At 66.1% G+C, this 57,112-nt stretch carries 54 protein-coding genes (2 of these 54 only partly in view); 20 read left to right on the top strand and 34 right to left on the bottom strand.

Features of this window, described 5'->3' with window-relative positions:
- The 11 genes from NP825_RS07220 to NP825_RS07170 all read right to left on the bottom strand — a co-directional run.
- Positions 1-18, bottom strand: partial view of an acetyl/propionyl/methylcrotonyl-CoA carboxylase subunit alpha gene (locus tag NP825_RS07220; protein WP_257549888.1) — the start only. The gene continues 2,004 nt to the left of window position 1, outside the view; 18 of the gene's 2,022 nt are visible here — the first part of the coding sequence; the start codon lies at positions 16-18; its stop codon lies off the left edge, out of view.
- Complete coding sequence (locus NP825_RS07215; protein ID WP_257549887.1) at positions 18-389, bottom strand: hypothetical protein; 372 nt, start codon at positions 387-389, stop codon at positions 18-20. Before NP825_RS07215 ends, NP825_RS07220 begins: the two co-directional genes overlap by 1 nt.
- Entirely contained in the window at positions 386-1,402 is a 1,017-nt protein-coding gene (gene bioB / locus NP825_RS07210; protein WP_257549886.1) for a biotin synthase BioB, read from the bottom strand. Before bioB ends, NP825_RS07215 begins: the two co-directional genes overlap by 4 nt.
- A gap of 14 nt (positions 1,403-1,416) precedes the next feature.
- A complete protein-coding gene (locus NP825_RS07205) occupies positions 1,417-1,860 on the bottom strand; it encodes a hypothetical protein (protein ID WP_257549885.1) in 444 nt (147 codons plus the stop codon).
- Positions 1,857-3,137: an O-acetylhomoserine aminocarboxypropyltransferase gene (locus NP825_RS07200; protein WP_257549884.1), complete on the bottom strand. Its 1,281-nt coding sequence runs from the start codon at positions 3,135-3,137 to the stop codon at positions 1,857-1,859. Before NP825_RS07200 ends, NP825_RS07205 begins: the two co-directional genes overlap by 4 nt.
- Positions 3,134-3,499 (bottom strand): hypothetical protein, encoded by a 366-nt coding sequence (locus tag NP825_RS07195; protein WP_257549883.1) that lies wholly within the window; start codon positions 3,497-3,499, stop codon positions 3,134-3,136. Before NP825_RS07195 ends, NP825_RS07200 begins: the two co-directional genes overlap by 4 nt.
- Entirely contained in the window at positions 3,496-5,643 is a 2,148-nt protein-coding gene (gene scpA / locus NP825_RS07190; RefSeq protein WP_257549882.1) for a methylmalonyl-CoA mutase, read from the bottom strand. Before scpA ends, NP825_RS07195 begins: the two co-directional genes overlap by 4 nt.
- A 192-nt stretch (positions 5,644-5,835) precedes the next feature.
- Positions 5,836-6,276 carry a methylmalonyl-CoA epimerase gene (mce, locus tag NP825_RS07185; RefSeq protein WP_257549880.1) on the bottom strand — a complete coding sequence of 147 codons (441 nt, stop codon included), beginning with the start codon at positions 6,274-6,276 and terminating at the stop codon, positions 5,836-5,838.
- Positions 6,273-6,629: a hypothetical protein gene (locus NP825_RS07180; protein ID WP_257549878.1), complete on the bottom strand. Its 357-nt coding sequence runs from the start codon at positions 6,627-6,629 to the stop codon at positions 6,273-6,275. The genes mce and NP825_RS07180 overlap by 4 nt, the downstream gene beginning before the upstream one ends.
- A 7-nt stretch (positions 6,630-6,636) precedes the next feature.
- Positions 6,637-7,386 carry a hypothetical protein gene (locus NP825_RS07175; protein WP_257549876.1) on the bottom strand — a complete coding sequence of 250 codons (750 nt, stop codon included), beginning with the start codon at positions 7,384-7,386 and terminating at the stop codon, positions 6,637-6,639.
- Positions 7,387-7,490: 104 nt separating this feature from the next.
- Positions 7,491-9,023, bottom strand: coding sequence for an acyl-CoA carboxylase subunit beta (locus tag NP825_RS07170; RefSeq protein WP_257549874.1), 1,533 nt, complete (start codon positions 9,021-9,023; stop codon positions 7,491-7,493).
- A 249-nt stretch (positions 9,024-9,272) separates the two neighbouring features.
- Here NP825_RS07170 and NP825_RS07165 point away from each other — a divergent pair, with 249 nt between their 5' ends.
- Complete coding sequence (locus NP825_RS07165) at positions 9,273-10,682, top strand: short-chain fatty acyl-CoA regulator family protein (RefSeq protein WP_257549872.1); 1,410 nt, start codon at positions 9,273-9,275, stop codon at positions 10,680-10,682.
- 33 nt (positions 10,683-10,715) lie between these two features.
- Here the strand turns inward: NP825_RS07165 and NP825_RS07160 are convergent, their stop codons facing one another.
- From NP825_RS07160 to pgi, 3 genes are all read right to left on the bottom strand, one after another.
- A complete protein-coding gene (locus NP825_RS07160) occupies positions 10,716-11,732 on the bottom strand; it encodes an NAD-dependent epimerase/dehydratase family protein (protein WP_257549870.1) in 1,017 nt (338 codons plus the stop codon).
- A 151-nt stretch (positions 11,733-11,883) separates the two neighbouring features.
- Entirely contained in the window at positions 11,884-13,230 is a 1,347-nt protein-coding gene (gor, locus tag NP825_RS07155) for a glutathione-disulfide reductase (RefSeq protein ID WP_257549868.1), read from the bottom strand.
- A 122-nt stretch (positions 13,231-13,352) separates the two neighbouring features.
- Positions 13,353-14,858, bottom strand: coding sequence for a glucose-6-phosphate isomerase (gene pgi, locus NP825_RS07150; protein ID WP_257549866.1), 1,506 nt, complete (start codon positions 14,856-14,858; stop codon positions 13,353-13,355).
- Positions 14,859-15,118: 260 nt separating this feature from the next.
- Here pgi and lepB point away from each other — a divergent pair, with 260 nt between their 5' ends.
- The 4 genes from lepB to NP825_RS07130 are packed head-to-tail and all read left to right on the top strand — an operon-like array spanning position 15,119 to position 17,931.
- Positions 15,119-16,012, top strand: coding sequence for a signal peptidase I (lepB, locus tag NP825_RS07145; RefSeq protein ID WP_257549864.1), 894 nt, complete (start codon positions 15,119-15,121; stop codon positions 16,010-16,012).
- Positions 16,009-16,692 (top strand): ribonuclease III, encoded by a 684-nt coding sequence (gene rnc, locus NP825_RS07140; protein ID WP_257549862.1) that lies wholly within the window; start codon positions 16,009-16,011, stop codon positions 16,690-16,692. The genes lepB and rnc overlap by 4 nt, the downstream gene beginning before the upstream one ends.
- Complete coding sequence (era, locus tag NP825_RS07135; RefSeq protein ID WP_257549860.1) at positions 16,689-17,582, top strand: GTPase Era; 894 nt, start codon at positions 16,689-16,691, stop codon at positions 17,580-17,582. Before rnc ends, era begins: the two co-directional genes overlap by 4 nt.
- 10 nt (positions 17,583-17,592) lie before the next feature.
- Entirely contained in the window at positions 17,593-17,931 is a 339-nt protein-coding gene (locus NP825_RS07130; protein ID WP_257549858.1) for a hypothetical protein, read from the top strand.
- 138 nt (positions 17,932-18,069) lie between these two features.
- Here NP825_RS07130 and NP825_RS07125 read toward each other — a convergent pair whose 3' ends face one another.
- From NP825_RS07125 to plsY, 6 genes are all read right to left on the bottom strand, one after another.
- Entirely contained in the window at positions 18,070-19,191 is a 1,122-nt protein-coding gene (locus NP825_RS07125; protein ID WP_257549856.1) for a lipase family protein, read from the bottom strand.
- 118 nt (positions 19,192-19,309) lie between these two features.
- Positions 19,310-21,853, bottom strand: coding sequence for a type I DNA topoisomerase (topA, locus tag NP825_RS07120; RefSeq protein ID WP_257549854.1), 2,544 nt, complete (start codon positions 21,851-21,853; stop codon positions 19,310-19,312).
- Between the two features lie 97 nt (positions 21,854-21,950).
- Entirely contained in the window at positions 21,951-22,943 is a 993-nt protein-coding gene (locus NP825_RS07115) for a hypothetical protein (protein WP_257549852.1), read from the bottom strand.
- A 115-nt stretch (positions 22,944-23,058) separates the two neighbouring features.
- A complete protein-coding gene (locus NP825_RS07110; RefSeq protein WP_257549847.1) occupies positions 23,059-24,600 on the bottom strand; it encodes a vWA domain-containing protein in 1,542 nt (513 codons plus the stop codon).
- A gap of 115 nt (positions 24,601-24,715) precedes the next feature.
- Positions 24,716-25,801: a DNA-processing protein DprA gene (gene dprA / locus NP825_RS07105; RefSeq protein WP_257549845.1), complete on the bottom strand. Its 1,086-nt coding sequence runs from the start codon at positions 25,799-25,801 to the stop codon at positions 24,716-24,718.
- A complete protein-coding gene (plsY, locus tag NP825_RS07100; protein ID WP_257549843.1) occupies positions 25,798-26,397 on the bottom strand; it encodes a glycerol-3-phosphate 1-O-acyltransferase PlsY in 600 nt (199 codons plus the stop codon). The genes dprA and plsY overlap by 4 nt, the downstream gene beginning before the upstream one ends.
- Positions 26,398-26,553: 156 nt before the next feature.
- Between plsY and murI the strand changes: the two genes are divergently transcribed.
- From murI to NP825_RS07085, 3 genes are all read left to right on the top strand, one after another.
- A complete protein-coding gene (gene murI / locus NP825_RS07095) occupies positions 26,554-27,360 on the top strand; it encodes a glutamate racemase (protein ID WP_257549841.1) in 807 nt (268 codons plus the stop codon).
- A 112-nt stretch (positions 27,361-27,472) separates the two neighbouring features.
- Complete coding sequence (gene hemA, locus NP825_RS07090) at positions 27,473-28,693, top strand: 5-aminolevulinate synthase (RefSeq protein WP_257549839.1); 1,221 nt, start codon at positions 27,473-27,475, stop codon at positions 28,691-28,693.
- Positions 28,690-29,379 (top strand): nitroreductase, encoded by a 690-nt coding sequence (locus tag NP825_RS07085; protein WP_257549837.1) that lies wholly within the window; start codon positions 28,690-28,692, stop codon positions 29,377-29,379. The genes hemA and NP825_RS07085 overlap by 4 nt, the downstream gene beginning before the upstream one ends.
- A gap of 121 nt (positions 29,380-29,500) precedes the next feature.
- Here the strand turns inward: NP825_RS07085 and NP825_RS07080 are convergent, their stop codons facing one another.
- The 3 genes from NP825_RS07080 to NP825_RS07070 form a co-directional block, all read right to left on the bottom strand.
- Positions 29,501-30,094 carry a GNAT family N-acetyltransferase gene (locus NP825_RS07080; protein WP_257549835.1) on the bottom strand — a complete coding sequence of 198 codons (594 nt, stop codon included), beginning with the start codon at positions 30,092-30,094 and terminating at the stop codon, positions 29,501-29,503.
- A gap of 106 nt (positions 30,095-30,200) precedes the next feature.
- Positions 30,201-30,641 carry a hypothetical protein gene (locus NP825_RS07075; RefSeq protein ID WP_257549833.1) on the bottom strand — a complete coding sequence of 147 codons (441 nt, stop codon included), beginning with the start codon at positions 30,639-30,641 and terminating at the stop codon, positions 30,201-30,203.
- 49 nt (positions 30,642-30,690) lie between these two features.
- Complete coding sequence (locus tag NP825_RS07070) at positions 30,691-31,680, bottom strand: threonine/serine dehydratase (protein ID WP_257549831.1); 990 nt, start codon at positions 31,678-31,680, stop codon at positions 30,691-30,693.
- Between the two features lie 67 nt (positions 31,681-31,747).
- Between NP825_RS07070 and NP825_RS07065 the strand changes: the two genes are divergently transcribed.
- The 3 genes from NP825_RS07065 (at position 31,748) to NP825_RS07055 (ending at position 34,628) form a co-directional block, all read left to right on the top strand.
- On the top strand, positions 31,748-32,956 hold the full coding sequence (locus NP825_RS07065) for a saccharopine dehydrogenase family protein (RefSeq protein ID WP_257549829.1): 1,209 nt from the start codon (positions 31,748-31,750) through the stop codon (positions 32,954-32,956).
- A 132-nt stretch (positions 32,957-33,088) separates the two neighbouring features.
- The gene (locus NP825_RS07060; RefSeq protein WP_257549827.1) at positions 33,089-33,439 is read left to right on the top strand and encodes a DMT family protein; all 351 of its coding nucleotides are present in this window, start codon (positions 33,089-33,091) and stop codon (positions 33,437-33,439) included.
- 16 nt (positions 33,440-33,455) lie between these two features.
- Positions 33,456-34,628, top strand: coding sequence for a carboxynorspermidine decarboxylase (locus tag NP825_RS07055; RefSeq protein ID WP_257549825.1), 1,173 nt, complete (start codon positions 33,456-33,458; stop codon positions 34,626-34,628).
- On the opposite strand, the gene NP825_RS07050 is transcribed toward NP825_RS07055, so the two are convergent.
- The gene (locus NP825_RS07050) at positions 34,609-36,273 is read right to left on the bottom strand and encodes an FAD-dependent oxidoreductase (protein ID WP_257549822.1); all 1,665 of its coding nucleotides are present in this window, start codon (positions 36,271-36,273) and stop codon (positions 34,609-34,611) included. The genes NP825_RS07055 and NP825_RS07050 overlap by 20 nt on opposite strands.
- Before the next feature lie 336 nt (positions 36,274-36,609).
- Here NP825_RS07050 and NP825_RS07045 point away from each other — a divergent pair, with 336 nt between their 5' ends.
- Positions 36,610-37,803, top strand: coding sequence for a type III PLP-dependent enzyme (locus NP825_RS07045; RefSeq protein WP_257549820.1), 1,194 nt, complete (start codon positions 36,610-36,612; stop codon positions 37,801-37,803).
- Positions 37,804-37,886: 83 nt separating this feature from the next.
- Here NP825_RS07045 and NP825_RS07040 read toward each other — a convergent pair whose 3' ends face one another.
- On the bottom strand, positions 37,887-38,090 hold the full coding sequence (locus tag NP825_RS07040) for a hypothetical protein (protein WP_257549817.1): 204 nt from the start codon (positions 38,088-38,090) through the stop codon (positions 37,887-37,889).
- Between the two features lie 34 nt (positions 38,091-38,124).
- Between NP825_RS07040 and gdhA the strand changes: the two genes are divergently transcribed.
- The 4 genes from gdhA to NP825_RS07020 all read left to right on the top strand — a co-directional run bounded on the left by gdhA (position 38,125) and on the right by NP825_RS07020 (position 41,661).
- On the top strand, positions 38,125-39,474 hold the full coding sequence (gdhA, locus tag NP825_RS07035; RefSeq protein WP_257549815.1) for an NADP-specific glutamate dehydrogenase: 1,350 nt from the start codon (positions 38,125-38,127) through the stop codon (positions 39,472-39,474).
- A gap of 83 nt (positions 39,475-39,557) precedes the next feature.
- Entirely contained in the window at positions 39,558-40,718 is a 1,161-nt protein-coding gene (locus NP825_RS07030; RefSeq protein WP_257549813.1) for a CaiB/BaiF CoA-transferase family protein, read from the top strand.
- Positions 40,719-40,784: 66 nt separating this feature from the next.
- Positions 40,785-41,216 carry an MAPEG family protein gene (locus NP825_RS07025; protein WP_257549811.1) on the top strand — a complete coding sequence of 144 codons (432 nt, stop codon included), beginning with the start codon at positions 40,785-40,787 and terminating at the stop codon, positions 41,214-41,216.
- 10 nt (positions 41,217-41,226) lie between these two features.
- Complete coding sequence (locus NP825_RS07020; protein WP_257549809.1) at positions 41,227-41,661, top strand: MAPEG family protein; 435 nt, start codon at positions 41,227-41,229, stop codon at positions 41,659-41,661.
- 35 nt (positions 41,662-41,696) lie between these two features.
- On the opposite strand, the gene NP825_RS07015 is transcribed toward NP825_RS07020, so the two are convergent.
- The 8 genes from NP825_RS07015 to NP825_RS06980 form a co-directional block, all read right to left on the bottom strand.
- Positions 41,697-42,896, bottom strand: a complete 1,200-nt coding sequence (locus NP825_RS07015) for a class I SAM-dependent RNA methyltransferase (RefSeq protein ID WP_257549806.1) — start codon at positions 42,894-42,896, stop codon at positions 41,697-41,699.
- A 1-nt stretch (position 42,897) separates the two neighbouring features.
- Complete coding sequence (locus tag NP825_RS07010) at positions 42,898-44,205, bottom strand: NAD(P)H-hydrate epimerase (RefSeq protein WP_257549804.1); 1,308 nt, start codon at positions 44,203-44,205, stop codon at positions 42,898-42,900.
- 160 nt (positions 44,206-44,365) lie between these two features.
- Positions 44,366-44,752: a hypothetical protein gene (locus tag NP825_RS07005; protein WP_257549802.1), complete on the bottom strand. Its 387-nt coding sequence runs from the start codon at positions 44,750-44,752 to the stop codon at positions 44,366-44,368.
- Positions 44,749-46,608, bottom strand: a complete 1,860-nt coding sequence (gene ilvD, locus NP825_RS07000) for a dihydroxy-acid dehydratase (protein WP_257549800.1) — start codon at positions 46,606-46,608, stop codon at positions 44,749-44,751. Before ilvD ends, NP825_RS07005 begins: the two co-directional genes overlap by 4 nt.
- Before the next feature lie 59 nt (positions 46,609-46,667).
- Positions 46,668-47,399, bottom strand: a complete 732-nt coding sequence (locus tag NP825_RS06995) for an N-formylglutamate amidohydrolase (protein ID WP_257549798.1) — start codon at positions 47,397-47,399, stop codon at positions 46,668-46,670.
- Positions 47,396-48,244, bottom strand: a complete 849-nt coding sequence (locus NP825_RS06990; protein WP_257549796.1) for a 4-(cytidine 5'-diphospho)-2-C-methyl-D-erythritol kinase — start codon at positions 48,242-48,244, stop codon at positions 47,396-47,398. Before NP825_RS06990 ends, NP825_RS06995 begins: the two co-directional genes overlap by 4 nt.
- The gene (locus tag NP825_RS06985; RefSeq protein ID WP_257549794.1) at positions 48,244-49,848 is read right to left on the bottom strand and encodes a tetratricopeptide repeat protein; all 1,605 of its coding nucleotides are present in this window, start codon (positions 49,846-49,848) and stop codon (positions 48,244-48,246) included. Before NP825_RS06985 ends, NP825_RS06990 begins: the two co-directional genes overlap by 1 nt.
- Before the next feature lie 49 nt (positions 49,849-49,897).
- A complete protein-coding gene (locus tag NP825_RS06980; protein ID WP_257549792.1) occupies positions 49,898-51,553 on the bottom strand; it encodes an electron transfer flavoprotein-ubiquinone oxidoreductase in 1,656 nt (551 codons plus the stop codon).
- Positions 51,554-51,673: 120 nt separating this feature from the next.
- On the opposite strand from NP825_RS06980, the gene NP825_RS06975 reads away from it, so the two are divergent.
- From NP825_RS06975 to NP825_RS06960, 4 genes are all read left to right on the top strand, one after another.
- Complete coding sequence (locus NP825_RS06975; protein ID WP_257549790.1) at positions 51,674-52,459, top strand: uracil-DNA glycosylase family protein; 786 nt, start codon at positions 51,674-51,676, stop codon at positions 52,457-52,459.
- Between the two features lie 7 nt (positions 52,460-52,466).
- Entirely contained in the window at positions 52,467-54,227 is a 1,761-nt protein-coding gene (locus NP825_RS06970) for a lytic transglycosylase domain-containing protein (protein ID WP_257549787.1), read from the top strand.
- A 5-nt stretch (positions 54,228-54,232) separates the two neighbouring features.
- Positions 54,233-54,757 (top strand): molybdenum cofactor biosynthesis protein B, encoded by a 525-nt coding sequence (gene moaB / locus NP825_RS06965; RefSeq protein ID WP_257549785.1) that lies wholly within the window; start codon positions 54,233-54,235, stop codon positions 54,755-54,757.
- A gap of 170 nt (positions 54,758-54,927) precedes the next feature.
- A complete protein-coding gene (locus NP825_RS06960) occupies positions 54,928-56,016 on the top strand; it encodes a PA0069 family radical SAM protein (RefSeq protein WP_257549774.1) in 1,089 nt (362 codons plus the stop codon).
- Positions 56,017-56,130: 114 nt separating this feature from the next.
- On the opposite strand, the gene NP825_RS06955 is transcribed toward NP825_RS06960, so the two are convergent.
- Positions 56,131-57,112, bottom strand: partial view of a long-chain fatty acid--CoA ligase gene (locus NP825_RS06955; protein WP_257549771.1) — the 3' portion only. 623 nt of this gene lie beyond the right edge of the window; only the last 982 of its 1,605 coding nucleotides appear in the window; its start codon lies beyond the right edge, outside the window — the gene reads right to left on this strand; the stop codon is at positions 56,131-56,133.

Below are 57,112 nucleotides of genomic sequence, written 5' to 3'. Positions count from 1 at the left end.
CAGGACTTTCTTGAACATCAGTTATCTTTCTTTGCGGGCTGCCATCTACCGGTGAGTTGGTACGTGCCATCCTCCCGCTTTTTTAAGCTAAGGCCCTCGAACAAGCCGGATGCGGGAATTTCCACCCCGCAATCGGGAAGACTTTCGGGCAAAATGTCCGGGTTCCAGCGAACAGGGTACGTCTTCTTGCGGGCGCCCTTTAGCGTCCTCGCCGGCACGATATGGCCTTCGCCGCGGACCTTGGAGTCAACGATGAAAGTGCCCTCGACGATAACGTCGCTGAACTTCCTGGTCGTTTCCAATGATGTTGGGATACATGCCACCGCTTCCGCCGCCGACAAATTTCCGGCGACCAACGCCGCAAGCCACAACACCCTGAGATTTTTCACTCCGCCGCCTCCATCCGCATCGGCTCTTCACTCACCATCGGCACGATCCCCAGCTTCGCGAACAGCGCCGCGTCGGCGCTGTCGCCGCGGTTGCCGGTGGTGAGCAGCTTGTCGCCGGTGAAGATGCTGTTCGCGCCCGCCATGAAGCAAAGCGCCTGCGTCGCTTCCGACATGCTCTCGCGCCCCGCCGACAGGCGGACCATCGATTTCGGCATGGTGATGCGCGCGACCGCGACGGTGCGGACGAATTCGATGTCGTCGACCTGCGCCAGCGGCGTGTCGGCGAGCATGTCGCCGAGCACGGTGCCCTTGATCGGGATCAGCGCGTTGACTGGTACGCTTTCGGGATGGCGTTCGAGCGTTGCGAGCGCGTGGACGAAGCCGACGCGGTCGGCGCGCGTCTCACCCATGCCGACGATCCCGCCCGAACAGACATTGATGCCCGCGTTGCGCACTTCCTCCAGCGTGTCGAGCCGATCCTGAAAGGTGCGCGTCGAGATGATGTTCGCGTAATTCTCCGGGCTCGTGTCGATATTGTGGTTATAATAATCGAGCCCCGCCACCGCGAGCGTCTGCGCCTGCTCCTTCGTCAGCATCCCAAGCGTCATGCAGGTTTCCATGCCCATCTGGCGCACGCCCTCGATCATCTCGACGATCGCGGGCATGTCGCGATCCTTGGGGTTGCGCCACGCCGCGCCCATGCAGAAACGCTGCGAGCCTGCATCCTTCGCCTCGGCCGCCGCCTGCAGCACCGCGCGCACGTCCATCAGCTTGGTCGCCTTGAGTCCCGTCTCGGCATGCGCCGACTGCGAGCAATAGCCGCAGTCCTCGGCGCAGCCGCCAGTCTTGATCGACAGCAGGGTGCAAAGCTGCACCTCGCCGCGCGCATGATGGCGGCGGTGGACGCCCTGCGCCTCCCACATCAGTTCGTCGAACGGCAGGTCGAACAGCGCGGCGATCTCTTCGCGCGTCCAGTCGGTGCGCGGCGCCTCGTCATCGATGGCAAAGTTCATGCTCGGTCCCTTCGTCATTTGCAGAAGCGCTGGCGCGCCGCGAGATAGAGTTGATAGGGCGGGGTTTCGCCGTAGAGCGGTTCGAACCTTTCCCCGGCCCACGCCTTGCGGTCGGCGAAGCGAACACGCACGACACGCCGGTTGGCCGCATCGCCGTAGGTTCCGACGTCATAGAGAATGAGGCCGATGTCCGCCTTCGCCTCAGCGCAGTTGAAGCTGATCAGCCCCTTGTTCACATATTTCTCGGCCGTCTCGACATAGACGTCGCGCCAGCCGCTGTCGGACTTTTCGAGGCGGCCGAACCAGGTCGTGTAATAGACGTCGTCGAGCTGCTGCGTGTAGAGCCGTTCGACCGTGACGCCCGGACGATATTCGCTCGGCTGCCCCGCGTCCTTCGCAAGTGCGGGCGACGCGGCGGCGAGGATCGCCAGCGCCACGAGGGCCGAACGCACGCTCACGCGGTCGCCTCCAGCGCCTGCGCCAGATCGGCGATGATGTCGTCGATATGTTCGATGCCCACCGACACGCGCACCACGTCGGGGCCGGCGCCGGTTTCGATCAGATCGGCCTCGGACAACTGGCTGTGCGTCGTCGAGGCGGGGTGGATGATCAGCGAGCGTGTGTCGCCGAGGTTGGCGAGATGACTGAACAGCTTGACCGACGAGACGAGCTTGACCCCAGCGTCGTAGCCGCCCTTGAGCCCGAAAGTGAACACCGCGCCGCCGCGGCCGCCGAGATAGCGTTTGGCGAGCGCATGATAGGGATCGTCCTCCAGCCCGGCATAGGAAACCCAATCGACCTTCGGGTGCGCGCGCAGCCATTTCGCAAGCGCCAGCGCATTGTCGCAATGCCGGTCCATGCGCAGCGCCAGCGTCTCCATGCCCGTCAACGCGAGGAACGCGTTCATCGGCGCGAGCGCCGGCCCGAGATCGCGCAGACCGAGCGTGCGCGCGGCGAGGATGAAGGCGAGCGGCCCGAACGCCTCGGTAAATTTGAGCCCGTGATAGGAGGCATTGGGTTCGCTCAGCGTCGGATATTTGCCGCCCTTCGCCCAATCGAACGATCCTGCATCGACGATCACCCCGCCGATCGCATTGCCGTGGCCGTTCAAAAATTTGGTCGTCGAATGCACCACGATGTCGGCGCCATGCTCGATCGGGCGGCACAGCATCGGGGTCGCCATCGTGTTGTCGACGATCAGCGGCACGCCCGCGTCGTGCGCGACCTTCGCGATCGCCTCGATATCCTGCACGACCCCGCCGGGGTTCGCGAGGCTTTCGATGAACACCGCGCGCGTCTGATCGGTGATCGCGGCGGCGACATTGCTCGCGTCGTCGGCATCGACGAAATGCGTCGTCCACGCCATCTTGCGAAAGCTCTGGCCGAGCTGGTTCTGCGACCCGCCATAGAGCTTGCGCGCCGCGACGATCTCGCAGCCCGGTTCCATCAGCGTGTGAAACGCGAGGAACTGCGCAGCGTGGCCCGACGCCACCGCCAGCGCCGCCTGCCCGCCCTCCAGCGCCGCGATTTTGCCTTCGAGCGCGCCGTTGGTCGGGTTCATGATCCGGGTGTAGATATTCCCGAACTCTTCCAGATTGAACAGGCGCGAGGCATGTTCGACGCTGTCGAAGACATAGGAGGAGGTCTGATAGATCGGGGTGATCCGCGCCTTGGTCGTCGGATCGGGCGCGGTCCCGGCGTGGATGGTCAGCGTTTCGGGCTTTTGTCCGGTCATGCGGGAAGGCCTTTCAGGAAAAGATAGAGAAATGCGCCAACGCCAAGCGACAGCGCGATCGGAGCGCCCACGCGATAGAAGGTCAGCCATTTGGCCTTGATCTCTCCCGTCGCCTTCTGGCGGACAATTTCACTCGTCCCGCTGAAGGCGAGCAACGCGGCGATGCCGACCAGCGCAACGACGGCGATCATCGACTCCTTGGAAGCCTTGGCCTCGCCAGCCGCTGTCGAGATCGCGAGCACCCCGCCGAGCGTCAGGATCGACAGCGAGGTCAGATGCTTGAAATAATCATAGAGATAGGCCGAGCTGTCGTGGAGTTCAGGCACAACCGCAACCTTCCCCTCGTCGATATCATCGCTCATGCAGCATCCTCCAGCGGCGGCATATTGTGGCCGAGCAGGCGCAGCACGTCGGCGGCGCATTCGACCACGTTGCTGCCCGGGCCATAGATGCCCTGCACGCCCGCGTCGCGGAGATAATCATAGTCCTGCGGCGGGATGACGCCGCCCGCGATCACCTTGATGTCGGTGCGCCCCGCCTCGCGCAGCTTGGCGATGAGTTCGGGGATCAGCGTCTTGTGCCCAGCCGCAAGGCTCGATGCGCCGACGACGTCGACGCCGCTATCCAGCGCGAGCACCACCGTTTCCTCGGGCGTCTGAAACAACGGCCCCGACACGACGTCGAAGCCCATGTCGCCGAAGGCCGAGGCGATGACGTTGGCGCCGCGGTCGTGCCCGTCCTGCCCCATCTTGGCGACGAGCAGCTTAGGCTTGCGCCCCATGCGCCGCTCGACCGCCGCGACGCCGTCGATCACCGCCTGCCAGCGCGGATCGCCCGCATAAGGCGCGGCATAGACGCCCTTCACCGGGGTCGGCTGGGTGCCGTAGCGGTCGAAGCTTTCTTCCATCGCCGACGAAATCTCGCCGAGCGTCGCACGGGCACGCGCAGCTTCAACGGCGTGCGCGAGCAGATTGTTCTCGATCGACTGCTCGCCCGCCGCCGCCTTGCGCAGCGCGTCGAGCGCCGCCTGGCACGCCGCCTCGTCGCGGCTCGCCTTCATCTTGTTGATCCGGGCGATCTGTGCCTCGCGGACCTTGGTATTGTCGACCTCGAGCGTTTCGAGCAGATCCTCGTTGGCGAGGCGATATTTGTTCACGCCGACGATGACGTCGTCGCCGCGGTCCACCCGCGCCTGCCGCGCCGCCGCCGCCGTCTCGATCATCGCCTTGGGCCAGCCGGCGGCGACGGCCTTCGCCATGCCGCCTTCCTTCTCGACGCGCTCGATGATCTCCCACGCCTTGTCGACCAGTTCCTGCGTCAGCGCCTCGACATAGTAGGAGCCGCCGAGCGGATCGACGACCTTGGTCATCCCGGTCTCTTCCTGGATGACGATCTGGGTGTTGCGCGCGATGCGGGCCGAGAAATCGGTCGGCAGCGCGATCGCCTCATCGAGTGCGTTGGTGTGCAGCGACTGGGTGCCACCCAGCATCGCCGCCATCGCCTCGATCGTCGTGCGCATGACATTGTTGTACGGGTCCTGCTCGGTCAGCGAGACGCCCGAGGTTTGGCAGTGGGTGCGCAGCATCTTCGACCGCTCGTCCTTGGCGCCGAGATTGGTCATTACGCGGTGCCACAGCACGCGCGCGGCGCGCAGCTTCGCGATCTCCATGAAGAAGTTCATGCCGATCGCGAAGAAGAAGGACAGGCGCCCCGCGAACTTGTCGATGTCGAGGCCCGAGGCGACGCCGTAGCGAACATATTCGGCGCCGTCGGCGATGGTGAAGGCGAGTTCCTGCACCTGCGTCGCCCCGGCTTCCTGCATATGATAGCCGGAGATGGAGATGCTGTTGAACTTCGGCATCTCGCGCGACGTATAGCCGAAGATATCGCTGATGATCCGCATCGAGGGTTCGGGCGGATAGATGTACGTGTTGCGGACCATGAACTCCTTGAGGATGTCGTTCTGAATGGTCCCGTCGAGCAATTTGCGCTCGACCCCCTGCTCCTCGCCCGCGACGATGAAGAAGGCGAGGATCGGGATCACCGCGCCGTTCATCGTCATGCTGACCGACATCTGGTCGAGCGGGATGCCGTCGAAGAGGATCTTCATATCCTCGACGCTGTCGATCGCCACGCCCGCCTTGCCGACGTCGCCGACGACGCGCGGATGGTCGCTGTCATAGCCGCGGTGGGTCGCCAGGTCGAAGGCGACGCTCAGCCCCTTCTGCCCTGCCGCGAGGTTGCGGCGATAGAAGGCGTTCGATTCCTCGGCGGTCGAGAAGCCCGCATATTGCCGGATCGTCCACGGCCGCCCCGCATACATCGACGCGCGCACCCCGCGCGTGAAGGGCGCGAAGCCGGGCAGGCCGGGGTCGGCGGTCACGTCCTCGGCCGTGTAGAGCGGCTTGACGTCGATCCCCTCGGGCGTCGCCCAGGTGAGATCCTTGCCCTTCACTTCCTTTTCGGCGGCGGCGGCCCATTGGTCGAGGGTCGGTTTGTCGGTCATAATCGTATCTCAACCTCATTCCCCTCTCCCCTTGCGGGAGAGGGATGCGAAGACTTGCCAGCTTGCTGGCTAGTCGTAGCTGGGAGAGGGGTCGCGAGCCGCAGGCTCGCCAACCAACCCCTCTCCAAGTTCCGGTAGGGGACAAGTCCCCAACCTCCACTTTCCTCCCCCGCAAGGGGGAGGAACGAAAACTCAGTGCGCCTCCTTCGGCGTCTCCATGATCTCGGTCAGCACCCCGCCCATGTCGCGCGGATGGACGAAGAAGATCAGCGTCCCATGCGCCCCGATCCGCGGTTCGCCCAGCACGCGCTTTCCTTGCCCCTCGAACTCCGCCTTGGCGGCATGGATGTCGGGCACTTCATAGCACATATGATGCTGCCCCCCCGCCGGGTTCTTTTCGAGAAAGCCCGCTATCGACGTGTTGCCCGGCAGCGGCTCGACCAGTTCGATCTGGGTCCCGTTCAGCGCGCCATCGGCGCCCGGCGTGTCGACGAAGCACACTTTGACGCCCTGATCGGGCAGATCGAACGGCTCGTGAATCTTCGTCGCGCCCATTACGTCGCGGTAAAAGACGATGCTGTCGGCGATCGATGGCGTTGCAATGCCGATATGGTTGAGGCGGCCCAGTTTCACGGCTTCCAATCCTTCACTTCCTGTCTGATCGACACGATCAGCTTGTCATAAACCGAGTTCATGAACTCGCGTCCTTCCCTTGGCGTATCGAACCCCACTTCGACTCCCAACCCTTCGTTGATTGCCGGACGCGGGTCGGCATCGCTTCCTTCGGCGGCATTCCAATTCCACCATTGGCGCGCGAGCAATTGGCGCTGTTCCAGACCATGCTCGGAAATGGCCAAATCGACGGCGGCTTCGGACGTTCCACTATCATCTGGCCAATCCCGATGCGGATAGGCCGCAAGAAATTGATACAGATCGGGCCACCGCTCCTGCGCATCGATACGGCGTTGTCGCGTGGCCCGTCCCATATCCGCCTCAGCACCCCGGAACCTGGTCCTTCCCGACCAGCGCATATTTGCCGTCCCTCAGCACATATTGCTGCTTGAACGACCGCGTGCCGGTGTAGGCGACGGTAAAGCTCTTGTCGGGAACCGCGGCGACGATCTGCCCGTCATAGCTCTGTTCGGTCTGACCGATCCCGGCGCCCGAACTCATCGAATCGGTGAAACCGCCGCGATCGACGGGGCCGTCGGGGGTCAGTTCGGTAACGACCGCCGAGCCGATCGCGCAGCCCTGCCACACGCCGCCGCCTTCGGTGACCAGATAGGGATTGCGGCCGAGCAGGCTGGTAAAGACCCAGCTCGTCGCGCCATTCCCCACGGTGCCGACCGCGCCGACGTCGATCCATTCGCCCTGCTTCACCCAGCCCGTCGGGCTCGATTTCAGATAATGGATCGCGTTGAGGCCGCCCTCACTATGTCCCGCCTCGTCGAGCCCGCCGACGCTCAGCAGCACGCCGGTATTATCTTCGAGCAGATGGAGCGCAACGGGACGGAAATGATAGGTGCGATCGTCGATCATCCGCTCGGCCTCCGCCTTGGCGCCTTTCGGAAGCGCGAAGGCAGCGCGGAACGCGGCGTCGATCGTTGTGTCCTCGTCATCGCCGAGTACGACCGGAAACGCTTCCTTTGTCGCCCCGACCGGCGTGTCGGGATCGAACGCCGATGCGGCGGGCGCGGCCAGCAGGGCCGGAGCCATCAGAAGAGCGAGAAAGGCGTTACGCATTTTCAAACCTCATTGGAAAATCAAGACCATCGCGGCAGCCTAGCCGCTTGCTGCTCTTGCCTCCAGCCCGGCGCATCGGATGTGCCGGTCGTCACATGACCGCGTCAAAGCGGAATATTGTCGTGCTTCTTCCACGGATTCTCCAACTGCTTGTTCCGCAGCTTCCTTAGCCCCAGCGCTATCCGCCGCCGCGTCGAGTGCGGGTAGATCACCTCGTCGATATAGCCGCGCTGCGCCGCGACGAACGGGTTGGCGAAACGGTCTTCATATTCCTTGGTGCGCTCGGCGATCTTTTCGGGGTCGCCGATGTCGCTGCGGAAGATGATCTCCACCGCGCCCTTCGCGCCCATCACCGCGATCTCGGCGGTCGGCCAGGCATAGTTCAGATCGCCGCGCAGATGCTTCGACGCCATCACGTCATAGGCGCCGCCATAGGCCTTGCGCGTGATCACCGTAATCTTGGGCACCGTCGCCTCGGCATAGGCGAAGAGCAGCTTTGCTCCATGCTTGATGATGCCGTTATATTCCTGCGCGGTGCCGGGCAGGAAGCCCGGGACGTCGACGAAGGTGATGATCGGAATCTCGAACGCGTCGCAGAAGCGCACGAAGCGCGCCGCCTTCTTCGACGAATTGATGTCGAGCACGCCCGCAAGCACCAGCGGCTGGTTGGCGACAATGCCCACCGTGCGCCCCTCGATGCGGCCGAAACCGCAGATGATGTTGCCCGCATGCGCCGGCTGCACCTCGAAGAAATCGCCCTCGTCGACCGTCTTCCTGATCAGCTCGTGCATGTCATAGGGCTGGTTCGCGTTCGGCGGGATCAGCGTGTCGAGGCTCTTTTCCTCGCGGTCATAGGGATCACTGGTCGGGCGGGCCGGGACGCCGCTGCGGTTGTTCTCGGGCAGATAATCGAAGAAATCGCGCGCCGCGAGCAGCGCCTCGATATCGTTCTCGAACGCCAGATCGGCGACCGAGCTTTTCGTCGTGTGGGTGATCGCGCCGCCGAGTTCCTCCTGCGTCACCACCTCGTTGGTCACCGTCTTCACGACGTCGGGGCCGGTGACGAACATATAGCTCGAATCCTTCACCATGAAGATGAAGTCGGTCATCGCGGGCGAATAGACCGCGCCGCCCGCGCACGGCCCCATGATCAGGCTGATCTGCGGCACGACGCCGCTCGCGAGCACGTTGCGCTGGAACACGTCGGCATAGCCGCCGAGCGACGCGACGCCCTCCTGGATGCGCGCGCCGCCGCTGTCGTTCAGACCGATCACCGGCGCGCCGACCAGCATCGCCTTTTCCATCACCTTGCAGATCTTCTCGGCATGACGCTTCGACAGCGAGCCGCCGAAGACAGTGAAATCCTGACTGAAGACATAGACGAGGCGGCCGTTGATCGTCCCCGATCCGGTGACGACGCCGTCGCCCGGAATTTTCTGATCCTGCATCCCGAAATCGACGCAATCATGCTCGACATAGGTGTCGAGTTCCTCGAACGAGCCATGATCGAGCAACACGTCGAGCCGCTCGCGCGCGGTCAGCTTGCCTTTGGCATGCTGCGCGTCGATGCGCTTTTGTCCGCCCCCAAGGGCGGCGGCGGCGCGGCGGGCTTCCATTTCGGCGATATTGGCGGACATGCGGCTCTCCAACAGATATTCGACCGTCGCCTGCCCGCATTATGCCGCCGATGCAAATGTGAATTTGCAAAGTTGCAAAGTACAAGTTTGCAAATTAATAGCTCTCTCCCCTTGCGGGAGAGAAAGGCTTGGCTTGGCGACTTGTCGCCTAGCAAGTCTTGAGAGGGCGCTCCCCCTCTCCAACTCCGGCTAGGCGGCTTCGCCGCCAAGCCTCCATATCCTCTCCCGCAAGGGGAGAGGAGAAGGTTTTTGATCCGCCAACGCATCTTTGCCGGAAGCCGCTTGCGCCAGCTTCGCCACGACCGCGGCATCCGCCAGGCCGATTTCGCCGCGACGCTCGGCATCTCGACTTCCTATCTCAGCCAGATCGAACATGACGACCGCCCGCTGACCCCGGCGCTGCTCGACCGCTTGCAAAAGCTTTTCCCCCTCGAATGGGAGGAGGTGGCCGCCGACGCCGGCGACCGCCGCGTCGGGGCGCTGCGCGAGGCGGCGGCCGATCCGCTGTTCGCGGCATCGCCGCTGGCGCCCGAGCAGCTCGAACGCGCGGCGCTGCAGCAGCCGCATCTTGCCGACCAGTTCGTCGCGCTCCACGCCGCCTACCGCCGCGCGGGACAGCGGCTCCAGATCATTGACGAAGCGCTGACCGGCGGCACCGCCGAGGGGAGCCGCCTGCCGTGGGAGGAAGTGCGCGACTGGTTCCACGATGCGGGCAATTATGTCGACAGCATCGACCGCGCTGCGGAAACATTGGCGCTCGGCCTGCGCGGCGGTGCGCCCTCCCCCGCGATCGAGACGATCGAGCGGCGGCTGCGCGATGCCCTCGGCATCTCGATCGTCTATAATCAGGCGCAGGCCCTGCGCGACTATGACGCGACGATGCGCCACCTCGTCATCGATCCGTCGCAGCCGCCCGAAAGCCGCCGCTTCCAGCTCGCGCACCAGCTTGCCGCGCTCGCGCTCGCGGGCGAGATCGCGGCGGTGGTCGAGGCATCGCCGCTGCGCACGGCGGCGGCGCGCCAGCTCCTGCATGTCGGGCTCGCCAACTATGCCGCCGGCGCAGTGCTGATGCCCTATGGCCCGTTCCGCGCCAGCGCCCGTGCGGTGCGTCACGACATCGACCGGCTGCGCCTCGATTATGGCGTCAGCTTCGAGCAGGCATGCCACCGCCTCTCGACCCTCCAGCGCCCCGGCGCGCGCGGCATCCCGATGTTCTTCTGCCGCGTCGACATGGCGGGCAACATCACCAAGCGCCACAGCGCGACGCGCCTGCAATTCGCGCGCTTCGGCGGCGCCTGCCCCTTGTGGGTCGTCCACGAGGCGGCGGCGATTCCCGACCGCATCCTGTTCCAGCTTGCCGAAACGCCCGACGGCCTGCGCTATGTCTCGATGGCGAAGGGGCTGGTGAAACCGTCAGGCAGTTACGCGCGGAGCCCGCGCCGCTATGCCGTCGCCTTGGGGTGCGAGGCGCAATATGCGGGCGATTTCGTCTATGCCGACGGGGTCGATGTCGCCGCACCGCAGGCCGCGGCGCGCATCGGCCTGTCGTGCCGCATCTGCCCGCGCGACGACTGCGACCAGCGCGCCTTCCCGCCCAGCGACCGCCCGATCCTGGTGGACCCGGACCGGCGCGGGGTGGTGCCGTATAGGATCGGGTAGCTTCTTCTATCCGCCCATAATCGGGACGGGAATCTATGGCTTCACAATCCCCCGCTCGATCAGGCTGTGTGCGGTCGCAAGGATTGCTTCTTCGGGCGGGCGCATCGTCCAGCCGAGCGTTTCCATCGCATGGCGGCTGTCGCCGCCGCGAACATTGCCGAGTTCGGCGACGAGTTGTTTCAGTTCGGGCCTCACCAGCGCAAACAGCTTGAGCAGCCAGTCGGGCATCTTGCGCGTCGGCACCTTCTTCGCCTGCTCTCCCAGGTTCGCGGTGAGGATGTTCGCGACGTCGATCATCTTCAGGAACGGACCCGAGCAGACATAACGCTCGTCGCGGAGGCCGAGCGCGGTCAACGCGCGATAGTGGAGATCGGCGACGTCGCGCACGTCGATGATGCCGAAACCGATGTCGGGACACATCGGCACCTTGCCTTCCAAAAGCTGTTTCACCAGCTCGATCGAGGTCGACAGATCGTCCGACAGCAGCGGCCCGAACACCGCAGCGGGATTGACCGAGGCGAATTCCATGCCGCCGCCTTCGGCCGCCACCCAGTCACGCGCGGCGCGCTCGGCGACGGTCTTCGAGCGCGGATAGGGCATGACGCCGGGGTTATCGAGGTTGGTCCAGTCGGCTTCGGTATAGATGCCGCCGCCGTCGCCATGACCATAAGCGATCGCCGCCATCGAGGAGGTGAGGACGAACCGCGTCACCCCCGCCGCCTTGGCGAAGCGCAGCGCGCGGAGCGCCCCCTCGCGCGCGGGCACGATCAGTTCGTCAGGGTGCTTCGGCACCCCGAGCGGAAAGGGCGACGCGACATGCGCGACATGGCTGCACCCCGCCATCGCCTCGGCCCAGCCGGCGTCCTGTTCGAGGTCGGCGGCGAAAAAGCGGAGCCTGTCGTCGGGGACGTTCAGCCACCCTCGCACTTCGCCTTCGCGCTTCAGGCTGCGGACGGTGGTGTGAACCGTCCAGCCGTTCCCGATCAACTGCCGGATCAGGAAGCCTGCGATATAGCCGCTGCCGCCGGTGACCAGTGCCGTGCCTGCCATCTGTCCGCTCCCCTGCAATGGGAGCAGCATAGCAGATGGATCGCTCACCCACACGCTCCATTCGTCATCCCGGCGAAGGCCGGAATCTCCCCCTTGCGGAACGACGCGACGACGAGATCCCGGCCTTCGCCGGGATGACGTACCGGTGGCTTTACTTCATCAGCACCAGTTCCTCGGCCATGCTCGGATGCAGCGCGACGGTGGCGTCGAAATCGGCCTTGGTCAGGCCCGCCTTCACCGCGACCGCCGCCGCCTGCAAAATCTCGGGCGCGTCGGGGCCGATCATGTGGAGGCCGACGACCTGATCGGTCGCTTCATTGACCACCATCTTGTAGAGCGCGCGCTCGTTGCGGCCAGCGAGGACATTCTTCATCGCGCGGAAATCGCTGGTGTAGATGCGCACCGAACCCAGTTCATTGCGCGCCTGCGCTTCGGTCATGCCGACCGCGCCGATCGGCGGGTGGCTGAACACCGCGCTCGGCACGTTCGCATAATCGACGCGCGTCGGCTTGCCGCCGAAGACCGAGTCCGCAAAAGCCTGTCCCTCACGGATCGCTACCGGGGTAAGCTGGATGCGATTGGTGACGTCGCCGACGGCATAGACGCTCGGCACCGACGACTGGTTCGCCTCGTCGACCTTGATCGCGCCTTGCGCGTCGAGCGCGACGCCGATCTCTTCGAGCCCGAGGCCCTTGGTGTTCGGCACGCGCCCGGTCGCCACCAGCACCGCATCGGCCTCGATCGGCTCGCAATTGTCGAGGTGAACGGTCAGCGAGCCGTCCTCATTCTTCTCGATCGACCGGAACGGCGCGTTGAACTTGAAATCGATGCCCTTGGTCATCGAAATCTGGAGCAGGCGGTCACGGATCTGCGCGTCATAGCCGCGCAGGATGGTGTCGCCGCGATTGACGATCGTCACCTTGCTGCCAAACTCGTTGAAGATGCCCGCGAACTCGTTGGCGATATAGCCGCCACCCGCGATCACGATCCGCTTCGGCAGGGTGTCGAGGTGAAAGACCTCGTTCGAGGTGATCGCATGCTCGCTACCCGGAAATTCGGGAACGTGCGGCCAGCCGCCGGTCGCGATCAGGATATGTTCGGCGGTCACTTCCTGCCCGTCGGCGAGCCGCACCTTCTGCGGCCCGATCACGGTCGCGCGCGTGCGGAACAGCGTCACCTTGTGGTTGTCGAGCGTCTGGCCATAGAGGCCTTCGAGCCGGTCGACCTCGGCGAGCACATTGTCGCGCAGCACCCGCCAGTCGAATTTACAGTCGGACACGTCCCAACCGAACTTGCGCGCGTCGTGGATGTCCTCGGCGAAATGCGCGCCATAGACGAGCAGCTTCTTGGGGACGCAGCCGCGGATGACGCACGTGCCGCCAACCCGATACTCCTCCGCCACCGCGACACGCGCGCCGTGCGACGCCGCGACGCGCGAGGCCCGGACGCCGCCCGATCCGGCGCCGATGACGAAGAGATCATAGTCGAAATCGCTCATGGATTACCCCTGACATGGACAGGCCGCTATTCGCGGAGGCCGTCTATGTGGTTACGCGGCGGCAGCTTGCCAATCGAATTTTGCGTTCAGCGTCATCGCCCATAAATAGGGACTGTCCCTATTTATTCCCCCAGCGCGGCCTGCATCAGCGCCTGCGTCGCGGGGTCGAATTCCACCGTTCCCTCGGCAAGCCCCTTCGCCATTTCCTTGCCCAGCTCGACGCCGAACTGGTCGAACGGATTGATGCCGAGCAGCACGGCATTGGCGAAGACGCGATGTTCGTAGAAGGCGATCAGCGCTCCCAGGCTGCGTGGGCTGATCTGGTCGAGCAGGATCGTTGCCGACGGACGGTTGCCCGGATAATGGCGTGCGCCGTCCTCGCTCGCGCGGCCCGTCATCAAGGCCGCACCCTGCGCGATGCAATTGGCGACGAGCGTTTCATGATGCGCATCGTCGAGCAGGTGATCGGGTTCGCGCGCGACCACGAACTCGACCGGCGTCAGGTGCGTGCCCTGATGGAGCAATTGGAACACCGCGTGCTGCGCGTCGGTGCCGACCCCGCCCCAGGTGATCGCGGCGCTCTGGCGGCCGAGCGCCGCGCCGCCCAGCGTCACCGACTTGCCGTTCGATTCCATTTCAAGCTGTTGCAGATAGGCGGGCAGCAGCCGCAGTCTTTCGTCATAAGCGAAGACGGCGCGCGTCTGACAGCCGAGCCGGTTCGCATAAAGCTGATCGGCGAAAGCCGCGAGCAAACAGATATTGTCGGCGCCCTCCGCGAGCCGGAAGTGCCGGTCCATTTCGGCTGCACCTTCGAGCAGGTCGGCGAAGGCATCCCAGCCTAGCGCAAGCGCCGCGGGGAAACCGATCGACGACCAGAGCGAATAGCGCCCACCGACCGTCTCGCTGAACGGCAGGATGCGCGTCTCATCGATCCCCCATTCCATCGCCTTGTCGGGATGGGCGGTGAGCGCGATGAACCGGCCGAGCGGATCGTCGACGCCCGCCTCGTCCAGCCATTGCAGCGCCGAATTGGCGTTGAGCAATGTCTCGGTCGTGGTGAAGGTCTTCGAGGCCACAGCGACGAGCGTGTACTGGGGGTCGAACTTCGCGAAGGCTTCGGCCAGCGCCGCGCCGTCGACGTTGGAGACGACCGCGACGTCATAGCGCCCGCTGTGCCGCCCCAGTGCATCGACGAGCAGGTCGGGGCCCAGCGCCGAACCGCCGATGCCGATATGGAGCAGGTGGCGAATCTCGCCGAAAGCGCCCGCCTCGATCGCGTCGATCATCATCCGCATCCGCTGGTGCAGCGCCTGCGCGACATGGACGGATTCAGGCGCGCCTTCGCCGCGCTCGGCGCTATGTTCGGCGGCGCGATCCTCGGTCGGGTTGGCGATGCCGCCCGAAAACAGCGTCTTGCGGCGGCCCGCGAAATCCTGCGCCTCGGCCAGACCGGCGAGGATCGCAACCGCGCGATCGTCGAGGTGAGTCTTGGCGAAGTCGAAACGGATGTCGGCGACACTCCGCACGAGCCCCTGCAAACGCGCCTCGGGATCGGCGGCCACGAGGTCGGAGAGGGGCTGCGGCTGCCAGTCGGCGAGCGCTTGCCACGCTTCGGATGGGGTGGTCATTTGATATTCCTTTGATTTCCGTTCGGCCTGAAGGCGCGCCATCATCTTCGATTAAAACACATATGTGTCCCCGCGAAGGCGGGGATCCATCTCCGGTCGGTTCCATTTTGCACCGACCGGAGATGGATCCCCGCCTTCGCGGGAGCACGCGGCTTTTTCAATCAAAGTCGATCATCCTTTAGGCCCGCCGCGGTCCCCACGCCAGCGCCATCCGCCGATATTCGCTTGACGTGCAGACCTATTCGTCGCCAATGCGCGGCATGACCGACGCCAGCTTTACCGCCGATAATTCGCCCGCGACCGACCCCAGCCCGGCCAAGCCCGAACCCGCGCCCCTCTCGGCCAAGGAAGAGGCGGTCGACACGATCCGCTTTCTTGCGCTGCTCGCGGTCGCGGTGCTGATTTTCCGCAGCTTTTTCCTGTCACCCTTCAACATTCCGTCGGAATCGATGCAGCCGCGCCTGCTCATCGGCGACTATCTGCTCGTGAACAAGATGGCCTATGGCTATTCGAAGTACAGCCTGCCGTTTAGCGTACCGTTGATTCCGGGCCGCATTTTCGCGCGCACGCCCGATCGCGGCGACGTCGTCGTGTTCAAGGCGCCGCCGGTCAACGACAATGATTATATCAAGCGCGTGATCGGGCTTCCCGGCGACACGGTCCAGGTCCGCGACGGTATCGTGTGGCTGAACGGCAAGCCGCTGAAGCGTGAGCCGATGGCCGATTTCGTCATCCCGGTGACGCAGAACATGATCGACGCATCGCGCACCACCGGCACCCTGCCCTGCTATGCCCCGCAGTTCGAGGAAGTGACCGCGGCGGGTCAGCGCGAGTGCCGCTACAAGCAGTTCCGCGAAACGCTGCCCAGCGGCAAAAGCTATGCGATCCTCGACATCACCACGATCGCGCAGGACAACACGCCGCTCGTCACCGTGCCCGAGGACCATTTGTTCCTGATGGGCGACAATCGCGACCGCAGTGCCGACAGCCGCTTTCCGGCGGAGGAGAATGGCGGCATCGGCCTGGTTCCCGAAAAGAACCTCGTCGGCCACGCCCTCGTCGGCATGTTCTCGACCGATGGATCGGCAAGCTGGTTCAATCCGATCAGCTGGTTCACCGCGGCGCGCTGGAGCCGGATCGGGGACGGCTTTTGAGCGAACGACCGTCCGCAAAGACGATCGCGGCCCTGACCGGCGCCGACCCCCGCGACCTCACGCTCTATCATGAGGCGCTGACTCACGGCAGCAGCGGCGCGGGCGACTATCAGCGGCTCGAATTCCTCGGCGACCGCGTGCTCGGGCTGGTGATCGCATCCGAACTCTTCCACCGCTTCCCGAAAGCGGCCGAGGGCGAACTGTCGTCGCGGCTCCACGCGCTCGCGTCGGGGGAGACCTGCGCGGCGATCGCACAGCGTCTCGAGCTCAATGCGCATGTTCATTTCGGTAGCCAGGCGATCGGCGACGGCGGGCGGCACAGCGACAATATCGCCGCCGATGTTCTGGAGGCATTGCTTGGCGCGATCTGGCTCGATCTGGGCGAGGACGCCGCGCGGGCTTTCATCGTCGCCAAATGGGGCGACATGATCGACGGCCAGGTCGCCGCGCCCAAACATCCCAAGGCGGCGCTTCAGGAATGGGCGCTCGCCCGCAAGCGCAAGCCCCCCGAATATCGCCTCGTCCGCCGCGAAGGCCCCGACCATGCGCCGCGCTTCCGCGTCGCGGTCGCGGTCGGCAAGCTCGCCGAGGCGGAGGGCGAAGGCGCGTCGAAGCAGGCAGCCGAAAAGGCGGCCGCGACCGCGCTGCTCGAACGATTGACACAGGAAGAAGCGAAATGACCCAGCGCTGCGGTTTCGTGGCCGTCGTCGGCGCGCCCAACGCGGGCAAGTCGACGCTCGTCAACGCGCTCGTCGGCCAGAAGGTCGCGATCGTCAGCCCCAAGGCACAGACGACGCGCACCCGGCTGATGGGCGTCGCCATGGCGGACGACGCACAGATCGTCCTGATCGACACGCCGGGCATCTTCGCGCCGACGCGCCGCCTCGACCGCGCGATGGTCGCCGCCGCGTGGGGGAGCCTTGAGGAAGCCGAGGCGATCCTTGTCATGGTCGACGCCGCGGCGAAGCTCACGGGGCGCGTCGAGCGGGTGCTGGAAGGCGTCGCCAATCGGCCCGAAAAGAAGTTCCTTGTCCTCAACAAGGTCGACCTGACCCGCAAGGACAAGCTGCTCACCATCGCGGCCGAGCTCAACGCGCGGCTGGCGTTCGACGAGACCTTCTTCATCGCCGCGAGCAGCGGCGATGGTGTGCCTGAACTCAAGGCGCATCTCGCCGCGCTGATGCCCGAAGGGCCGTGGCATTTCCCCGAGGACGAGGTCAGCGACGCGCCCGAACGGATGCTCGCGGCGGAGATCACCCGCGAGCAGCTTTACCGCCAGCTTCACGAGGAACTTCCCTATCAGTCGACGGTCGAGACCGAGCTGTTCAAGACGCGCCCCGACGGCAGTGCCGAAATCCACCAGCAGATATTCGTCGCGCGCGACAACCAGCGCGCGATCGTGCTTGGCAAGGGCGGCAGCCGGATCAAGGAAATCGGCGCCCGCGCGCGCGCCGAGCTGACCGAACTGATGGGTCGCAAGGTCCACCTGTTCCTGCACGTGAAGGTCAAGGAAAACTGGGACGAGGATCGCGGCGTCTATCGCGACATGGGCCTCGACTGGGTCGATTGAGGGAAGCAATATGGCGCACGATCCGTTCAACACCCCTGCCGACCGCCTGCGCGGCGTCCTCAAATATTGGATGTGGTATCTGGCGATCGCCGCGGTGCTGATCGTCCTTACCGAACGCAATCTGATCGCGCGCGAAAACAAGGATCATCTGGTGAGCGGCGAGGTCGAGCGCATCGACACCGCGAACGGCAAGCCGCGCGCGACCGTGCGCCTTGGCGAAGCGCAGGAAGCCGTGGTTGTGCTGCCGAACGGCACGCCCTGCCACCCCGGCTCGAAAATCCGCCTCGTCCGCCACGACAATGTCAGCGAGCACAGCTTCCGTCCCGCCGATCCGCCCTGCGCGGGTTGAGCGGATCGCCCGCAAGTGAATAAGCCCCGTGCTCCCGCGAAGGCGGGAGCCCATCTCCGATCGGTTCAAGATGGCACCGGCAGGAGATGGGTCCCCGCCTTCGCGGGGACACACAATCTTTACGAACGGTTCATTACCTTAAATCCGCCGGCAATCGTCCGGCGGCGCTTGTCCTGCAAAGCGGGCGTCGATCCAGTCGAGGGTCTCGTCGGTCCGCGGGCCGCGCGCACCGTCGATGTGACTGCCCCCCGGAATCTCGATCCAGCGGACGGCGGTGCGGCGCTTGCACACGGCCTTCGCGAAAGCGCGCGTCACCGCCGGCGCGACCAGCGTGTCCTTGCTTCCCTGCGAGATCAGCAGCGGCCCCGGAACGCGTACCGGGTCGACGCTGTTCGCGCGCATCGCCCTGGCGAACGGCTCCATCCGGGTCACATCTTTCTTCTGGACCGCCTGTCGCACCGCCAACATGCCGAGGATCGTACCGAGTTTCGGCTTATTATCGACATCGATACAGTTGTTTTCGGCAAGGCGGTGGATGACGCCCTGCGTCGCCTTATTAGTGAAACCGTCGAGCGAATAGCCGAAGCGTTCGGACCAGCTATGCAGCGTGAAGGCGAGCAGCAGGGCACGCGCATTGGGGTCGCTCGCCTGCCGCATATTGGCGGCAAGGTCGGTCGGCGGAACGGCGGCCGCGGTGCCGATCAGCGTCAGGTCGGGAGCATAGCCGCGCGCCAAAATCGCGGTCCACAGCGCGGCATGACCGCCCTGCGATTCGCCCCACACCGCGAAGCGGGTGCCCGCAGCCGCGCCCGGAATCGCGCGCGCCGCGCGCACCGCGTCGAGCACCGAATGGGCGGTATCGGCGCCGACCAGATAGGGATGCGGCATCGCGCTGCCGAGCCCCGGATAGTCGGGGGCCGCAACGACATAGCCGCGCCGCGCCATCGCCTCGACCATCGGGTTCGAGGCAAAGAAAGCGGGATTGTTCGACGGCGCGCATTTCTGCGCCACCCCCGAGGTGCCGTGCGCCCAGGCGATAACGCGGCGCGGCTGCGCGGGCGCCGCCTCGCGCGGTGCGACAATCATGCCGGTTACCTCCTGCCGCTGGCCGTCCTGGTTCGCGGTCCAGTAGCGAACCCGCCACGCCTGCGTGCCGGGCGGCGTCTCGACGACGGGATCTGCGGAAACGAGCGTCCCGACCTGCTGCGCGGCGGCGGGAACTGAAAGAAGGGCGAGCGACAAGGCAAGCAGATGACGCATCGAAATACCTCCCGGTGCGTCACCCTAACATACCAAGATATAATCGTCATCCCGGCGAAGGCCGGGATCTCGGCGCGGCATTGTGACGCGCCGAGATCCCGGCCTTCGCCGGGATGACCTATTCCTTCTTTGCCGCCGCCTTCTTCTTCGTCGGCGCCTTCTTCGCGGCAGCCTTCTTCTTCGGCGCCGCCTTCTTCTTGCCCTTCGCCGGCCCCTTCGCCGCGCGCGCGTCGATCAGCGCGATCGCTTCCTCTTCGGTCAGCGCGTCGGGTTCGATCGTTTTGGGCAACGTCGCGTTGGTCGTGCCGTCGGTCACATAACGGCCGAAGCGCCCGGCCATCAGCTTTATCTCGCCGCCGCTCGTCGGGTGCGCGCCGAAGGTCTTCAGCGGTTCGACCTTGGCGCGACCACGCCCTCCACCGTTCGCGGCCTCGGCGATGCGGACGACTGCGGCGTTCATCCCGATGTCGAAGATTTCGGCGGTGCCGGTCAGCTTTCCATATTTGCCGTCGTGCAGCAGATAGGGGCCATAGCGCCCCAGCCCCGCGAGGATCGGCTTGCCGCTTTCGGGATGGACCCCGACCTCGCGCGGCAGGCTGAGCAGCCGCAGCGCATAATCGAGATCGAAATCCTCGGTCGGGATGTCCTTGGGGATCGACGAACGCTTCGCCTCCTTGCCCTCGCCGAGTTGGATATAGGGGCCGAAGCGGCCGCTGCGCTTCGTCACTTCCAGCCCGCTTTCGGGGTCGGTGCCCATCGCTTCCGGCCCGGTGTCGGCCTCGCCATTGCCGCCGGGCTGCGCGAATTTGCGCGTATATTTGCATTCGGGATAATTGCTGCACGCGATGAACGGCCCGAACTTGCCGCCGCGCAGTGCGAGCCGCCCGGTGCCGCAATTGGGGCACAGGCGCGGGTCGCTGCCGTCGCCCTTGTCGGGGAAGAGATAGGGGCCGAGGAACTCGTCGAGCGCCGCGGTGATCTCCGACGGCTTCTGCTCCATCACCTCCCCGGTACGCGGCTTGAAGTCGCGCCAGAAGCTCTCGAGCACCGCCTGCCATTGCGCACGGCCGCCCGACACATCGTCGAGTTCCTCCTCGAGCCCCGCGGTGAAATCATATTCGACATAGCGATTGAAGAAGCGCTCGAGGAACGCCGTCAGCAGCCGCCCACTTTCCTCGGGAAGAAAGCGGTTCTTCTCGACGCGCACATAGGCGCGATCCTTGAGCACCTGAAGGATCGAGGCATAGGTCGACGGGCGCCCGATGCCGAGCTCCTCCATCTTCTTGACGAGGCTCGCTTCCGAATAGCGCGGCGGCGGCTGGGTTTCGTGGCTCTCGACCTCGACGCCGGTCTTCGCAGGTGCATCGCCCTTGCCCATCGCGGGAAGCAGGCGCGCATCCTCATCCTCAGCGTCGTCGCGGCCTTCATCATAGAGCGCGAGGAAGCCGGGGAATTTCACCACCTGCCCCGTCGCGCGCAGCACCGTCTTGCCGGTGCCGTCCGACAGGTCGACGCTGGTGCGTTCGAGCCGCGCCGACGCCATCTGGCTCGCCAGCGCGCGCTTCCAGATCAGTTCGTAAAGGCGCGCATGATCGCCGCCGCCGACCTTGTCCTTGCCGAAATCGGTCGGACGGATCGCTTCGTGCGCTTCCTGCGCATTCTTCGCCTTGGTCTGATATTGCCGCGGCTGGTCGGGGACATAGCCGCCGTCGTAGCGATCGGCGATCGCACGACGCGCGGCGCTGATCGCGCTGCCATCCATCTGGACGCCGTCGGTTCGCATATAGGTGATCGCGCCGTCCTCATAGAGGTCCTGTGCGACACGCATCGTGTGGCTAGCCGAGAAGCCGAGCTTGCGCGCGGCTTCCTGTTGCAGGGTCGAGGTGGTGAAGGGCGGCGGCGGGTTGCGGGTCAGCGGCTTGGTCTCGACCGCGTCGACGGTGAAATGGCCTGCCTTGACGTCGGCTTCGGCGGCGCGCGCGTCCGCCTCGGTGCCGATCGACAGCCGCTCGATCTTGTCGCCGCGCCAGCGCGCGAGGCGCGCCTTGAAGGGCGTACCGCTCATCTCGAACAGTCCGGTCACCGACCAATATTGCTGCGCAACAAAAGCCTCGATCTCGCGCTCGCGCTCGACGATCATGCGCAGCGTCACCGACTGGACGCGGCCCGCCGATTTCGCACCGGGCAGCTTGCGCCAGAGTACCGGCGACAAGGTGAAGCCGACGAGATAGTCGAGCGCGCGGCGCGCGCGATAGGCGTCGATCAGATCGTCATCGAGCGCGCGCGGATGCGCCATCGCGTCGGTTACCGCCTGCTTGGTGATTGCGTTGAAGGTCACGCGGTCGACGGTTTGCGGCAGCGCCTTCTTGCTGCGCAGCAATTCCTGCACATGCCAGCTGATCGCCTCGCCCTCGCGATCGGGGTCGGTCGCGAGGATCAGACGGTCGGCCTGCTTCGCCGCGTCCTGAATATCCTTCAGCCGCTTCGCCTTGTCGGGATAAAGCTGCCACTGCATCGCAAAGCCGTCGTCGGGGTCGACCGAGCCGTCCTTGGGCGGCAGGTCGCGAACATGGCCATAGCTTGCCAGCACCTTGAAATCACGGCCGAGATACTTCTCGATCGTCTTCGCCTTGGCGGGCGATTCCACAATCACCAATTGCATTGAAAATTCGTTCCCCGATTACTCTCACGTACACGCGCGAGGGTGGCGGGCGCTCCGGCCCTCCGTCAAGCGGATTTAGGGAGCGCCCGCGCCGGGGTCAACGGAGAGCGCTCAGCCGCCCGAGCAGCATCTCGCTCGCAAGGCTCGCGGCCTTCGCGGCACCCTCCTCATAATTGCCGGGCTTGGCGGTGAAGGCGAACTTGCGCGTCTTGCCGAAACGGAGGCCGCCAAAGCCCATCGCCGCGGCGACGCCGCCCGCGACGTTCGCGCCCGACTGCAGCGCCTTGTCGGTGCCGCTCGACGCGTCGCTCTTTTCGACGAATTCGCCTTCGACCGCGACCGGCGCCTTGACGGTGATCACCGCCTGCTTGCCGCTCGGCGCGATCAGCGTCATGCGCGAATAGTCGGCGCTCACCGACAGCGCGCTGTTGACCTGCAGCCCGCCGAAGCTGAACGCGCCGGGGCGCTTCTGCTGCGAAAAATCGATCAGATAGACGACGTCGATCACCCCGACCCCCGCATCCTTGGCATAGGTGGACAGCGCATAGCTCGCCTGGCCTGCGGCCATGTTGATCCCCATGCTGCTCATTCCCGAACCAAGGAAATCGCCCGGCACCATCAGCAGCGACGGCAGCGCGGTCGGCTTGAAATAGGTCGCCTTTCCCTTGCTGCCCTTTTCGAGCGCGATGTTGATGTCGAGCGGCACGTCCTGCGACTTGGTCTTGGCGAGCGCCGCATGGCCGAACAGGTCGGCAGCGGGCTGCACCGCATAGCCGCCCGCGGTTAGTTGCGACACGAAATCGGCATAGGCGGCGTCGGTGATCGCCTGCATCATTTCGGGCGTCACGCCGACCAGTTCGCTCTTGGCCTTGGTCGTGCCACCGAACGCGCCCATCAGGCCACCCGACGCTGCGGTCTGGTCGATCGATTCGAAGATGAAGCCGACGTTGAAGGCGCCGATGGCGACGCTGGTGACGCCCTTCGCGTTCGCCGGGCCCGATATCTTGACCGGCTCCCGGTCCTTGGCGAAGGTGATGGCGGGCTGGGCCAGCAGCGCCAGCGCGGCGGCGGCCGACAGCAATTTTTTCATGGGTCATATCCTCCGACCCCTCCCCCTGTCAGCCGACCCTACCGACCGAAGCGAGAGGTTAATCGAAGCAACCCACGGCCCCCGCATCGGTCAGATGCGGGGGCGAGTCAATTCCCTACCGGTTCTGCCACCGGAAATCAGCGGGCAGGATGCATTTGCCCGCGTCATATTTGCCGACGCTGCGGATGATCTCATTATCGTTCGGCTCGATGCGGCGACCGCTGATCTGGCTGTCGATCACCCGGCGGACAAGCGCGTCGAGGCGGGTGACGAGGTAGCAGTCGATCGCCGGCGGCGCGTGCGGATTGCCGACGCCGCTGTCGTCGGTCAGGAACAGGTAGCGCGACTGGGTCGCCGCCGCCATCGCTCGCATCGCATATTCGGCCTTGTCGGCGACGCCCGACGCGGCGACCGGGGTGATGTGGATGCGTTTCGCGCGCGCCGCTTCGGCCGCCGCCCATGTCTGCCCGAACAGTTCGTCGTGCGGCGGCGCGTCGGCGACGAGCAGCAGCGATTTCACCGCGTCGGGGCGCCAGTCCTGCCCGACCGCGCGGATCATCGCCTGATCCATCGCCTCCGGATAGTCGCCGCCGCCGTTCGCGTCCTGCTGCGCGAGCACGCCCTGCGCGCGTCCGATGTCGCGGTCGAAAGCGACGGTGCGCGTGACATAATCGTCGCCGAGGTCGCGGTAGAAGACGAAGCCGACGCGAATGTCGAGATCGCGGTGCTTGGCGGTGATCGATGAAATGATCGAGCGCAGTTCGGACTGGAGGTATCGGATCTCGTCACCCATGCTGCCCGTGGTGTCGATCACGAGCATCAGGTCGAGCTTCGTCGCTTTCACCGCCGTCTGGTTCGCGGTCAGCCCGACCGTCTGGCCGCCCGGCGCCTCGGCGACGAGCACGGGCCGCGCATCGGCGATGGTGCGCCCCGCCTGCTTCGCCGACACGGTGATCCGTTCGCTCAACCGGTCGAGGCCCGGAAAGAAGACCGCGCTACCGTCGGCCTGCGTCGCCATGGTGATGCTGTTGCCATCGCTGCACGTCACGACGACATCGGCAAAGGGGATCGGCTGGCCGCTGCGGTCGTTCACCTTGACGGTGACGACGCGCATCGTGTCGACGCGCGGCAGGTCGCGCACCTCCTGCCCCAGATCGCCGCTGCGGTTCACATAGGCGGCATAGAGTTCGGGATTGAGCAGATCGTCATGCTCGCCCGCGGTGAGGATGCCCGATTGCGGCTGCGGGCGCGGATAGGGCCCCGGCATCGGCGGCGGATAGGGGCCGGGGCGCACGACCGAGCGCTCGCTCGCGCCGACCGCCGATCCGCTGACCGCGATTTCGGACGCCGCATCCGCAGGCGCCGCCATCACGGGTGGTGGAGGTGGCGCAGGAGGCGGCGGAGGGGGTGGCGGAGGCGGCGCATCAATCTCCACCTCGGCGCGGTCCGGTTCGGCGCTTCGCGTCACATAGCGCCTGTCGTCCTGCTGCTGGCGCGGCGCCGCTTCCGGGCCGAGGCGAGGCAGTGGGGCGGCGTTGCGGCAGAAGCTCTGTTGGCCATCGGCGACTCGCGCCTGCGCGATCGCCACCGGCAGCGGCGCGGGCGCCGCGGCCAGCATCGCGATCATCGTCACACCCGTCAAATATCGGCTTCGCATCGTCTATCTCCCCGGCATGAGATACAATATCATCAACCTGTCGGCGCACCGCTGAACGGTGGCTGAACCAGGACGAGTCGTTATATTACCGGGACTTGACGGGCAGTGCGGGCGATCACAGCAGCGAAATTCGCGCGCCCGCGTGCCGCTCGATCCGCCCCGCGAGCTCGAGTTCGAGCAGGACGAGCTGCACCGCGGCGGCGGGGCGGCCCGACTGCCGGACGAGTTCGTCGACCGCCACCGGCGTCGGGCCGAGCAGACCCGCCACCGCGTCGCGATCGCCGTCGCCCATGGGTTCGGCCGCGACCGCCGGAACGAAATCGCGACGCGGCTCACGCGCCATCCGCGTGTCGATCGGGCCGACCGCCTCCAGCACGTCGTCGACAGTCTGGATCAATGTCGCGCCTTCGCGGATCAGCAGGTTGCAGCCCTGCGCGCGCGGGTCGAGCGGCGAGCCTGGCACCGCCATCACTTCGCGCCCAAAATCGGCCGCGCGGCGCGCAGTGATCAGCGACCCCGATTTCGGCGCCGCCTCGATCACCACCGTGCCGTGCGCGAGCCCGGCGATGATGCGGTTGCGTGTGGGGAAGTGCCGCGCGAGCGGCTCGGTGCCCGGCGGCTGTTCGGCGATCAGCAGATGGTCACTGGCGATCTTTTCCTGCAAGGCCGCATTCTCGGGCGGAAAGGCGATGTCGATCCCGCTCGCGATCACCCCCGCCGTCGCGCCGCCGAGTGCGCCGACATGCGCCGCCGTATCGACTCCGCGCGCCAGCCCGCTGACTACGGTAACGCCGCGGCCTGCAAGGTCGGCAGCGAGTTGCCGCGCGAAACGGCAGGCGACCGCCGAGGCGTTGCGCGCGCCGACGATCGCAACGCATGGGCGCGCGAGCATCGCGGCGTCGCCGCGCACGATCAGCACCGGCGGCGCGCCCTCGACCGCGCGCAGCAATGGCGAATAATCGGCATCGTCGATGAAGAGATGTCGCGCCCCGAGGTCTGCGACGCGCGCGCATTCGCGTGCCGCTGCTTCGGCCGATGCAATCCGCAGCTTCGCGCGGCCGCCGCGCAGCGCCAGATCGGGTAGCGCGTCGAGCGCCGCTTCGCCCGAACCGAAACGCTGCATGAGCTGGCGCCAGCTCACCGGTCCGATATTCGGCGTGCGGATCAGGCGCAGGCGCGCGATCCGCTCGGCGTGGGTCACGCGTCTTTCTTTCCACCGATCCGCGGTTCGGTGCCCGCCCGCAACCGCGCGATATTCTCGCGGTGCCGCCACAGCACCACGACCGCGAGCGCGGCAAGCCCGACCGCATAGGTCCGCTGCCCCAGCGCGAGCGCAGCGATCGGCGCCGCGACCGCCCCCGCCATCCCGCCGAGCGACGAGATGCGGCTGAGCAGCGCCGTGCCCAGCCAGACGAGCGCGAAGATCACTCCGATCGGCCAGGCGAGCGCCAGCGACAGGCCGAGCAGGGTCGCGACCCCCTTGCCGCCGCGGAATGTCAGCCAGACCGGATAGCAATGCCCGATCATCGCCGCCGCACCCGCGATCATCGCGGCGTCGGCGCCGAGCCCGGGCACGAAATGCCGCGCGAGCAGCACCGCGACCGCGCCCTTCGCGCCGTCGAGGATCAGCGTCGCCGCGGCCAGCCCCTTGCGCCCGGTGCGCAGCACGTTGGTCGCGCCGATATTGCCCGACCCGATCTGCCGGAGGTCGCCCGCGCCGAACAGTCGCGTCAGGATGACGCCGAACGGGATCGACCCGAGCAGATAGCCCCCGAGCGCCAGCAAAACTATCGTCATGAAACCCCCTGCTCCGTTCGGGCACAATGTGGCGATGTTGGGCGATGCAATCAACGGATTCGAGACGGATGATCGCCAGAATGGACGAATGCCCCCTCGTCGCCTCGGCGACGAGCACGGATTGAGCCCCGACGCGCCACCTGCTAACCGGCGCGAATGACCGCCCCCTCCGCCAACGCCCCCATCCTCTTTTTCGATAGCGGCCTCGGCGGCCTCACCGTCCTCGGCCCGACGCGCGCACTGCTGCCGACCGCGCCGATCGTCTATGCCGCCGACTATGCCGGCCTGCCCTATGGCGAAAAAAGCGACGCAGAACTCGCGGCGCGCGTTCCCGCGCTGCTCGGGCGGCTCGTCGAGCGCTATCAGCCGCGGCTCGCGGTGATCGCCTGCAATACCGCCTCGACGATCGCCCTCGCGCACGTCCGCGCCGCGCTCGACCTGCCGATCGTCGGCACCGTCCCCGCGATCAAGCCTGCCGCCGAAATGACACAAAGCGGCGTGATCGGCGTCCTCGGCACCGAGGCGACGGTGCGCCAGCCCTATGTCGACGACCTCAGTGCGAAATTCGCGAGCGACAAGATCGTACTCCGCCACGGCAGCCCCGCGCTCGTCGCCGCGGCCGAAAACAAGCTGAACGGGCGCGAGGTCAATGCGGCCGCCGCCGAACGCGCCATCGCAGGACTGCGCCGCCAGCCCGGTGGCGACGCCATGGACGTGATCGTCCTCGCTTGCACCCATTTCCCATTGCTGGCGGCCGAATTGCAGGCCGCGGCGGGGCCGGACGTCCGGCTGATCGACGGCTCCGCGGGCATCGCGCGGCGTATCGCGCACCTCACCCAAGGCCAGCCATGGCCCGCCGAAGCCGCGCCCGGCGTCGCGGTCTTTACGCGCAGCGACACCAACCCGCCGCCGCCGATCGCCGCGCTCGCCCCCTATGGCATCGGCCGCATTGAGACAATTTGACCTATCTGCTGCGAATCGTTCGCACTGGCTTTCGCGGTTTTTCGGCGGTATTGCGTCCCCCACTGCGTCGCCGGAGGGAGCGGCGCCAAAAGCCAACATGCGGGGCTGAGACGTGAACTATAACGATATTTTCGCGCGCGCGATCGACCGGCTGCACGAAGAGGGACGCTATCGCGTCTTCATCGACATCCTGCGCAACAAGGGCGCCTTTCCGAACGCGCGCTGCTTCGCGGGGCACAACGGGCCGAAGCCGATCACCGTCTGGTGCTCGAACGACTATCTGTCGATGGGGCAGCACCCCAAGGTCGTCGCCGCGATGGAAGAGGCGCTGCACGACGTCGGCGCGGGCGCCGGCGGCACGCGCAATATCGCGGGCAACACCCATTATCACATCGACCTCGAGGCCGAACTCGCCGACCTGCACGGCAAGGAAGGCGCGCTGCTTTTCACCTCGGGCTATATCTCGAACGAAGCGACGCTCGGCACGCTCGGCAAGCTGCTGCCCGGCTGCATCATCTATTCGGACGAACTCAACCACGCCTCGATGATCGCGGGCATCCGCAATTCGGGCTGCGAAAAGCGCGTCTGGCGGCACAACGACCTCGACCATCTGGAAGAACTGCTCGCCGCCGACGACCCGCAGGCGGCCAAGGTGATCGCCTTCGAGAGCGTCTATTCGATGGACGGCGACATCGCGCCGATCCACGCGATCTGCGACCTTGCCGAGAAATATAACGCGCTGACCTATTGCGACGAGGTTCACGCCGTCGGCATGTACGGCCCACGCGGCGGCGGCATCACCGACCGCGACGAGGCGGCGCACCGCGTCGACATCATCGAAGGCACGCTCGGCAAGGCGTTCGGCGTGATGGGCGGCTATATCGCCGCCGACAAGAATATCATCGACGTGATCCGCAGCTATGCGCCCGGCTTCATCTTCACAACCAGTCTGTCGCCGGTGCTCGTCGCGGGCGTGCTCGCCAGCGTGCGCCACCTCAAGCAGTCGAGCGTCGAGCGCGACGCGCAGCAGGCCGCCGCCGCCTATCTCAAGCAGAGCTTCCGCGACGCCGGCCTGCCGGTGATGGATTCGGTGACGCACATCGTTCCGCTGATGGTGGGCGACCCGGTGCGCGCGAAGAAGATCAGCGACATCTTGCTCGCCGAATACGGCGTCTACGTCCAGCCGATCAACTTCCCGACGGTGCCGCGCGGCACCGAACGCCTGCGCTTCACCCCCGGCCCGACGCACGACGAGGCGATGATGCGCGAACTTACCGAGGCGCTCGTCGAGATCTGGGACCGGCTCGAGCTGGAGCTTCAGAAAGCGGCGTGAGCGAAGCACCGCGTTACGACGAGGTCGTTCTGGGGCGCCGCTCGATCCGCGGCTTCCTCGACAAGCCCGTTCCGAAGGAACTGATCGCCGAGGTGATCGGGGTCGCGATGCGCGCGCCCTCCTCCTTCAACAACCAGTGCTGGAATTTCTCGGTCGTCACCGGCGCGCCGCTGGAGGCGATCCGCAAGGGCAACACCGAAGGCATATTGGCGGGCAAGCCCGACAGCCGCGAGTTCCGCCGCTTCGACGGCATCGCCGACGACCATCGCGCGCGGCAGATCGAGATCGCGAAGCAATTGTTCGGCGCGATGGGCATCGCACGCGACGACAAGGACGCGCGGCAGGACTGGGTGCTGCGCGGTTTCCGCCAGTTCGACGCGCCGGTCAGCATCGTCGTCACCTATGACCGCGTCCTCCTCGGCGGCGACATCGCGCCGTTCGACTGCGGCGCGGTGACCAACGCGCTCGTCAACGCCGCATGGTCGCGCGGGCTCGGCTGCGTGATCAACAGCCAGGGCATCATGCAAAGCCCGGTCGTGCGCGAACAGGCCCGCATTCCCGACGATCAGGTCATCATGATCTGCGTCGCGATGGGTTGGCCCGATGAGACGTTCCCGGCGAATGCGGTGGTGTCGAACCGCAAGCGCGTCGAGGAGGCGGTGCGCTTCGTGGGGTTCGGCGATTAGGGCTGGGGATGCCGCTTTAAGCAAAAATATGTTCCCCCGCGAAGGCGGGGGTCCATCTTCCGCCGGTGCCATATCGAACCTGCCGGAGATGGGTCTCCGCCTTCGCGGGGACACAGAAGTGTTATAAGGACGCCGGGCGCATCATCCCCCAGAAGTGCGGCCCGCCGCCGGGCACGTCCCATTCGACCTGCGTCTGAAACCCCAGCCGTTCGTAGAGCGGCACATTCGCGGGCGTCGCGGTCTCCAGCCAGCAGGGCAGGCCTTCACCATCCGCGACCGAGGTCTGCGCTCGGATGATCCGCCCGCCATGCCCCTTGCCCTGATGCTCGGGCCGCACCCCGACATAATGGAGATACCAGAAACGCCCTTTCGGCCGGTGCGCGTCGATCCCGCCCTGCACCTTCAGCCCGCGCGGCAAGGCGGTGCCGAAGGTCGCGACCAGCGGCACGACGGTGCGCAGAAATTCGAGCGTGCCGCTGTGCGCCTGCCCCGGCGCCCGCCACAATGACGCGGCTTCGTCGTTCTGCGAGCGCAATGCGACGCCGGCGCGCCGGTCGCTCGGCACCAGCACCCGGAACAGGCTCCGCAAAGCACGCGCGCGATGATCGGGATCGAGCAATATCCACGATAGCGCGGGGTCGGTCTGGAACGCCTGCGCCAACGTCTCTATCAGCGCCGATTGATGGGCGTCTTCCGCTTTTATGATGTCGCTCATACCCCTACCCTCGTCATTCCCACCCTTCGTCATTCCCGCGAAAGCGGGAACCCAGTTCCGGCGTTGCTGCTGGGTTCCCGCTTTCGCGGGAATGACGAAGGGTCGGTTAATCCCGGCAATAACCCTCGCCGGGCTTGACGATCAGGCAGTCCTTCTTGCCCGCCAGATATTTGAGGCCCGTCTCGTCGCCGCTGCCGCGGTGGAGCGACAGGTCTTCGCTGCCGCGCTTGAACTTGATGCCGTGCTCGCTGTCTTCGCCGTCATAGCTGCCCTTGGTGTCGAGGTCCGACTGCATCTCCAGCTTGTATTTTCCGGGCTCGGCGGGCGTGATAGTCACATACATCCCCTCGACCCCGGTCCATTTTCCGGCCCAATCCGCAAAGCGATGCGGCGCGGTCGCCGAATCGCCGGGTGCGGTTTCATCGGGAACCGTTTCGACAGGAACTTCAGTCGTGCTCGTCTGCGCCGGGGCCGGTGCTTCGGCTTTTTCGCACCCGGTCAGCAGCACCAGCGCCGCGGCGCCTGCCAGGATCATGCTCTTGTGCATCTCGCGTCTCCTTATCCCCGTCAAACACGCCCCACCCTCGATAAGTTTCCTATCCCGCGATGATCTCGGCAAACTTCTGCGGATCGACATTGCCCCCCGACAGCGTGACCAGCGTCGCATCGGTGGGCTCTACCTTCCCTGCGAGGACCGCTGCCAGCGCCGCCGCTCCGCCGGGTTCGACGACGAGGTGCAACCGCTCGAAGGCCAGCCGCATCGCGCTGCGCACCTCGCCCTGCGTCACGACGATCCCGCGCACGCCGCGTGCGCGCAGCACCGCGAAATTGATCGGCCAGGTTTCGGGCGTCTGCAGCGCGTCGCATTCGGTCGGCCAGGCCATATCCTCGACCGACAGGATTTGCCCCGCCGCCAGACTGCGCGTCACATCGTCCCAGCCCTCGGGCTCGACCGCGACGATCGCGGCGTCGGGACAGGCAAGCGCCAGCCCCGCCGACAAACCCCCGCCGCCGCAGCAGGCAACCACCTGATCGGGTTCGCCCGGCCCGCGCGAGACCATCTGCGCGCGAGCCTCGATCCCGGCTGTCCCCTGCCCCTCGATGATCCAGGGATCGCCATAGGCGTGAACCAGCGTCCCGCCGCGTTCCTCGATCAGCCGCGCGGCGACCGCGTCGCGCGATTCGGTGACGCGGTCGTAGAGCACCACCTCGGCACCGAGCGCGCGCGTCGCGGCGAGCTTCATCGCCGGTGCGTTGCTGGGCATCACGATCGTCGCCTTGATGCCGAGCCGCTTCGCCGCCCAGGCGACCCCCTGCGCGTGATTGCCGCTCGACACGCCGACGACGCCGGCCACAGCCTGTTCGGGCGTCAGGTCGGTCAGCCGGTGCCAGGCGCCGCGAATCTTGAAGGCGCCGACCGGCTGCAGGCATTCGGCCTTGCACCAGATCGTCCGCCCGTCGACCTCAAGCGGCAGCAGTGGCGTTTGCGGGAGGATGGCAGCGACTTTCGCCGCCGCGCGTTCGACACCCGCGAGGGTCGGCGCGCGCGCCGGGTCGAGCAGGGCTTCGGGGCTTTGTTCTGTCATGGCTTCGTCCTATAGGGCCGCTCATAGATCACAAGCGGCGCAGGTTCGCGACAGGAGATTTTTCACGATGAGCAAGGTTCTGGTGATCGGCGCAGGCGGCGTCGGTTCGGTCGCGGTGCACAAGATGGCGATGAACGCCGACATCTTCCCCGACATCACCCTCGCGAGCCGCCGCAAGTTCAAGTGCGATGCGATCGCCGCGTCGGTCAAGGAGCGCACCGGCGTCACGATCAAGACCGCCGAGGTCGACGCCGACCATATCGACGCGACCGCCGCGCTGATCCGCGAGATCGGTGCGACGCACGTCGTCAACCTTGCGCTGCCCTATCAGGATCTGACGATCATGGAGGCGTGCCTGTCGACCGGCGCGCATTATCTCGACACCGCGAACTACGAGCCGCGCGACGAGGCGAAGTTCGAATATCACTGGCAATGGGCCTATCAGGACCGCTTCAAGGAAGCCGGGCTGATGGCGCTGCTAGGCTCGGGCTTCGACCCCGGCGTGACGAGCGTCTTCACGACATGGCTCCGCAAGCATCATTTCGACCGCATCGACACGCTCGACATCCTCGATTGCAACGGCGGCGATCACGGCCAGCATTTCGCGACCAATTTCAATCCCGAGATCAACATCCGCGAAGTGACCGCGGTCGCGCGCCACTGGGAAAATGGCGATTGGGTCGAAACCCCGCCGATGTCGGTGAAGCAGAGCTTCGACTTCGAGGCCGTGGGTCCGAAGAATATGTACCTCATGTATCATGAGGAAATCGAAAGCCTGAAGACCCACCTGCCCGAGATCCGGCGCATCCGCTTCTGGATGACCTTCGGCGACGCCTATATCCAGCATCTGACCGTGCTGCAGAATGTCGGCATGACGCGGATCGACCCGGTGATCTATGAAGGCAAGGAGATCATCCCGCTCCAGTTCCTGAAGGCCGTGCTCCCCGAACCCTCGAGCCTCGGCGAGACGACCAAGGGCAAGACCAACATCGGCGTCATCGCGACCGGCCTCGGCAAGGACGGAACCGAAAAGACGCTCTACCTCTACAATATCTGCGACCATGAGGACGCCTATGCCGAAACCGGCAACCAGGCGGTCAGCTATACCACCGGCGTCCCCGCGATGATCGGCGCCGCGATGATGGTGACGGGCACGTGGAGCGGCAAGGGCGTGTTCAACATGGAGCAGATGGACCCCGATCCCTTCATGGACATGCTGAACAAGCATGGTCTGCCGTGGCAGGTGAAGGAACTGGACGGTCCGCTGGACTTCTGACGTCAAAGCCCTCTCCCCTTCAGGGGAGAGGGTTGGGAGAGGGGGACTCTCCAAGCCTTTTCATTTCGCTCGGGCCGGCGCGAGACACCCCCTCTCCCCGGCCCTCTCCCCTGAAGGGGAGAGGGAGGCCATATGACCGCCTATCTCGCCCCCATCGCCCTGCTCTGTCTCTCGAACATCTTCATGACCTTCGCCTGGTACGGCCATCTCGGGGATCTTTCACGCCCGACCTGGCTCGCCATCGTGATGGCGTGGGGCATCGCCTTCTTCGAATATTGCCTCGCCGTCCCGGCGAACCGCATCGGCCACGGCGTTTATACCACCGCCGAACTCAAGACCTTGCAAGAGGTGATCACCCTGATCATATTCGCCGGGTTCGCGGTCTTCTGGCTCGGGGAGAAGCTGACCGCGAATCATCTCGTCGGCTTCGCATTGATAGCGGCGGGGGCGTTCTTCATCTTCAAGGGGCCGATCGCGGCCTGACAGGAACAATAACGACATGGAAACCCGTGCCGGCGATCCCGGAGCTTTTGCCCGTTTCGACCTGACCCGCGTCCCCTCGCCCGCCTTCGTCGTCGATGCGGCCAAAGTGCGCGCCAATCTGGCGGTGCTGCGCCAGATCGGCGACGCGTCAGGCGCGCGCGTGCTCGCGGCGCTCAAGGCCTTTTCGATGTGGTCGCTGGGACCGGTCGTGGCGGACTATCTCGACGGCGTTTGCGCCTCGGGCCTGTTCGAGGCGAAGCTTGGCCGACAGGAATATGGCGGGGAAGTCGCGACCTATTGCGCGGGCTACAAGGAAGCCGATCTGCCCGAAATCGCGGCGCTGTCCGATCATCTGATCTTCAACTCCCCAGGCCAGATCGCGCGCTTCCGCCCGCTGCTCGACGAGCTGCGAGCAAAAGGTGAACGCTTGGACATCGGCCTGCGCATCAACCCGATGCACAGCGAAGGCGAGACCCCAAAATACGACCCTGCAGCGCCGTGCAGCCGCCTCGGCTTCCCGGTTACCCAATTGCTCCCCGAGCATATGGAGGGCGTCGACGGCGTGCATATGCACAGCCTCTGCGAACAGGATTTTCCGCCGCTCCAGCGCACATGGAACGCGGTGCAACCGATGCTGCGCCCCTTCTTCGGCCAACTCCGGTGGATCAACTTCGGCGGCGGCCACCACGTCACCCGCGCCGATTATCAGGTCGATGACCTGATCGCCTTCCTCAAGCAGGTGCGCGCCGCGACCGATTGCGACGTGATGATCGAGCCCGGCGAGGCGGTCGCGCTCGACGCGGGCATCCTTGTCGGCGAAATCCTCGACCTGTTCGACAACGGGATGCCGATCGGCATCACCGACATTTCGGCGACCTGCCATATGCCCGACGTGATCGAGGCGCCCTATCGCCCCGCCATGCTGAACGAAGGCAGCGAGGGCATGGCGACGCGCCTCGGCGGCCCCTCGTGCCTCGCGGGCGACGTGATCGGCGATTACCGCCTGCCCGGCGGCGCCCGCATCGGCCAGCGCTTCGCTTTCCTCGATCAGGCGCATTATTCGATGGTCAAGACGAACAGCTTCAACGGCGTGCCGCTGCCGTCGATCTGGCTGTGGGACAGCGAGACTGACGAACTGAAGCTGGTCCGTGAGTTCGGCTATGAGGATTTCAGGACGCGCCTGAGTTGACCCCGATTTCCGCCAATGCCTGGTGGATGTCGCTGACCACAACCGACCCCTCGCCCACCGACGAAGCGACGCGCTTTACCGATCCCTTGCGCACATCGCCGACGGCGTAGATGCGCGGCCAGCTCGTCTCGTAGCGGCTCGGCATACGGTCGAGCGACCAGCCCGCCCTGACGAGTTCGAGCGGCGCGATGTCGGCCCCCGTCTTCACGAAACCGCGCTCGTCGCACACCATTTCCTTCGGCAGCCAGCGCGTATTCGGGCTCGCGCCGATGAACAGGAACAGAAAACCGCAGTCGCACTTCCTCTCGGCGCCCGTCTCGCGGCAGCGATAGGTCAAGCCACCCAGCCGCTCCTCACCGTGCAGGGCGACGACATCGGTCGACGCGATGATCTCGATATTCGGATGTTCTTCCAGCCGCTTGACCAGATATTCGGACATGGTGTCGCGCAGGCTCGCGCGGCGGAACACGACCCGGACTTTCTTCGCCACACTCGCAAGATAGATCGCGCCTTGCCCCGCCGAATTGCCGGCGCCGACCACGGTCACTTCGGCATCGCTGCAAAGCTGCGCTTCCATCGGCGTCGCGCCATAGAAGATGCCGCGTCCCTCATAGACCTCGATCCCTTCGATCGGCAGCCGCTGATATTGCGCGCCCGATGCGATCACGACCGCGCGCGAGCGCAGCCGCCGTCCGTCGGCGAGGCTGAGGCAATAGGCGTCGCCGTCGCGGTCGAGCGCGCCCGCACGCACCGGCGCGACGATGCGGGCCCCAAATTTCTGTGCCTGCACCGTGGCGCGGCGCGCCAGTTCGTTGCCCGATATACCGGTCGGGAAGCCCAGATAATTCTCGATCTTCGAAGACGTGCCGGCTTGTCCGCCCGGTGCGAGCGAATCGATCGCGATCACCGTCAGCCCTTCCGACCCCGCATAAACTCCCGCGGCAAGCCCGCCGGGGCCGCTGCCGACCACGATGACGTCGGCGGTTGCGCCATCGGGAAGCAGATCGAGGCCCAGCGCCTGGGCGAGCTGTTCGGGCGTTGGCTGAATCAGCACATCGGCAGCGCCGAGAATGACCGCGGGCAATTGTTCTTCGGCCAGGCCGCGCTCGGCCAACAGATGTGCCGCCACCGGCCCATCCGCCGGATCGAACCAGCGGTGCGCGACCCCATGCTTGGCGAGCAGGTCGCGCACAGCATAGACGCCGCGGTCCATCGCCGCGCCGATCACAATGACCGCCGCGAAGCCGCGGTGGTTGCTGAACTCGCGCCGCGCCGACAGCACACGCACGAAAATGTCCGAATAGTGCGAATTTCCGGCGATCAGGCGCTGGAAATCGGCGTGCGCGATACGCAATATCTCGCCATCCTGACCCATCTCGACCCGCGACAAATGCCGCTGCCCCGTCAGCACCGACAGGTCGCCCGCAAACTGCCCGCGCTCCATCCAGCCGACGCGTTTCCGCCCTTCGTCGGTCGACGCGAAAATATCGGTATGCCCCGATAAGGTGATGATGCAATCGGGGGCCATCGCACCCTCCTCGACGATAGGGTCGCCCGCGCGATGCGATTCGACTGCGCCGAAGGCTTTCAGTTCGTCGAGTTCGGCGTCCGTGAAAGTGTGATTCACCTCGGCGCGGGAAACCATGGGCGCATATCCTTTTTCCTCGTCATCCCGGCGAAGGCCGGGATCTCGACGCCGCGCCATTCCCCAAAGGCGAGACACCGACTTTCGTCCGGGCATCGCCTCAAATGGAATGATGCCTCGTTCTAACGTGGCGACCGCCGCTTGTCTCTTCCCCCCCCTTCGGCGCAGCCCGGCCTCGTTTCGGCGCTTGTGTCGCCGCCGCGTTACAAAATTGCGCGATAGGGTCTTTACAGGGGGAACACCCCTGCATATATCGCCCTCCGCTGCCCCAGGGGGACTTCCAATAACCGCAAGGCAGCCTTGGATGTTTAACGTTATTTTTGGGGGTCCCTTGAGTTGCACCAGCATCATAGCGCCCACGGGCTGATTCAGGCACTTTCGCCGGTCGAACCTGTCACGCTTGTCCGTCCGCACGCCGCGGCGCGCGCAGCGCGTTTCTTCATCGAGCGATTCCCCGGCACGACCATGTACGCGGTCAAGGCGAATCCGTCGCCCGACTTGCTGCGCATCCTCTGGGATTCGGGCGTCACCCATTATGACGTGGCCTCGATTGCCGAGGTCCGGCTTGTTGCGCGCACCCTGCCGCAAGCGACGCTCTGCTTCATGCACCCGGTGAAGGCCGAGGAAGCGATTTCCGAAGCCTATTGGAAGCATGGCGTGCGCACCTTCTCGCTCGACACGATGGACGAGCTTCAGAAGATCGTTCGCGCGACCGAAGGCGCCGCCGACCTCAACCTGCTCGTGCGCCTGCGCGTCTCGTCCGATCATTCGAAGCTCAGCCTCGCCGCCAAGTTCGGTGCCGAGCCCGACGAAGTCGCCGAACTGTTGATGGCGACCCGTCAGGCGGCCGACGCGCTCGGCATCTGCTTCCATGTCGGCAGCCAGGCGATGACCCCGCACGCCTATGCGCAGGCGATGGAACGCGTCCGCGCCGCGATCGTCGCGGCGGCGGTGACGGTCGACATCATCGACGTCGGCGGCGGCTTCCCCTCGACCTATCCGGGCATGGAGCCCCCGCCGCTCGGCGCCTATTTCGACACGATCCACCGCAGCTTCGAAAGCCTGCCGATCAGCTATTCGGCCGAGCTCTGGTGCGAACCGGGCCGTGCGCTGTCGGCCGAATACAGCTCGCTGATCGTGCGGGTCGAAAAGCGCCGCGGCGACGAGCTCTATATCAACGACGGCGCCTATGGCGCGCTGTTCGACGCCGCGCATGTCGGCTGGCGCTTTCCGGTGACCTTGCTGCGCGAAGCTGCGGGCGAAGCCGAAATGACTGCGTTCAGCTTCTACGGTCCGACGTGCGACGACCTCGATCATATGGCGGGCCCTTTCTACCTGCCGGCGGACGTCAAGGCGGGCGATTTCATCGAGATCGGGATGCTCGGCGCCTATGGCTGCGCGATGCGGACCAGGTTCAACGGCTTCGGCGCCGAGGAAATCCACGTCGTCAGCGACGAACCGATGGCGAGCCTCTACACCGGCGAAGTCGAACAGGAGCGCCGCAGCGCGACGGTGACCAAGCTCTTCTAAAGCGCGCCGGATACCCGCTTCAAAAGGCCGGTTCGCCATGCGCGAACCGGCCTTTTTCTTGACTCGCCGCGCGGCTGGAATCGTCATCCCGGCGAAGGCCGGGATCTCGCCTTCTCGGCCTGACGTACCGGCGAGATCCCCGCCTTCGCCGGGATGACGAGAAGGGGAACGCGGTGCTTGTGCCTGAGCAGATCGCGCTTCAGAACCACGGTCTTTTCGGCGAACAGGTTCCAATCAAGCCATTTTTCCTGCCCCACAGCCTTGCGGCCCAGCCGTGCATCGTCCACACGCCCGTTCGATTCATGCAGTCAGGAGGATGTTTTGAGCAAGATTGATGAAAAGTTGCAGCCGGTTCTTGATGAAGTATTGCGCCGTAACGCCGGGGAAGCCGAATTCCACCAGGCGGTCCACGAAGTTCTGGAAAGCCTCGGGCGCGTCGTCGCCAAACATCCCGAATATGCGCACCACGCGCTGATCGAGCGGATTTGCGAACCGGAGCGGCAGATCATCTTTCGCGTTCCCTGGGTCGACGATAGCGGCCAGGTCCAGATCAACCGCGGCTTCCGCGTCCAGTTCAACTCGGCGCTCGGCCCCTATAAGGGCGGCATCCGCTTTCACCCGTCGGTCAACCTCGGCATCATCAAATTCCTGGGGTTCGAACAGATTTTCAAGAATGCGCTGACCGGCATGCCGATCGGCGGCGGCAAGGGCGGGTCCGACTTCAACCCGCGCGGGCGCTCGGACGGCGAGATCATGCGCTTCTGCCAGGCCTTCATGACCGAGCTGCAACGCCACCTCGGCGAATATACCGACGTTCCCGCGGGCGACATCGGCGTCGGCGGGCGCGAGATCGGCTATATGTTCGGCCAGTACAAACGGCTCACCAACCGCTACGAGGCGGGCGTGCTGACCGGCAAGGGCCTCGTCTACGGCGGATCGCGCGCGCGGACCGAGGCGACCGGCTTCGGCCTCGTCTATTTCGTCCAGCAGATGCTGGCGACCAAGGGCGCGACGCTCGACGGCAAGCGCGTCGTCGTTTCGGGCTCAGGCAACGTCGCCATCTATGCCATCGAGAAGGTGCAGCAGTTCGACGGCCGGGTCCTCGCCTGCTCCGATTCCAACGGCTATGTCCTCGACGAAGGCGGCATCGACCTTGCGCTCCTCAAGGAGATCAAGGAAGTCCGCCGCGAGCGCCTGTCCGACTATGTTCGCATGAAGGGTGCCGGTGCCCATTATATCGAGGGCGGGTCGATCTGGGATGTCGCGTGCGACGTCGCGCTCCCCTGCGCGACACAGAACGAACTCACCGGCAAGGACGCGACAACGCTGATCAGGAACGGCGTTCAGGTCGTCGGCGAAGGCGCCAACATGCCCTCGACCCCCGACGCGGTCGACCTGTTCCACCAGAACGGCGTGATGTTCGCGCCGGGCAAGGCCGCGAACGCCGGCGGCGTCGCAACCTCGGCGCTCGAAATGCAGCAAAATGCCTCGCGCGACAGCTGGACCTTCGACCAGACCGAAGCGCGGCTGGCGCAGATCATGCGCGGCATCCACGACAATTGCGCCGCGACCGCCGACGAATATAGCGCGCCGGGCAATTATGTCCTCGGCGCCAATATCGCGGGCTTCGTCCGGGTCGCCGAAGCGATGCAGTCGCTCGGCGTCATCTGATTCCCCAATCTGATTTCTGGGCGGGGTGACAAAGCCCCCGCGTTCGGGCATCGCCATTCGAAACTCCGGGAGAAGGAACGGTGATGGCGATGCTCGAGGGAATCAGGATCATCGACCTTACGACGGTCATCTTCGGTCCCTATGCGACGCAGATGCTCGCCGACCTCGGCGCCGAAGTGATCAAGGTCGAGACGCCCGGCCTCGGCGACGTGTCACGCTATCTCGGCAACGGCAGGCCCGACCCGACGATGGGGTCGATCCACCTCACCGTGAACCGCGGCAAGCGCTCGATCGCGCTCGACCTCAAGAAACCCGACGATGCCGCGACATTGCGCGACCTGATCGCGACCGGCGACGTCTTCTTCCACAACATCCGCGGCAAGGCGATCGCGCGGCTCGGCTTCGATTATGAAAGCTGCAAGGCGATCAAGCCCGAAATCATCTATGTCCACGGCACCGGTTTCGGCCAGGACGGCCCCTACGCCGACCTTCAGGCCTATGATGACGTGATCCAGGCAGCGAGCGGGACGACCAGCCTGCTTCCCCGCGCCGACGGCAATCCCCGCCCGCGCTATTTCCCATCGCTGATCGCCGACAAGATTGCGGGCCATTTCGGCGCCCAGGCGATCCTCGCCGCGCTCGTCCACAAGCTGCGCACCGGCGAAGGACAGGAGGTCGCGGTGCCGATGTTCGAATGCTTCACCGCCTTCATGCTGACCGAGCATCTGTGCGATGCAACACTCGACCCCGCGATCGGTCCGGCAGGCTATCCGCGTCAGCTCGACCCGACGCGCCAGCCCTTCCCCACCAAGGACGGCCATATCGCGATCGTCCCCTATACGCCCACATCGACTGCGCGACTGATGGGACTGCTCGGCAGCGAGGATCTGCTTACCTCGCCGGCCTATGAGGAGGCCAAGGCGAAGGGCCAGCCCATGGCGTTGATCTATACGGAGGTCGCGCGCCGGACGCCCGCGAAGACCACCGCCGAATGGCTGGAAATCTTCGCGGCCAACGACATTCCCGCGATGCGGGTTCGCGACCTCGACGATATCCGCAACGATCCCCATCTTGCCGCGACCGATTTCTTTCGCCCTCGCGAACATCCTGACGTGGGCGCCTTTTTCGAGATGCGGCCGCCGGTCAAATATGGCGCCGCGGCGCCGCGCGACCTTGGCTATGCGCCGCGCATCGACGGCGACGGCGAGGCGATCCGCGCCGAACTGGCGGCGCGGCGGGGTTGAACATCCCCCGTTGCATATTGGCGCGCGCGCCCTAGCATCCCCGCAAATCGAAAAAGGGGGATGCTCATGTCACAAAGCCTGCTCGCGCCCGGTGCGGTGCTCGTCCTGTGGACGCTCGTGATGGCCGTATGGGTCGCCGCGACGCGCCTGCCGGCGCTCAAGAAAATGGGGGTCGACCTCAAGACCGCGCCGCCCGGCGGCCGCGGCGCCGATCTGGAAGGCGTCCTGCCGCCCGCGGTGAACTGGAAGTCGCACAATTACACCCACCTGCTCGAACAGCCGACGATCTTCTATGCGACGATCATCTTCCTGCACCTGTCGGGCGGCAACACCGGCCTCACGCGCGGGCTCGCCTGGGCCTATGTCGTCATCCGCATCGTCCACAGCCTCTGGCAGGTGACGGTGAACCGGATTCCGGTCCGCTTCACCCTGTTCCTGCTGTCGACGCTGTGCCTGTTCGCGCTGGCGCTGCTCGCCGTGATCGCAACCTTGGGCTGAGGGGAAAACCATGGAAACGAACGCCATATTGGGACCGGTCGCGACGCTCGCGCTCTGGTCGATGGTCATGTGGGTGTGGATGTACGCGACGCGTATCCCCGCGATGGGCCGAGCGAAAATCGACGCCAAGAATCTTGTCGGCACGACGGGCCGCGGCCTCGACGAGGTGCTGCCCGCCGAAGTCCAGTGGAAGGCTCATAATTACAACCATCTGATGGAACAGCCGACGGTCTTCTACGCCGTCGCGCTGGCGCTCGCGGTCGGCGGCATGGGCGGCGGCCTCAACACGCAGATCGCCTGGGCCTATGTCGGCCTGCGCATCCTCCACAGCCTGATTCAGGCGACGGTCAATCGCGTGATGTGGCGCTTCGCGGTGTTCGCGCTGGCGAGCCTCGCGCTGATCGCGCTCTGCCTGCACGCCTTCATCGGTTTCGTGGTGCATTGAGAAGACGTCGCCCCCGCGCAGGCGGGGGCGAAGGTCTATCGCGAAAAACGCCCCGCCAGTTCGACATGCGTCGACCAGCGGAACTGCCCGACGGGCCGCACCCAGTCGAGCCGGTAGCCGCCCTGTACCAGCAGCTTCGCATCGCGCGCAAAGCTCGCGGGATTGCAGCTCACATAGGCAATCGCGGGCACCTTCGACGCCGCGATCTGCTTCACCTGCTCCTCGGCTCCCGCGCGCGGCGGGTCGAGGATCACCGCACCGAAGCGATCGAGTTCCGCGGGCACCAGCGGCCGCCGGAACAGATCGCGATGCTCGGTCGCGACCAACGCCCGCGCGCGGTTCGCCGCGCCGGTCAGCGCCGCGATCGCATCGCGCGCGCCCTCGGCGGCATAGACCTTTCGTCCCGCCTGCACCGACAGCGCGAAGGTGCCGACCCCCGCGAACAGGTCGGCGACCGCTGCCGCGTCGCCGATCGCATCGCGCACCGCCTCGACGAGCGCCGCCTGCCCCGCCGCCGTCGCCTGCAGGAAAGCGAAGGGCGGCACCTCGACGCCAATGGTCCCGAAATGCGCGGTCGGCGGCTCGGGCTGCCACACGGTTTCGAGCCCGTCGCCCTGATCGACAGCGAGGCGCGCCAACGCATGATCGCCCGCAAAATCCTGCAACGCCATCGCCGCGTCGAGCCCTTCCGCCCGCACCCCCTCCAGCACCACCTCGGCACCCTGATCGAGCATCTGCAGCTTGACCTTCACCGGGCGCCGCTGCGGCGCGATGCCGTCCAGCAAAGCGCGGATCGGGGCGACGAGCGCGAACAGTTCGGGCACCAGCAGCGGACACATGCGCATGTCGACGATCTGGTTGCTCTGCGCTGCGTTGAAGCCGAGCGCGACCTGCCTGCCGATCTTGAACGCGGTGAGCGCCGCGCGGCGTCGGCTTTGCGGCGGCGACAACAAGGCGGGCAACACCTCCCCCGCCGCGATCTGCTGCCCCTCGAGCGCACCCACGACGCGGCTCTGCACGAAGTCGGCGAGCGCGGCTTCGGACACATGCTGCAACTGGCAGCCGCCGCATTTGCCGAAATGGCGGCACACCGGCTCGGCGCGGTTCGGTCCCGGCACCAGCGTCCCGTCGGCCGTGATATGATCGCCGGGCACCGCGCCAGCGACATGGCGCCCGTCGGCGGTCACGCCATCGCCGCGCGCGGCGATGCGCTCGATCAGCGCGCTGTCGTTCATATCAGTCCCACATCAGATCATCGGCCACAAGGCCGGGGCCTATACGGCGCGCGGCGGCGATATGCCAGCCCACCGCCGCGACCGCCGCATCGAACGCGTCGCCGCCGCCCGCGAGCATCGCCCCGCACGCCCCCGCCAGCACATCGCCCGTTCCCGCGGTCGCGAGCCAGGGGCTCCCCGGCCACGCCGCGACGACGCGCCCGTCGGGAGCTGCAACAACCGTGTCCGCACCCTTGTAGATGACCACAGCCCGCGTCCGCGCAGCGGCCGCCATCGCGCGATGTATCTTGTCGCCCTCGATGTCCGGAAAGGCCCGCGCGAACTCCCCCTCGTGCGGTGTCAATATAGCCCTCGTCCCGCCGCCAAGGCGCGGGAGCGCGGACAGGATAGCGCTCGCATCGAGGACGACCGGCTTGCCGCTGTCCAGCGCCGCCGCCACATCGGAATCAAGATCGCCGCCAGACGGATAGCCCGGCCCCAGAATGACAGCGCCCAGCCGTTTGTCACCTAGCCGCTCGGCATAGCCCCCCCCATCTTCCGCGATCAGGGCCGCGAACGGCGGGGTGCCGGACCCGCTGAGCACGACATAGCCCGCCCCCGCGCGGAGCGCCGACGCCGCGGCCAGCCCGGCCGCACCCGGCATCGCCCCGGCCCGCACCAGTACCATGCCGCGGCTGAACTTATGCGCGTCTGCAGAGGGTATACCGCTGACCGGCTTAGGCAGTGTCCGGATCCGCCGATCGGGTTCGATCCCGATCGGCGCAAGCAGAACGCGGCCGCAAGCCGCGGCAGACGGCAGCAGTACATGCGCGAACTTCAGCGCCCCCAGTGCGACCGTGACATCAGCGGGGAGTGGCGGCAACCATGGCGCGACCCCGTCACTATCGACTCCGCTCGGAACGTCGACGGCCACTACACGCAACCCGGCAAATCCCCTTAGGATGTCGAACAGCTCGTCCGACAGCGGCCGCGACAGGCCCATTCCGAACAGCGCATCCACGATCAGCGGCGCCGGGGCGGTATCGGGACCGAGCGGCTCTACGGGGCCGGTCCAGCGCCGCCGCGCCACCTGCGCCAGATCGGTTGCGGGCGGCGCCAGCGCGGCCACCCGAACCGCCGCGCCCCGCGCCGTGAGAATCCGCGCGGCGACGTAGCCGTCGCCGCCATTGTTCCCCGGCCCGCAGAGAACGAGGATCGGCCCTCCGGCCGCCATACGCCAGGCAATGTCGGCCACCGCCACGCCCGCGCGTTCCATCAACTCCGAAAGCGACGTCCCCAGCCCCACGCACCGCGCTTCGGCCGCACGCATGATGTTGCTTGGAAAGACGGGAGCATCGGCGGGAACGGGCATAGGCGCAGTTTAGAACATCGAACCATCCATGGGAATCGTCATTGCGAGCGCAGCGAAACAATCCAGGGCGATTTACGGCACTCTGGATTGTTTCGCTGCGCTCGCAATGACGAGTGGATTACTTTGCCCCGCCCGTATTCGCGGGCAGTCGATAACGGTCGCTCCCCACCGCAACCTCGATCATCCCGTCCCCGACGATCGTCACTTTCGCAGGCTCGGCGCCATCGGCCGATACCACCCCGCGGCCGTCGGTCGCGATTTGCAGGCGGCGGTATCCGACGTCCGTCTTGCCGACCACCAGCACGGTGCCGTCGGCGCCGGTCATTTCGGTGATCGTGCAGTCGCGGTCGAACGCCTTCGCGCCTTCGAGCGCGCAGTCGATAAGGCCGTCGAGCGCCGCTTCCTTGCTGCCGCGCGCTTCGGCCTCGGCAAGCTTGCCATTATCGGGGCCGCCGTTGCAGCCCGCGACAAGCAAGACCGCGATCAAGCCCCCGAGTTTCTTCATCTTTTGCCCTTCAACTGCGACAGGTCGCGCACCGCGCCGCGCGCGGCGCTGGTCGTCATCGCCGCATAGGCCTGAAGTGCTACCGAAACCTTGCGCGGACGCGCCTTGGCGGGCTGCCACGCATCGTCGCCCCTCGCTTCCATCGCCGCGCGCCGCGCCGCGAGTTCCGCGTCGGAAAGGACCAGCTTGATGCTCCGCCCCGGAATGTCGATCTCGATCAGGTCGCCATTCTCGACCAGCCCGATCGCGCCGCCTTCCGCCGCCTCGGGCGAGACATGGCCGATCGACAGGCCCGAGGTGCCGCCCGAAAAGCGTCCGTCCGTGATCAGCGCACAGGCGGCACCAAGCCCCTTCGATTTCAAATAGCTCGTCGGATAGAGCATTTCCTGCATTCCCGGTCCGCCCCTCGGCCCTTCGTAACGGATGACGACGACATCGCCCGCCTCGACCTGCCCGGTCAATATGCCCGCAACCGCGGCGTCCTGGCTTTCATAAACTTTGGCCGGCCCTGCGAATTTCAGGATCGATTCGTCGACCCCGGCAGTCTTCACGATGCAGCCGTCGAGCGCGATATTGCCCGACAGCACGGCAAGCCCGCCGTCCTTGCTGAACGCATGCTCCGCCGAGCGGATCACCCCCGCCTCGCGGTCGAGGTCGAGCGAATCCCAGCGCCGGTCCTGGCTGAACGCGGTCTGCGTCGGCACGCCGCCGGGGGCCGCCATGAAGAAGGTCTGCACATCGGGATCGTTGGTGCGCGAAATATCCCATTTGTTGAGCGCATCACCCAGTGTCGCGCTATGCACGGTCGGCAGATGCGCGTGGAGCAGCCCAGCGCGCTCGAGCTGGCCGAGGATCGCCATGATGCCGCCGGCGCGGTGGACGTCCTCCATATGGACGTCCTGCTTCGCCGGCGCGACCTTCGACAGGCAGGGAACGCGGCGCGACAGCCGGTCGATGTCGGTCATGGTGAAATCGACCCCCGCCTCATGCGCGGCGGCGAGCAGATGGAGCACGGTGTTGGTCGACCCGCCCATCGCGATGTCGAGGCTCATCGCATTCTCAAACGCCTCGAAACTCGCGATCGTGCGCGGCAGCACGCGGTCGTCGCCCTCCTCATAATGGCGGCGGCACATCTCGACGATCATCCGTCCCGCGCGCAGGAACAGCGCCTTGCGGTCGGCGTGCGTCGCCAGCGTCGAACCGTTGCCCGGCAGCGACAGCCCCAGCGCCTCGGTCAGGCAGTTCATCGAATTGGCGGTGAACATGCCCGAACAGCTTCCGCAGGTCGGGCACGCCGCCTGTTCGATCGCGGTCACCTCGGCATCGCTGTATTTTTCGTCGGCGGCGGCGACCATCGCATCGACCAGGTCGAGCGCGACCTCCTTGCCCTTCAGCACGACCTTGCCCGCCTCCATCGGCCCGCCCGACACGAACACGACCGGGATATTGATCCGCAGCGCCGCCATCAGCATCCCCGGCGTGATCTTGTCGCAGTTGGAGATGCACACCATCGCATCGGCGCAATGGGCATTGACCATATATTCGACGCTGTCGGCGATCAGGTCGCGGCTCGGCAGGCTATAGAGCATCCCGTCATGGCCCATGGCGATGCCGTCATCGACCGCGATCGTATTGAATTCCTTGGCGACCCCGCCCGCCGCCTCGATCTCGCGCGCGACCATCTGGCCGAGGTCCTTCAGGTGAACATGGCCGGGAACGAACTGGGTGAAGCTGTTGACCACCGCGATGATCGGCTTGCCGAAATCGCCGTCCTTCATCCCCGTCGCGCGCCAGAGCCCGCGCGCGCCCGCCATGTTGCGGCCATGGGTGGTGGTGCGGGAACGATAAGAAGCCATTTGGAGAGTTCCTGAGAATATTATTTCAATAATTAGCGAGTGGAAGCGCCTCTACACGCCTATGCGGGCAGTTTCAACGATATATTCTTACACATTGTTGCGAGCCGCTCGGCGAACAGCGCCCGCCCCGCCGCATCGCCGACCAGATCCTGCCGCATCTCGATCCCGACATAGGGAATGGCGTTCGCCTCCGCATGGCGGTTCATCGTCGCGTTGAGCAGCTTGCCCGAATAGGGAAGCTGATCGCCGACGGTCAGCCCCTCGCCTCGCAAGGAGGCGATGGCCGGCCCCGCAAGTCGGTCATCCTCATTATAGAGCACCCCGACCTGCCACGGTCGCGCCTGGTTCGGATCGCTCGCCAGCGATGGCGTGAAGCTGTGGAGCGACAAGATCATCGCCGGGCGATGCGCCGCAATCGTCGCGGCGATATGGTCGTGATAGGGACGGAAGAAGCGAGCAAGCCGGGCCTCGCGGCCGTCATGATCGAGTGCGTTTCCGGGTATGGCATGCCCGTCGCTGGCGATCGGGATCGCGCCGGGCGAATCCTCGTCGCGATTGCAGTCGACGACGAGCCGCGACACGCCGCCGAGGATCGCGGCATCGACCGCAGCCGCCTCGACCAGCAGCGCCGCCACCTCGGCGACGCCGATGTCGATCGCGATATGATTGCGGAGCAGCGCCGGATCGATGCCAAGGTCGATGTCCTCCGGCACATGCGCAGAAGCATGATCGCCGATCAGCAGCACGCCGCCCGCGCGCGGTGCTCCCAATTGCCGCCACGCCTCGCTCATCTGAGCGCTCCTGCAAGCTGCCACCAGTGCGGATGGCTCGCCACAAGCCGCGCCGCTGCCGCATCGCGCCCGGCGGGAGCATCGAACAGCGCGAAGCAGGTCGCGCCCGAGCCGGACATACGCGCAAGCCAAGGCTTCAGCGCGCCCAGTTCGGTCAGCATATCGACGATCGCGGGGCACTGGGCAATTGCGGGGCGCTGCAAATCGTTGCGCGACGCGAAAAGCTGCGCGCGCAGATCGGCGCCGGTAAACAGCGGCCCACGATCGACGCCGTCCCACGCCGCGAACACCGGCCCCGTCGCTACGGGTTGGCGCGGATTCACGAGCAGCACCGGCGTTCCGCTCAGCGCGAGTTCCGGCGCCGCGCTCAACTGCTCGCCGACGCCGGTGCCGAGGCAGGTGGCGCTCGCGACGCAGGCCGCGATATCGGCGCCGAGCGGCGCGACCAGCCGCGCCAGCGGGGCATCGCCGATTTCGGGCAGGAAATGCCGCCGCAACAGCCGCGCCATCGCCGCGGCATCGGCCGACCCGCCGCCGATCCCCGCCGCCACGGGCAAGCGCTTGGTCAGCCGGATCGCCAGCGGCGGCACGCGCTCCGCGCCATAACGTTCGCGTATCAGCGCTAGCACGCGCCGCACCAGATTATCGGCGCCGTCCGACAATCCTTCGGCAAATTCGCCGTCGAGGATCAGCCGGTCGGCGTCGGCCACCTCGACAGCCAGCGCATCGCCCGCATCGACGAATGCAAACAAGGTCTCGATCTCATGATAGCCATCGGGACGCCGGGCGCGGATATGCAGCGCCAGATTGATCTTTGCCCAGCCGGTTTCGCGAAGGACAGTCATCACGGCGCCGTCGTCGCGGTCGTCAGCCCGTCGCGCAGCTTGGCCGCAATCCGCGCCGCCATATCGGCCTCGGCGAGCAATGCCGCCGCGCGCCACGTGTAGCGCGCCTGGAACTTGCGCCCCGCCAGCCAATAGGCATCGCCCAGATGCTCGACGATCACCGCATTGCCGGGCTCGCTCGCCTGCGCCTTTTCGAGCAGCGGGACCGCGTCGGCGGTCCGCCCGGTAAGGAAATAGGCCCAGCCGAGCGAATCGGTGATCGCGGCATCCTGCGGCTCGGCCTGCCACGCCGCCTCGATCCGCGCGAGCGCCTGCGCGACATCCTTGCGCCGTTCGATTGCCGAATAGCCCGCGAAATTGAGCACCGCCGCGTCGTCGGGACGCAGCGCGACCGCCTGCTCGATCAGCGCCGACGCGCCATCCCAATCATCAGCCTGCAACCGCAGTTCGGCGCGCGCAATGAGCAGATTTCCGCGCAGCGCGCGATCCTCGGGCCCATCGCCCAGCGTCGCCTCGATTCCGGCATAAGCGCGCGCCGTTGCTTCACGGTCGTCGGCGCGCCGCGCGATGTCGGCGAAGCGCGCGAACAGGCTGCGCGCCGGAGAGGCCTTTGCCGCCGCTTCGGCAAGCGCGGTCGCCCCCGCAAGGTCGCCCGCATCGGCCATCAATTCGGCGCGGCGCATCTGAAGTACGGGCGGAATCGGCGCGCGGCCACCCATCAATAGTGCCGCAGCATCGCTTTCCTGCTCGGCGCGATCGAGCGATTCTACGAGCGCCGAGCGCACCGCCCAATCGCGGTCGTCGAGCCAGAAGGCGGCGCGCCCGAACAGTAGCGACAGTCTGGCGTTGCCATTCGGCATCCGCGCGAAGCCGTCGCCGAGCAGCGCGAGCCAATGCGCCATCCCGCCGCGCGGCGTCGACACCGGCTGGTCGGGAAGCAGCAGCATCGGATCTTCACGCCCGCCCGCCGCCAGCGCGATCCGCCCGCGTAGCGCGTCGGCTGCCTCCCCCTCGCCCATCGCGGCGAATGTTGCCGCAAGGCGCAGTGCGACGAGCTGGCTCATCCGATCGGTCGGGGTGGTCCGGGCGGCCAGCGCCACCGCCTCCGCCGGCCGCTTCGCCGCAAGTTGAACCAGGGCCGCTTCCAGTTCCAGCGCTGGTTCGGGGCGTCCCTTACTGGCCGCGGCGAGCAAATGCCGCTCGGGTATTTTTTCCCGCGCGCCGACGTCGATCCAGCTCTGAAAGGCCGGGAGTATCAGCCGGGCGATCGCATCGCCGCCGGCCTTGTCGGACCGGCCGTTCAGATAATCGCGCGCGCCCTTCCAGTCCGCACGCCGCATCGCATCGACGACAAGCACGAGTTGGGCGTCGAAACGCCGGTCGCCGCCCTGCCACAGCCGAAGCGCGGCGCTGCGCGCGGCGGACAGGTCGCCCGCTTGAATCGCCTGTTCGAGCATCCGGCCGCGCAGCCCGGGCAACTCGGGCGCCGCGCTCGCGACGTGGGTCAGCGCCGCCAGCGCCGCGACCGGATCGTTCGCTTCCTCGGCCAGCCGCGCATCCGCCAGCGCCGCCAGTGTGGCGCCATCGTCGACGGCCGCCTTCACGGGACCGGCGGCGGCAAGCGCGCCGACGGCGAAAATCAGGCGAACGGACTTACATATTGGGGTAATTGGGGCCTCCGCCGCCTTCGGGGGTGACCCAGTTGATATTCTGGGTCGGGTCCTTGATGTCGCAGGTCTTGCAGTGGACGCAATTCTGCGCGTTGATGACGAAACGCGGATTGCCCTCGTCCTGCCCGACGACCTCGTAAACCCCCGCCGGACAATAACGCTGCGCGGGCTCGTCGTAGAGCGGAAGATTATATTCGATCGGGATCGACGGGTCCTTCAATTGCAGATGGACCGGCTGATCCTCCTCATGATTGGTGTTCGACAGGAACACCGAGGACAGGCGGTCGAAGGTCAGCACGCCATCGGGCTTCGGATAGTCCGGCTTCTTCATCTGGTCGGCGCGATAGAGCGTCGTGTTGTCGGGGTGATGCTTCATCGTGAAGGGCACGCGGATGCCGAAATTCTCCAGCCACATCGTCATGCCCGCCAGCATCGTGCCGGCGAGGTCGCCGAACTTCTCGACCAGCGGCAGCACGTTGCGAACGACGCCGAGCTCCTTCTTCACCCAGCTTTCGTCATAGGCGTCCTGATAGGCGGTCAGCACATCGCCCTCGCGCCCGGCGGTGACGGCAGCAAAGGCTGCCTCCGCCGCCATCATGCCCGACTTCATCGCCGTATGCGTGCCCTTGATGCGCGGCACGTTGAGGAAGCCCGCGGTGTCGCCGATCAGCGCGCCGCCCGGAAAGGCGAGCTTCGGCACCGATTGCCAGCCGCCGTCGCTGATCGCTCGCGCGCCATAGGAGACGCGCTTGCCGCCTTTGAGAATCTTCGCGATCTCGGGATGCGTCTTCCACTTCTGCATCTCCTGAAAGGGGGAGATGTGCGGGTTGCGATAGTTGAGCCAGGTCACGAAGCCCAGCGCGACCTGCCCGTTCGCCTGATGATAGAGGAAGCCGCCGCCATTGGCATTCTCGTCGAGCGGCCAGCCCTGCGTGTGGATGACGCGGCCCGGCGCATGATTGGCCGGATCGATGTCCCAGAGTTCCTTGACCCCGATGCCGTAAACCTGCGGCTCGCAATCGGCGTCGAGCGCGAATTGCGGCTTGAGCATCTTGGTCAGGTGCCCGCGCACGCCTTCGGCGAAGAAAGTGTATTTCGCATGGAGTTCGAGGCCGGGGGCATAGTCGGGTTTGTGGCTGCCGTCGCGGGCGATGCCCATGTCGCCGGTCGCGACGCCCTTCACCGATCCATCCTCATTATAGAGGATTTCGGCCGCGGCGAAGCCGGGGAAGATTTCGACCCCCAACCCTTCAGCCTGCTCGGCGAGCCAACGGCAGAGGTTGCCGAGGCTGCCCGTGTAAGTGCCCTTGTTGTGCATGAAACCGGGCGAAATAAATTCGGGAAGGCCGAACTTCTTCGTCTTGGTCAGCACCCAATGCTGATTGTCGTTCACCGGCACTTCGGCGAGCGGGCAACCCTGCCCCCGCCACTCGGGGATCAGTTCGTCGAGCGATTTGGGGTCGATCACCGCACCCGACAGGATATGCGCGCCGACTTCGGACCCCTTTTCGAGGATGCAGACCGACAATTCGCTGCCCGCCTCGTTCGCCAGTTGCTTCAGCCGGATCGCCGCCGAAAGCCCCGCAGGCCCCGCCCCGACGATCACGACGTCATAGGGCATCGATTCCCGTTCGCTCACCGCAAGTACCTTTCTGCCGTCCCCGCGCGGGATCATTCATCGTGTCCCGCGCTCACTCTGTCACATATTGCGATGCCCGCCAATTGACGGCCCCGTCAACTGCCTGTTTGAAACAAAATCATGGGTGGGCGCAATTCAACCTTGCTGGCCGAAAGCTATCATGACTGGTGGTCGCTGGCCGGCGTGGACTCGCTTGTCGGCGAAGCGCCGACGGGCTGGCTCGATGCGCCCGTCGCCAATGACGTTGCAGCAAGGCCCAAGCCCTCGCCGGTCGCCGAGCCCGAGGCCCCGCCGCTTCCCGCCGCGCTCCAGCGCCGCGAAGCACCCATCGAGGCGGCCTCCAAGGGTCCGGTTGCGCTCCCCGACGGCTGGGACGCCTTCCAGACATGGCTCGCCGAAAGCCCAGACGTGCCGGGCAGCCAGTGGGACGCGCGCCGCGTGCTTCCGCAGGGGCAGGCCGAAGCGCCGCTGATGCTGCTCACCGCTTGGCCCGAGATCGACGACCAGCGCGACGCCGCCCTCTTTTCCGGCCCCGCGGGTCAGCTTCTGGACGCGATGCTGCGCGCGATCGGGATGGCGCGCGCCGACTGCTATCTCGCCAGTCTCGCCGTCACGCGCCCGCCCGGCGGCCGCTGCGACGAGAAGGACAAGGGCGAGCTCGACCGGCTGCTCTGGCATCACCTCGGGCTCGCAAAGCCGCAGCGCCTGCTGCTGATCGGCAGCGACATCGTGCAGATGGCGGCGGGGCTGTCGCTTCCCGACGCGCGCGGAAGGTTACTCGATCTTAACCAAGATGGCGGCAAGATGGAGGCCGTGGCAGTCGCGCACCCCGCGATGCTGCTTGCCCGGCCAGCGCAAAAGGCAGCTGCCTGGGATAGCCTGAAACTGTTCAACCGGGGACGTTGACAGAGATATGAAGACGATGACCGTGAAACTGCTTTCGAGCGCATTTCTGGCCCTGGCCGTAACGGCCTCACCCGCGCTCGCCGCCGATACCGGCACCCCCGACCTGCTCGCCGCGCCGCAGACGGTGCCCGACATTCTCTCCTCGAAACAGAAACAACTCTATACGCAGGTGCTCGCCGCGATCCGCGGCCAGCGCTGGGCCGAAGCGAAATCCTTGCTCGGCGACGACAATGGGCCGCTCGCCGATTTCCTGCGCGCCGAACTGCTCACCGCCGCGAACAGCCCGCGCGCCGAAGTCGCCGACATCATGCCGATCCTCGCGCGCTCGCCCGAACTGCCGCAGGCCGAACAACTCGGCCGCCTCGCGACCAAGCGCGGCGCAACCGACATCCCGACGCTTCCCTATCAGAACCGCCTGAGCTGGTCGGGCACCGCGCCGCGCCGCGTCGGCGCCGACAGCGTCAGCGACCCGTTCGCGGCGGGCCTCGCGCGCTCGATCCCCGACCGGATCAAGAATGACGACCCGGCGGGCGCCGAATCGCTCTATATGGCGGTCGCCGACAAGCTGACGCCCGAGGCGCGCGACGAATGGCGGCAGAAGATCGCCTGGTCCTATTATATCGAGAATGACGATCAGAATGCGCTGCGCCTGTCGCAGGCCTGCACCGAAGGCCGCGGCGCCTGGGCGACGCAGGCCGCGTGGGTGCAGGGGCTCGCCGCGTGGCGCCTGCGCGACTATCCGACCGCGCTCGTCTCGTTCGACCGCGTCGCGCGCGAAGCGCCCGACAGCGAACTGCGCGCCGCGGCCTATTATTGGGCGTCGCGCGCCGCGATCGCTTCGGGCCAGCCGCAGTCGGTGCAGTCGCGCCTGCGCGCCGCCGCCGCGAACGAGGAAACCCTCTATGGCCTGCTCGCCGCCGAAACGCTCGGCATCGAAACCGGCAGCCAGCGCGAAAATGTCCGTCCCGACCGCAGCGCCTGGCGCGCGCTCGAGGATCTGCCCAACGTCCGCGCCGCCATGGCGTTCGCCGAGATTGGCGAGGACGCCTATGCCGGCGAACTGCTGAAGCATCAGGCGCGCATCGGCAATCCGAACCAGCACGCCCAACTCGCCGGCATGGCGCAGGCGCTCAGCCTGCCCGAAACGCAGCTCTATCTCGCGCACAACACGCCGCAGGGCCGCAAGCTCGCGACGGCGGCGCGCTATCCGCAGCCCAAATGGGAACCCAACGGCGGCTGGCGGGTCGATCCGGCGCTCGTCTTTGCCCACACGCTCCAGGAATCGCGGTTCCAGCGCGCGGTGGTCAGCCCGGCGGGTGCGATGGGACTGATGCAGGTGCGCCCCGGCACCGCATCCGACCTCGCGCGCTGGAACGGCGACGGCCGCGCGCCGGGCGACCTCAAGACGCCCGCGGTCAACATGGATTTCGGCCAGCGCTATCTCGAATATCTCAGCAAGGACGGCTCGACGGGCGGCCTGCTGCCCAAGGTGATCGCCGCCTATAACGCCGGCCCCGCGCCGATCGCGCGCTGGCAGAGCGAGATTCGCGACAATGGCGACCCGCTGCTCTACATCGAATCGATCCCCTATTGGGAAACGCGCGGCTATGTCGGCACCGTCCTGCGCAATTACTGGATGTACGAAGCGCAGCAGGGCAAGCCGTCGGTCAGCCGCGCGGCGCTCGCGCAGGGCAAATGGCCGCGCTTCCCCGACAGCAAGGATCGCACCCGGCTGAGCTGGGCCGGCGGCCTCGCCGATGCCAATTGACGCCAATGCCGATTGACGAAAGCCTGCCGTTCCGGCCGGTTCGCATCGCCATCCTGACGGTTTCGGACAGCCGCAGCGCGGCCGACGACAAATCGGGCGACACGCTAGAGCAGTTGCTGACCGCCGCGGGTCACACGCTCACCGCGCGGGCGATCATCCGCGACGAAAGCGACCTGATCGTCTCGCGTCTCCACAACTGGATCGATGATCCCGAGGTCGACGTCGTCATCACCACCGGCGGCACCGGCCTTACCGGCCGTGACGTCACGCCCGAGGCGCTGCACCGCCTCGACGGCAAGGATATTCCCGGCTTCGGCGAATTGTTCCGCTGGCTGAGCTACCAGACGATCGGCACTTCGACGATCCAGTCGCGCGCCTGCGCGGTTGTCGCACGCGGCACCTATATCTTCGCGCTTCCCGGCTCGACCGGCGCAGTGACCGACGCGTGGGAGGGCATCCTCGCCACCCAGCTCGACAGCCGCCATAAGCCCTGCAACTTCGTCGAGTTGATGCCGCGATTGACCGAATAGCCCCCTCCCGCAAGCGTGAGGGGCAGCGAGAGTTGCGAGCTTGCTCGCTACTCGCAGCGGGGTGGGCCATTGCAACGTCGCTGCCCACCCCCGACCCCTCCCGCCTGCTGGAGGGGAGAAGGTGTTTATTTGTTCTTTATTTGTTCTCATCGGCGGAATATCCTCCCCCGATGGACTCGCCGAAACCCCTCCCCCCGATTTCGGGCCGCGGCGCCCCGACCAATCTCCGCCCGACCCGCACCGGCTCGCTCGGTCTCGAAGCCGATGGTGACTGGCTCGACGCGGCCGAGGATATCGACGGCGCCCCGCCGCCGCTGCGAACGACGGTGACCGTCGAACATCCGAAGACGATCATCGCGCGCAACAGTTCGCCTGACATCGGTTTCGATCGCTCGATCAATCCCTATCGCGGCTGCGAGCATGGCTGCATCTATTGCTTCGCGCGGCCGACGCACGCCTATCACGACCTGTCGCCCGGCCTCGATTTCGAAAGCAGGCTCTTCGCCAAGCCCGACGCCGCGAAACTGCTGCGGCAGGAACTGGCGAAGCGCAATTACAAGGTCGCCCCGGTCGCGATCGGCACCAACACCGACGGCTATCAACCGATCGAGCGCGAATGGCGGATCACCCGTGCGGTCGTCGAGGTACTCGCCGAAACGAAGCACCCGCTGCTGATCACCACCAAGTCCGACCGGCTGCTCCGCGACATCGACCTGCTCGCGGCGATGGCGCGCGACGATCTGGTCGGGGTCGCGATTTCGGTGACGACGCTCGACGCGGCGCTCGCGCGCACCCTCGAACCCCGCGCGCCGCATCCGCGCCGCCGCCTGGCAGCGATCCGCAAGCTCATCGACTCCGGCGTACCGACGCAGGTCAACATTTCGCCGATCATCCCCGCGATCACCGATCACGAGATAGAGGCGATCATGGCGGCCGCCGCCGAAGCCGGGGCGATCCGCGCTTCCTACATATTGATGCGCCTGCCCTATGAGGTCGCCCCGCTCTTCCGCGCCTGGCTCGCCGCCCACTACCCCGACCGCGCCGAAAAGGTGATGCACATGGTCCAGGACATCCGCGGCGGCCGCGACAACGATCCCGGCTTCTTCACCCGCATGAAAGGCCAAGGCATCTGGCCCCAACTCATCCGCCAGCGCGTCCGGCGCGCCGCTCGCGAGCACGGCATGGACCGCCGTTTCCCACCGCTCCGCTGCGACCTGTTCCGGCCGCCCGAGCGCGATGGGCAGATGGAGTTGTTCTGACCGGCTGCCCAGCCAAAGCCGTCATTGCGAGCGAAGCGAAGCAATCCAGAGCGGTTTACGCCACTCTGGATTGCTTTGCTTCGCTTCGCTCGCAATGACGACAGGATGGAAAGCCTAAGCCTCCACCAGTGACCGCAGCTTGTAATCCTTGTAATCGTCCCTGATCTGCCGCTTCAGGATTTTCCCCGTCGCAGTGTGCGGCAGTTCATCGACGAAGACGACCTCGTCGGGCAGCCACCATTTCGCGACCTTGTCCTTGAGGTAATCGACGATGCCCGCCTCGCTCACCTCGGCGCCGGGCTTTTTCACGATCAGCAGGATCGGCCGCTCGTCCCACTTCGGGTGGAACACACCGACCGCCGCGGCTTCCTGCACCCCCGGCGCGCCGACCGCCGCATTTTCGAGCTCGATCGACGAAATCCATTCACCGCCCGACTTGATCACATCCTTCGCGCGGTCGGTGATCTGCATGACGCCGTCGGGGTGGATCACCGACACGTCGCCGGTGTCGAACCAGCCGTCGGCGTCGGTGGCATCGGCGTCGGCCTTGAAATAGCGCTGGATGATCCACGGCCCGCGGCATTGCAGGCGTCCGCTCGTCACGCCGTCGCGCGGCAATATATTGTCCTCGTCGTCGACGATGCGCAGTTCGACCCCGAACGGCGGGCAGCCCTGATGGCAGATGACATCGACCTGCTCGTCGAAGCTCAGGCTGTCCCAGTTCCACGGACGTCGGCCCATCGTCCCGATCGGGCTGGTTTCGGTCATGCCCCAGGCATGGCCGACATAGACGCCCGCCTTCATGAAGCGCTCGACCATCGCGCGCGGCGCCGCCGATCCGCCGATGTTGACCTGCCGGAGCGCGCCATAGCCGATGCCGGTTGCGTCCATATGCGCGAACATCGCGAGCCACACGGTCGGCACGCCCGCGCTGTGCGTCACCCCCTCGGCGTGCATCAGGTCGCACAGCGCCTGCGCGTCGTTGGTCGCCGAAAAAACCATCTTCGCGCCCACGGTCGCCGCCGCGAAGGGAACGCCCCAGCTGTTCGCGTGGAACATCGGCACGATCGGCAGGATCACGCTGCGGTTCGACATG

Origin of the sequence: Sphingopyxis sp. DBS4, from assembly GCF_024628865.1 — a bacterium.
In the GTDB taxonomy this organism is placed as follows: domain Bacteria; phylum Pseudomonadota; class Alphaproteobacteria; order Sphingomonadales; family Sphingomonadaceae; genus Sphingopyxis.
Note: the sequence above shows the minus strand (reverse complement) of the source record. Positions and strands in the feature narration are given on the sequence as shown.

What these genes read in the sequence shown, in the direction of transcription:
- NP825_RS07020 (WP_257549809.1), top strand. Translation starts at nt 41,227, where the DNA reads ATGGAAACGAACGCCATATTGGGACCGGTCGCGACGCTCGCGCTCTGG.
- NP825_RS06990 (WP_257549796.1), bottom strand. Translation starts at nt 48,244, where the DNA reads ATGACTGTCCTTCGCGAAACCGGCTGGGCAAAGATCAATCTGGCGCTG.
- era (WP_257549860.1), top strand. Translation starts at nt 16,689, where the DNA reads ATGACCCAGCGCTGCGGTTTCGTGGCCGTCGTCGGCGCGCCCAACGCG.
- NP825_RS07115 (WP_257549852.1), bottom strand. Translation starts at nt 22,943, where the DNA reads ATGAAAAAATTGCTGTCGGCCGCCGCCGCGCTGGCGCTGCTGGCCCAG.
- NP825_RS06970 (WP_257549787.1), top strand. Translation starts at nt 52,467, where the DNA reads ATGAAGACGATGACCGTGAAACTGCTTTCGAGCGCATTTCTGGCCCTG.
- NP825_RS07195 (WP_257549883.1), bottom strand. Translation starts at nt 3,499, where the DNA reads ATGAGCGATGATATCGACGAGGGGAAGGTTGCGGTTGTGCCTGAACTC.
- murI (WP_257549841.1), top strand. Translation starts at nt 26,554, where the DNA reads ATGACCGCCCCCTCCGCCAACGCCCCCATCCTCTTTTTCGATAGCGGC.
- NP825_RS07025 (WP_257549811.1), top strand. Translation starts at nt 40,785, where the DNA reads ATGTCACAAAGCCTGCTCGCGCCCGGTGCGGTGCTCGTCCTGTGGACG.
- scpA (WP_257549882.1), bottom strand. Translation starts at nt 5,643, where the DNA reads ATGACCGACAAACCGACCCTCGACCAATGGGCCGCCGCCGCCGAAAAG.
- NP825_RS07130 (WP_257549858.1), top strand. Translation starts at nt 17,593, where the DNA reads ATGGCGCACGATCCGTTCAACACCCCTGCCGACCGCCTGCGCGGCGTC.
- NP825_RS07170 (WP_257549874.1), bottom strand. Translation starts at nt 9,023, where the DNA reads ATGTCCGCCAATATCGCCGAAATGGAAGCCCGCCGCGCCGCCGCCGCC.
- gor (WP_257549868.1), bottom strand. Translation starts at nt 13,230, where the DNA reads ATGAGCGATTTCGACTATGATCTCTTCGTCATCGGCGCCGGATCGGGC.
- bioB (WP_257549886.1), bottom strand. Translation starts at nt 1,402, where the DNA reads ATGAACTTTGCCATCGATGACGAGGCGCCGCGCACCGACTGGACGCGC.
- NP825_RS07005 (WP_257549802.1), bottom strand. Translation starts at nt 44,752, where the DNA reads ATGAAGAAACTCGGGGGCTTGATCGCGGTCTTGCTTGTCGCGGGCTGC.
- NP825_RS07125 (WP_257549856.1), bottom strand. Translation starts at nt 19,191, where the DNA reads ATGCGTCATCTGCTTGCCTTGTCGCTCGCCCTTCTTTCAGTTCCCGCC.
- moaB (WP_257549785.1), top strand. Translation starts at nt 54,233, where the DNA reads ATGCCGATTGACGAAAGCCTGCCGTTCCGGCCGGTTCGCATCGCCATC.
- plsY (WP_257549843.1), bottom strand. Translation starts at nt 26,397, where the DNA reads ATGACGATAGTTTTGCTGGCGCTCGGGGGCTATCTGCTCGGGTCGATC.
- ilvD (WP_257549800.1), bottom strand. Translation starts at nt 46,608, where the DNA reads ATGGCTTCTTATCGTTCCCGCACCACCACCCATGGCCGCAACATGGCG.
- NP825_RS07010 (WP_257549804.1), bottom strand. Translation starts at nt 44,205, where the DNA reads ATGCGTGCGGCCGAAGCGCGGTGCGTGGGGCTGGGGACGTCGCTTTCG.
- NP825_RS07200 (WP_257549884.1), bottom strand. Translation starts at nt 3,137, where the DNA reads ATGACCGGACAAAAGCCCGAAACGCTGACCATCCACGCCGGGACCGCG.
- NP825_RS07050 (WP_257549822.1), bottom strand. Translation starts at nt 36,273, where the DNA reads ATGGTTTCCCGCGCCGAGGTGAATCACACTTTCACGGACGCCGAACTC.
- NP825_RS07030 (WP_257549813.1), top strand. Translation starts at nt 39,558, where the DNA reads ATGGCGATGCTCGAGGGAATCAGGATCATCGACCTTACGACGGTCATC.
- NP825_RS07060 (WP_257549827.1), top strand. Translation starts at nt 33,089, where the DNA reads ATGACCGCCTATCTCGCCCCCATCGCCCTGCTCTGTCTCTCGAACATC.
- NP825_RS07160 (WP_257549870.1), bottom strand. Translation starts at nt 11,732, where the DNA reads ATGGCAGGCACGGCACTGGTCACCGGCGGCAGCGGCTATATCGCAGGC.
- NP825_RS06960 (WP_257549774.1), top strand. Translation starts at nt 54,928, where the DNA reads ATGGACTCGCCGAAACCCCTCCCCCCGATTTCGGGCCGCGGCGCCCCG.
- NP825_RS06975 (WP_257549790.1), top strand. Translation starts at nt 51,674, where the DNA reads ATGGGTGGGCGCAATTCAACCTTGCTGGCCGAAAGCTATCATGACTGG.
- NP825_RS07065 (WP_257549829.1), top strand. Translation starts at nt 31,748, where the DNA reads ATGAGCAAGGTTCTGGTGATCGGCGCAGGCGGCGTCGGTTCGGTCGCG.
- NP825_RS07055 (WP_257549825.1), top strand. Translation starts at nt 33,456, where the DNA reads ATGGAAACCCGTGCCGGCGATCCCGGAGCTTTTGCCCGTTTCGACCTG.
- topA (WP_257549854.1), bottom strand. Translation starts at nt 21,853, where the DNA reads ATGCAATTGGTGATTGTGGAATCGCCCGCCAAGGCGAAGACGATCGAG.
- NP825_RS07110 (WP_257549847.1), bottom strand. Translation starts at nt 24,600, where the DNA reads ATGCGAAGCCGATATTTGACGGGTGTGACGATGATCGCGATGCTGGCC.
- NP825_RS07075 (WP_257549833.1), bottom strand. Translation starts at nt 30,641, where the DNA reads ATGCACAAGAGCATGATCCTGGCAGGCGCCGCGGCGCTGGTGCTGCTG.
- NP825_RS07080 (WP_257549835.1), bottom strand. Translation starts at nt 30,094, where the DNA reads ATGAGCGACATCATAAAAGCGGAAGACGCCCATCAATCGGCGCTGATA.
- NP825_RS07015 (WP_257549806.1), bottom strand. Translation starts at nt 42,896, where the DNA reads ATGAACGACAGCGCGCTGATCGAGCGCATCGCCGCGCGCGGCGATGGC.
- lepB (WP_257549864.1), top strand. Translation starts at nt 15,119, where the DNA reads ATGACCGACGCCAGCTTTACCGCCGATAATTCGCCCGCGACCGACCCC.
- NP825_RS06995 (WP_257549798.1), bottom strand. Translation starts at nt 47,399, where the DNA reads ATGAGCGAGGCGTGGCGGCAATTGGGAGCACCGCGCGCGGGCGGCGTG.
- pgi (WP_257549866.1), bottom strand. Translation starts at nt 14,858, where the DNA reads ATGACCACCCCATCCGAAGCGTGGCAAGCGCTCGCCGACTGGCAGCCG.
- NP825_RS07070 (WP_257549831.1), bottom strand. Translation starts at nt 31,680, where the DNA reads ATGACAGAACAAAGCCCCGAAGCCCTGCTCGACCCGGCGCGCGCGCCG.
- NP825_RS07175 (WP_257549876.1), bottom strand. Translation starts at nt 7,386, where the DNA reads ATGCGTAACGCCTTTCTCGCTCTTCTGATGGCTCCGGCCCTGCTGGCC.
- NP825_RS07180 (WP_257549878.1), bottom strand. Translation starts at nt 6,629, where the DNA reads ATGGGACGGGCCACGCGACAACGCCGTATCGATGCGCAGGAGCGGTGG.